This window comes from Deltaproteobacteria bacterium, assembly GCA_020848905.1.
Classification (GTDB): Bacteria; Myxococcota_A; Polyangia.
On the sequence record JADLHG010000083.1, the window covers coordinates 57,395 to 115,065 of the forward strand.

Sequence of the window (57,671 nt, forward strand, 5' to 3'; positions counted from 1 at the left end):
GCTCAACCTGAGCGTCCGTCGACCACGGCGCTCGCGACCGCCAGGCGGTGATGTGGGCTCGGGGAATCATGGCTCGGTCTCCACCTTCTCGTTCACGAGGATCCGCCAGCGAGAGTCCTTCTTGGCCGATCGAACGCCCCGATCGCTTCGCAGCGGAACGTAGCGGCAGCGGCTCTTCGCGATCCACCCTGCGAGCTCCGACGCCGTCTCGCCCGCCCCAAGCTGCTCGAGGACGTAGCCCAGCCGCTGAGCGTTCGCCAGCTCCCCGTCAGTCCGGGCGACTTGGAGCAATCGCTCCGCGTCGAGTCGTTCGGCGAGCTCCTCGAGCACCGTGACGACGTGGCCGAGATGTCCTGCCCCCTCCAGATACCGAAAGAGATCGAGGGCCGTCGCTTCTGGCGTGGCGACGCGCATGCTGCCCGTCTCCGTCTTGATCTCGACCGTCGGGGTGCGTTCGAGGTGGAGCTTCCGGAAGAAGCGGAGACGCACGCGTCCTGCTACGAGCGGCCGAAGCTGGCCGCTCGTCATCACCTGAAACTCCTGCGGCTGCTGATGCGCGGCGCCGTGCAGTGCGGCTGCGCTGAGCAGTCCGACGTAATACGGCTGGCCGGAGAACCTCATCAGGTCGTCGAGGAACCAACTCGGCGGGGGCGCCCCGGCCTCGCGATACTCCAGCGGGACGATAACCAGGAACCCGCGGCGGGGAACCGCGAGGCGCCGCTTGGCGACCAGACGCTGAACGGCCTTCTTGAGCGCGGCGTCGGACGTCTCGAGCGACCGAGCCGCATCCTCCTTCGTCAGCACGTAGCGACCGCTGGCCTGAAACGAGTCGACCAGGTCTGCGAGACTCCGCGGCCTCGCAGGCTTCGGGGAACCCTTCGCGGCGTTCTGCGCTCCCGTCACCACGGTCCACGATGGCACATGCGGCGACACTTCGCAATATCGTATGCATAAGGAGACATTCTTCGTCCCCTTAACAATATCGAACAGCGCTTGGCGCGAGCGTCCGGCAGCTATCGCGCATGGCCCCACTTCGGCCTTTTCTACCCGCCTCCCGTCGCTGACAGCGTCAGCCTCCGCGCGCCGCGACCGGCGGCGTCCCGCTCGCGGGCGCACCGATCAATCGACCGAGCAGGGCGCGCACGAGGGCCCGGGCCCGGCCGTAGAGCTGCTCGTCGAGCCACACCACGGCGATCATCGAGCGTCGAAACGAGCGTTCGTCTCCCGGCCAGAGCTCGGCCGCCACCTCGGGCCCCGCGGCGGCCACGAGCCCCCGCACGCCGTGCACGAGCAGCGCGAGGTCGTCCACGTACCCGAGGCCCGGCACGACGCGCAGCGTGTCGGAGATCAGATCGCCGTCGACCCATAGATAGACGGCCGATCCGGCGAGGCTCGCCTTGGCCGTCGCGGGCACGCGGGGGTCTCGGGCCAGCCGCCCGAGGAAGCGCACCAGCCGCACGGGGTCACGCGCGATATCCACTATCTGGCTCAGCATGCCGGTCCTCCTCGCCGGGCGTTCGCGCGCGGCGCGTTGCGTATCGACCAGACGTTCCACGAGCGGAAATCTGACAGGGTGCGAAGCGGCCCCGCAAAAACCTCCAAGGAAGGTCCGGGGTCGCGCTGTCAGATTTGCGGGGGGTCAGACGTCTGTTCCCCGACGGCCCACGAGAGCGACCCGCGCGGGCTCACCCGAAAGGGAGGTCCGCGCCCAAGGAGTTCCTCGATGACGAATCCTGGCACGCTCGACGCCGCGCATGCTCCGTCGCCGGCAGCGCGCTCTTCGACCGACGCTGGCCCGAGTTTCCGCCCGTCGCTCGCCGACCTCGAGGACCGCATCGATCTGCACGGTCCGCTGGCACGGGATCTGCTGGTCCGGTGGCTCTGCGGCTGGCGCGTTCAGCTCCTCGCGCCGGTGAACGGGCAACCGACGGGGACCCTCGGCTACATCGTGCCCGTGGAGCATCCGGCCTGGCAGCGCTGCAACCGCCGCCGCCTCCTCCCCGTGGCCACGGAGTCCGAGCTGGTGATGGTCCCGTTCGCGGAGCTGGCCCTGGCCGGCGCCGGGCCCCGTGGGGAAGGGGAGCCGCTGGAGAGCTGGCTCGAGCGCTGCCTCCGGGCCGGGGACCTCGAGGTCATCCTCGCCCAGCGCCCGGACGGCCTGGGCCCCCCGGGGCAGGCGCAGCTCGTGCTCTACCGCGCCGCGGCACTTCGCCTCGCGGGTCGACCGGACGAGACGCTCGCTGTGCTCGATGACGCGCGAGGCTTGCTACGCGACCCCGTGGATCGCGCGGACGCCGCGCGGCTGCGCTGGAGGGCGCTCCATAACCAGGAGCGCTACGAGGAGGCTCTTCGCATCGGATCCGACGTCGAACCGCTGCTCGCCTCGGTCCCCTGGCGCACGCGGGCCCGGTGCCTCGCCGCCCTGGCCTTCGCGCACCACGCCGCGGGGAGCGCCAAGGACGCGGACCGGCTCTTGACAGCGGCCGAAACCTGCGCGGCCGGGCAGCACGACCCGCTGACGTCGGGAGAGCTCGCCATGGTCCGAGGCGCGACGCTGCGCCCGACCGATATCAAGGCAGCCGCGACGCATCAGCGACAGGCCTTGAGGTCTTTCCTGGCGGTAGGCGCCATCCCCGAGTGTGGCTACGCCCTCGGGAACCTGATGCTGGTGGCCATCGATCGTCTCGACATGGCTCCGCGGACTCGGGTCGCGGTCGGGCAGCTTCTCGGCCTGGGCTCGGCGGCAGCCGCGTGCTATCGCGTCACCCGGAACCGACCCGCCCTGATGAAGGTCCTCTCCCTGCTCGTCGAGTGGGAGCGCGACCCGGAGCGTGCGCTTGGCTACCTCGATGATCTCTCCGCCCTGGATCCGGGCGCCACCGCGTCGGACGCGCTGCACCACGTCCTGCGCGGGCAGTGGGAGATGGCGGCCCAGCGCTGGGATCAGGCGGAGGACTCGCTCGCTCGCGCGGCGCGGCTGGTCCCCGAGGACCAGTACCCCGAGGGAGCGGCCAGGATCGCCGCCAGCCGCTCGCTCCTCGCCACGGGGCGCAACGACGCCGCCAGCGCGCGAGCCCATCTGGCTCACGCCGAGTTCTTCGCCGGCGATGCCCCAGGCCGATGGACCCGCGATGCCTTCGCACGGGCCCGGTGGGCCGTCCGTCTCCTCGATAACGTCCCCGGGCACGAGTTGCGGGATCTCGAGCTCGTGAAGACCACGCCCGGCGGGCCGCTCTCCATGTGGGGCTCGGAGGCCGTGCAAGATCTCATGGCGTGGGAGCGGCGTTGCATCCTGACGTGGGGCGCGGATCTACTTCAGAAGGGGGCGCGTATCCCGAGCGACCTACGCCTCGAGCCCCTGGTGGCCGAGTTCTTTCGCTTCGGGCAGGACCTCTGCCATTACCACCTTCGCCGGGGCCGTCCCTCTTCGTCGGTGGCTGTACCGCTCGAGCCGGCCTTCCTGCAGGGCTGGCTGGAGCACGTCGATCGGCGCGGCACGCGCGAGCAGCGGATGATCACTTCCGCTCTCACCGCTGCGCTCTCAGCGAGTGAGCGCGCCGTCGCCTTCCGGATCCATGCCGCGGTGTTGGAGTACGTTGCTGGCGGCCCGGATCGCGACCACCTCACGCAGCCGCTCTCGGACATCCTACGCAGAGCCATCACCCGGGGCCTGACCCTGGAGGCGATGGTCGACGCGGCCGCCCGCGAGGTCGAGGAGCAGCTCGACAATCTCGTCGTGGCTCACAGGCTCGGCGACGCGCCGCCCGTCGCGAGCGACGAGGACCCTCGCCCCTCGCAGCGCAAGCGGCACTGGCGCGATGGTCTGCGCAGGCTCACGCGCCTCCTCGAGCCCACCGCCTGTCCCTGGCCGCTCGATCTCCGCTGCCGTTGTGGCGCCGATCTGCGCCCGTTCCTGTTCTGCTGCGACTCCTCGACGCCCGTGAACTACGCCTTCCACGCGCCCCGCCTGTGTCCCGGCTACCAGATCCCATGCCGTCGCTGTGGCGACGAGCTCTCCGGCTTCTTGTGCATTGCCTGCGGTCAGGCCGTGACCTGGGACCTCGGCGTGGTCCCGACGTTGAAGGGGGAGAACTGATGCGCCTGCCACGCCGTCCGAGCATCCGCCTGCACGTTGCCCTCTGCTGCGGCCTGGCCGTCGCTGGAGCGGCCCTCGCATCTCGACCCGCCTACGCGCAGAGCTCCGAGGTACCGCCCGCCTCGGCCCCGAGCGACGCCGCGTCACAGCCCACGTCGCAGCCCACGTCGCAGCCGGCCTCCGAGCCCAAGGGCGTGTCGAAGGTCGCGGACGTGGCCGCGATCGGACCGGCGACGACCGTCTATGTGCATGACGCGTGCGTCCGCGGGCCGGGCTGCGCGAAGGCCGTTACCGACGCGCTCCTCGCCACACCCGCGGTTCCTCGTACCGTGGGAATCTCCTTCGCTGGGACGAACAGGGCGCTCGACTCCACCCTCGAGCAGCTCGCGCGCCTCGCCACGCACCCGAAAATCACCGAGGTCACCCTCACCACCTCGGGCGTCCGCGGCCAGACGCTGGAGACGGTCCTCTGCGCGCTCGCCAAGCTTCCCGTCATCGAGCTTACCGTGCGTGACGGTAGCGCCGGCTCCGGCGCGCTTCGTTGTTTGCCCGCCTTCCGGCGGCTCGCGACTCTCGGCGTCTATGATCTCCCCCTGGCGGCAGGCTTGATGAAGGACCTTGGTGCCGCCGCCAGCCTCACCACCCTGCGCCTCCAGACCCGGCATCTCCGCGACGCTGACCTGCGGCCCCTCGGCGGGCTCGTCCGGCTGGAGCTCCTCGATCTGAGCAACAGCCCCGTCACCGGCGCAGGCTTCGTCGCCCTGTCGTCCCTCCCCGCCCTCGAGACCCTGGTCCTCCTTGGCACCCGCGTGACCAACGCCGCCCTGCGCCATCTCGCGAAGCTCCCGCGCCTCGCGTCGATCGACGCCACCGAGACCTCCGTCACCGCCACCGGCTTCCTCCCGCACCTCAAGGGTTTCCCCGCGCTCAAGGAAGTCGCGCTCAGCGCCGAGCACGAAACCACCCCCGCGAGCCGCAAGCTCGCCCGCCGCCGCCCGCCGATCAAGGTGACGTACTACGGCGAGTGCATGGTGGGGGATGAGTGACCTGCAGAGCGCGCGAGCCGGCTGCCGTATTCTTGACCCCCGTCGCCCCCGGAGGAATTGATGGCCAGCCCAAGATCCTTCTCCGATAGCGAGCTCCAGACCAGGTTGCGCGTCGCGCGCGGAGACGCTGGTCAGAGCCAGGAGCTCTCCATCCAGGCCCGCTACGCCCACCTCGCCGCTCTCGATCCGCCGCAGGATCCCCGCGCGTGGCTCGCGTCGTTGAGGACCTGGCCTTGCGACCTCTATGCGGCGGCGGGTCCGAAGACCAGGCAGAACGCTCTCGAGTGGCTGATCGAGCAGGTCGAAGGGGTGAGCGGGCTGGACAAGAAGTTCGGATGGCTGGAGCAGTGGCACCTCGAGCGCCTCTCGTGCAGCTCCGCCACTATGGGCGAGGTCAAGGCCCTCGCGGCGTCCTTTGAGGAGCGCAGGCTGGGAGAACCTTCCCGTCGGCTCTACGCTCGCCTTCGACAGCTCAACCCTTCGCCGTCCGTCGTGCTGTCATGGCTGCGGCACCTGACGAACGCGAAGGCCTGGAGCGAGGTGATCGACAGCGCGACCGAGGCTCTTCCCACGATGGAGGCTGAACCCGCCAAGGCCGACGTCTACAAGCTCCTGGTGGAGGCGCTCCTCGAGCGCGGGAGAGTCGCCGAGCCGGAGCAGAGCGATGCCGACCGAGCTCTGCACCTCCTCTTTGCGGCCCAGCGCGAGAAGCTGTGGACGGCGGGCTTCGGATCGCTCCTCGATCGCACCGTCGAGGCCGCCCTGCCTGCCGACCTCAAGAAGGGACGGGGCGAGGGGACAGGGTTCATCGCGGACAGGTTCCGGGATCTCTCCAGGCTCGGCATATTGCTCGGAAAGCGCTTCGGTGGGCGAACCGCCGAGGTGCCTCACAGCGAGGCAGTCATAGATTCAGCTCCTGCCCTGCTCGCGCCGGCGGCGGTCGAGCGGCACCTTGGGTCATCGAGGAAGCACACCGAGGAGTTTGCGAAGGCGCTTGCTGGGCGCGGCAAGGATGCCGAGGCCGCGGTCGCGGCGGCGGCAATCTCCGTCGGAGGGCTATGGAACCTCGCGCAGATCGACAATACGGTGCTCCAGGCGATGACCTTCTCGTCCGCCGGGAGCCCCGAGTCCTTCTGGCGACTCCGGGAGGTCGCGGACGTATACGACGGCAGCGACGGCGCCCTCACGCGCCTCTCGGGGTACGTGGCGGAGCAACAGGTCGCGGCGGACCTCGCCCGAGAGGGCCATCTGGTGGAGTTTCCCAGTGGGCCGACCCAGCCCGGCTGGGACCTCCTCGTGGACGGCCATCCCGTTCAGGTGAAGTGTTCCATGAGTGCGCAGTACGTCCTGGACCACTTCGACCGGTATCCCGATATCCCCGTGATTGTGAACGCCGAGCTCGCGCAGCAACTCGGCGACCATCCGATGATCTGGGTTGATGATGCACTCCGCCACGCGGACGTGGCGGGCACCACCGCGGAATCGGTCGACGCGCTCGCCGACCTCGCGGATGCCGACGACCTCGTCCCTATACCGGTCGTCGCCGTAGTCTTTGCGGCGATCCGCAACTACGGAGACCTCCGTGCCGGAAACATCAACGAGAAAGCATATGCGCAACGGGTAGGCGTGGACGTCGCGGCACGGACCATCGGGGGCGGCGCGGGCGCCGCGGTGGGCGGTGCGGTCGGCAGCGTGCTGGGCCCCGTCGGGACCGTCCTCGGAATGGCCATCGGCAGCTACGTCGGCAGCGTGGCCGGGCGGACCGGTGCGGATGCGGTCAATCGCGACACCGTCTGTGACGCGCGCGACGCCGTCGTCAATACCCTCAGGGAGTTCGCCGTCTGGTTTCGCACGACGCTGCTGCGCCCTCGCATCGCCGTCCTCGAGGCGAGGCACAGGGCCGTGGCTGCCTGGGCGCAGGAGGCCTCGGCAGGCGGGTGGGCGCCGGCCTGCGTCGCCACGTTCTATGCCGCGTCAGCCGAGATGCTTGCGCGGGCCAAGAACCTGGATGCGTGGATCGCGGGCCGCGAGGACTACGATGACTTCGCTCGCGCGCAGGCCGGCTGGGTAGCCCTTCGAGAAGCCGGAGGCTTCTTCCACCCCGAGTTGAAATCCCGCCTCGCGGCTGTCAGGGAAGCCACGAGCCGCTATGCCGCGCTGACGATCCCGCAGGGACCGCCGAGCGAACGAGACCGCGCGTCTTCGATTGAGGCACTACGGAACGCCTTGGCACTGGTGGATCCCGACGTGCGCCGGAGGGAGGTGAGCGCGATCATTCCGGACCTCAAGCGCATCGCGGCGCGTCTGGGGAAAGGAGACCACCTGGCCAGAAAGAAGATTCACCTGGCGCTCGCTGAAGCCCATGGCGCTCTCGGCGAGAGTGAGTTGCGGGATCGAGAGCTGAACCTTGCATGTGACTCCGTGGTGCGCCTGATGGGCGAGATGGACCTGCCGTTTGAGAAAGACAGCTTACGTGAGGAACGAGATCGCATTCTCGCCCAGATCGTGCATCGGTCGCCGCTCATTGGCTAGCGGCGGGATGCGACGTGATCGCAGGCCAGTCGCCTGGCCCGCAGTCACGAGGCCCGAGCAGCTCGCCGTCTGGTCTCGCACGACCGACAGAAGGGAAGCCGCCATGGAAGCGAACCCTACCTGGTACCTGGGCAGCGCCGGCGCCGCACGTGTCATGGAGCGGGTTCACGCGGGGGACCGCTTCGACGTCTACCGGCTCGAGGGGCCGCGGGGCCGCTTTGCGCTGAAGGTGCCTTCGCCAAGTCCGGCGCCGCAGCCGCTGATGGGTGCCGAGCGCATCGTGGGGGGCGTCTCGACCTACTGGTGCATCCTGTGCTCGGGTGGGAAGCCAGCCGGGGCGCGCGGCGAGGGCCTCGAGGCGGGCGCCAGCCTCGTGCAATTGCTGGAGGACGAGGCGTTTCGTCTCCATGTCGCCGGCCAAAGCTGGAACCACAGTGCGGTGGCGCTCGTCAGCGGCCCGCTGGACGACGGCGAGGAGGTCATCGGCTTGGTGACGGACTGGCGAGCCGGGCTGCGCCTGGACTACCTGCCTCAGCCGGAGGTGCGGACGTTGCTGCCCAAGATGCTGCCGTTTCTCTGGGACGCCCTGTCTGTGGCCGTGCATGGCGATCTTCAGGGGTCGAACATCATCCTCGGGGCGAACCGGTCGCGGTACTCGCTCATCGATCCGGGTGCGATGGTCCTCGCCGAGCGCGGCCAACGCGAGGCTAGCGAGGGCGCCTCGTCGTTGACCTTCGTGACCAACGCCGCGAGATATCCCATCCTGCCGCCCTACTATTTCCCCGAGCGCCCGCTGGCCTCGAGCCCCACGCTTCAGGAGCATTGGGCCAGCTTCGTTCGCGGTCTGACACTCGACGAACACGCACCCCTCGGCCGACTGCGCCTGGACGCGACCGGCCAAAGAATCCCGGGGTTCTTTGGACATTTCCTCACCCAGGAACGCGAAGCCCCCAAGAGCGGGACGCTGCAGCTGCTCGTGCATCGGCCCGGCGAGCCACATCCCGCGGACCTGCTCGCCGTGGGCATCCTCTACTATCTCGCCCTGACGGGAGACCACCCGTTTCCCGAGCATCGCGCGTCGCCGGCCTGGATGGGGCTTTCCTTCCAGGACAACCAGGTCACTGCCGGTGTTCCAGAGCTGCCGTGTCTCGCCCGGAAGGTCGTTCCACCGAGCGCGATCAACCCGACCGTGCGACCCGGCGAGGACGTCCTCGCCCTAGCGCTACTGAACCTTCAGGTGCCCACCGGCGAGCGGCTTTCGGAGCTCGTACATGGTGCTGCAATGGTCCGCTCGTAGCAGGTCGCCGGGCGAGCGGGCGCCATCGGTGATGGACCTGGACCTACCGCTGGTACTCAACGCGCCAGTGGCAATGGTAACCGCACCTCTGCATCGACCCCAACTGGCGCAGCCTTTCAACCAGCCCCTGGGACTACGCCTTCGGCCAGGTTCACTCACGAAAACGAAGCCCGCACCAGTCCCGCACCTCATCGTGACAATCCCACCGCTTGTGCTCGTCGGGTATCTGGCGGCATTGGTTTAGACGCATCCCGCACTCCTGGGTGCATTGTTCCCGGGAGGACCAACATATTCGTGGAGCGTAGACGGCCGCCACCACGCCGATGAACAGTGCGATGCCCCCCCCGACCATGATCCACACTCGCCTCCGCCTCGTCCCGTAGGTGCTCCGATTTGCCGCCGCTCCGTTCAATGCGCCCCTCCCTGCGGGTAATGAAGCTCGGGCAACAACGGCAGGCGGCGGAATCCCATCTGCTGTGGCTGCCGTCGAGGGGGCGCCATACGATGGCAGAGAGACGGCCGCCGCTGGTCGTGCCCCGGACGGAGCGCCGGCCTCGAGCGGAGGCATCACGGCATGGCACTTTTGGCAGGTCTTGGCCGCGAAGAAGAGGACGTGTCCGCACCGGGGGCAGTTTCGAGTCGATCCTGATGCGGCCGCGGGCGAGGACAACTCCGATTGCCCTTCGGCGGCCGGAGGCGGTGCCTGCGTCCCACCTCCCGCATCGGGTGGCGGCATCACGGCATGGCATTTGTGGCAGGTCTTGGCGGCGAAGAAGAGGACATGGCCGCACTGGGGACAGGCTCGCGTGGGCACTGCGCCAGCGTTGGCGGGAATCGACGCCGGCGCTGCGCCGACACCCGCGTTCTGCGCGGTGCCAGAGGCGACCCTACTCGCCTGGGCGGTGGCAGCGAGAGCGGGCGCGGCTTGCTGAGGTGCGCGCCCGTCAAGCCACTCGCCGCAGTGCTTGCACTTCGCGGCCGCATCCTGAATCTCCTCGGCGCAGAATGGACACAGCTTCACCGGCGTTCTCCCTCAACCATCCTCTGGTGATATGCCGCAACAGTCGCATTATGGGCCTCAACGGCTCCGCGGGTTGTGGCAAAGGCATAGATAGCGAATGCCAGGGACCCTAGCAGGGTGATGCCGACGGTGGGCGCGGCGAGGAGAAGGCAGAGAAGGTTTCCTACGAGAGGCACGTACCCCTTCTTGCCGTTGGAACCGTAGATGAGTCCCGTCCCTGCAAGGAGTAGATTCAAAAAGAATGCCATTCCCTGCGACGTTTCACGCAATGGCGCGGCTGCTCCATCCGATGCGCCCCTCCCTGCGGGTAATGAAGCTCGGGCAACCACGGCAGGCGGCGGAATCCCATCTGCTGTGGCTGCCGTCGAGGGTGCGTCATACGAAGGCAGAGAGACGGCCGCCGCTGGTCGTGCCCCGGACGGAGCGCCGGAAGCAAGCGGAGGCATTACGGCATGGCACTTGTGGCAGGTCTTGGCCGCGAAGAAGAGGACGTGTCCGCACTGGGGACAGTTTCGAGTCGATCCAGATGCGGCCGCGGGGGAGGCCAACTCCGATTGCCTTCCGGCGGCCGGAGGCGGTGCCTGCGTCCCACCTCCGGCATCGGGTGGAGGCATCACGGCATGGCACTTGTGGCAGGTCTTGGCCGCGAAGAAGAGGACATGGCCGCACTGGGGACAGGCTCGGGTGGGGACTGCGCCAGCGTTGGACGACATCGACGTCGGCGCGGCGCCGACACCCGCGTTCTGCGCGGGGCCAGCGCCGACCCTGCTCACCTGGGCGGCGGCAGCGAGAGGTGGTGCAGCTTGCTGAGGCGCGCGCCCGTCAAGCCACTCGCCGCAGTGCTTGCACTTCGCGGCCGCATCCTGAATTTCTTCGGCGCAGAACGGACACAGCTTCATGGATTGTCTCCAGGTGCGTCTGGTCCGCACCGTCTTCCGCGTCGAGTGGCCGTGCCTCGGTGCTGGAACCTCGGGCGATGGGTCGCGACGCACTCCGCTGCTACCTCAACAGGTACGGGTAAACAAAGACGACGTCCTTACCCTCGAAGCTTGGGAACTTCGCCGCCCTCACCAGGGCGCTGATGCAGGCTGCGACGGGGGCCCCTGCCATACTCTCGTGGACGCCGACGGTCTTGACCTCGCCAGACGGAGCCACTTGAACCTTCAGCTTGATGGTGCCCTGGCCCCCGTGCTCCTCGCTGCATCGCTGCACGTTCTGCTTGAGCGCGCTCATCGTTCGCTTGATGGCGGCCCCGCTCAGCCGAGTGGACGCGACGGGTGCCGGACGTGCGTCCGCTGATCCGTTCTGAGACGCACCCCGGGCCGTCGACCCCGAGCTCGCATCTTGAGCTCCGGCGTCCGGGGGCGTGGCAGCACGAGCCTTGCGGGACCCTTCGGTCGAGTCACCGTCCGCTGAATCCTGCGCGTCATCATCAGCAGAGGTCTTGCCCGCAGCTCCGGCCTCCTCGGCACTCTCGCCCGGCGATCCGGCGTCCGCCTTGGGCTCGTTCCCCGGCGATGCGCTCACCGTACTCGCCCATTTCTGGAACACCGGATCCGATCGAACGGCCTTGAAGCTTCGTTCGGTCGCCACGGCCGAGACATAGGACCGGGACGTATCCGTCTCCAGCGCGCGAAGCTTGTCGAGCCACGCGACGGCACCCTGTGCGTCCTTCAATTGACCCGCCACGCACGCCCGGTTCCAGATGGCAGACACACACTGATCATCCGCGGCGACCGCAAGCTCGAATACCTTGGCCGCGCCCGCCAAGTCTTTCTTCCGGTACCTCTTCATGCCCGCTGCGGTGAGGTGCTTCGCGATAGCTGCTCGGTCCTCTCCGCGAGCCTGCAAGTCGGCCGCCAGCAGCGTCAGCTCGGAAGGCGATCGCTTGAGATCCAGGAGATCCTCCAACTTCGCCGGAGGTGCGACGGGTTTGTCTGCGGCGCTTGCGCCGTCGCTCGTCGAAGCTGAGCGGGCTGCCGTGCTCGGCCTGTCGGCCGCAGCGGTCGCGGCCGCGCCGGCAGACACCGTCGTCTGAGGATTCAACCGGCCGGCAGCGGACACTTCGGCGCTGCGACCCGAGCTCCCCTGGTGCCGCACCACGCCGAAGAGGATGATGGCCGCCGCGACGCCTGCGGCGAGCGCAGTGGTCCACTTCGCCGCCCGCACCACCCCCGGCCAAGCAGCTCGACGTCTGCATGCTCGCCTCAGCTTCCGTTCGACGAGGGCGAGGTCAGGGCTCGAGCGGCCCCATGCCGCACAGGTCTTCCCGATCTCGTCAATCGCGCGGTCGATCGTCTCCTCGGTAACGGCCACTCCGCGCGCGCCGAGCTGCGCGAATACCTGGCCGGGGCGCAACCAGCCCCGCGACGCCGCAATGACCGCGGTCGCGACGTCCTCGACCTGAAGATGACCCGCCAGCACCGCGACGTCGGTGGGCGTCAACCCCAGGCGCAGAAGCGCCGCGGGCTGACTCTTGCACCAGGCCTTCTGCTCGGTATCTCCCGCCTCCGACCGCAGCAGCCGCACCAGAGTGTCGGCGTTGGCGATCGCCGCGGCCTGGTCCCCGTCGATGGGCGCCAGAACCAACGCGCCGTCCCCCGCGAGCCAGCGCGCGATGCGCGAGGGGACTCCGAGGCCGCCATGACACGCGGCGGAGAACGCCTCGCCCGCGATGATCTCGAGCACGTCCTCATCCAGCAGGGGGACGCGCCCAGCTGTGCCTCCGATGGTTCGCCCTTCGAGCTCCCGCCGAGACGTGGCCGAAAGCTCGGTTGCCCAGGTTGCGAGCCGTGCTGCATCGGCCGACGCGGTGTCCAGAAAGCCGATGGTGGCCTGCGTTTCCTGCAGATTCCGCCGGTGGTCAGAGATGAGGCGCTCGACGCCCTCCGTGTACGCGGCGATCTGTCGATCGATGGCCTCCCGGAAGACATTCAGGTAGCTAGCGTCGTCGCCATCCAGCAGCTGGTTGGTGCGGCGCACCGCAGACAGGGCAATGGCGTTCGCCGCCTGGCTGAAACTCTCGAAGGCCTTCGTTTGTAGCTCGGTGATCGAGGTGAAGAGGCCGCCGAGCGCGCCACCGAGCAAGCCTCCGACGATCGCGCCCACCGGGCCGCCGATGGCCATGCCGATCACCCCGAGAGAAGCCTTCCCGACACCTCGCGCGACCTGACCGAGCTCGGGGTCCTGGGACAGGGATTGCACCGTCGAGGAGATGGTCATGGACCCGGAAAAGAGGTTCTCCGCGACGTGTCGGAGTTCCTTGGGATCGGGCGGCCCGGGTTGGGGTACGTTGCTCTCGCGATACATCGTCGCGAACTCCGCATTCGCCGCGCGGAGTGCGACCTCAAGGCACTGCGAGAGAACCGTCGCTACCACCTTTTCCAGGGGTGCGACGAGCTGCGCGCGACAGAGCTGCTCGGCAGAGTGCATGCATATCGCTTTGACGTCGTCCTTCTTTTTCGCCTCGCCGAGTGCAAGGGCAAAGGCCGAGGATGCCCTCTCGACCAGGTCGTCGGCCGCTTTGCTGAACAGGGGGCGCGCCTCGGCGCTGGCGGTCAGATAGGCCTCCGCCGCTCGGCGGAGGACGCCGGACTTCATTTCCTGGGCGTTGGCGATGCGCCGTGCATTCAGTTCGGCGAGCCGTTCGCGGGACTCTTGGCTTTGCTGTTTGGAGATGCGGTCGAGGGTCGTGGCCTGGTTCGCGAAGGACCGTGCCGCACGTTCGAACACCATGGACTCGCGGGATCGCTCCATGAAAGCGATCACGTCCTCTCGCAACCGGACGAGGGTCTGGCGATACCTGCTCGAACCGCCGGTTTGTAGCGAGGAGACGAAGTAGAGATTCACGGTGGATGGAGAGAGCTGGAACTTCTCCGCCAGATTCTCGCGGATGTAGGACTTGGTGTCGTCGGCCTCCTCGTCGTCGAGCACGTCCATCTTGTTCGCGACGAAGAAGATTCGTGACAGGTACGGCGCGAACTCGGAGAAGAACTTCTGCTCGGTGGCCTTCAGGGGGTTGCGAGCGTCGATGAGGAAGATGGCGAGGTGGCAGGCTTCGACGGCGGCGCGCGTGACCTGGTAGTGCCGGGCCTGGTCGGCAGGGGCAAGTCCGGGGTTGATGCCCGGGGTGTCGATGATGTCGAGCGCTGCGGCGAGGTGCGTGCTCGGCAGGCGAATCACGACCTCTTTGAGAGAGTGGGCTCCTCCCGCCTCCGTGGTCACGTCCCAGATGAACTTCTGGGCGCTCTGGCGCCCGGCCGCGGTGAGGCGCCCCTGGGGGTCGAGCGGCAAGTCGGGTCGACCGTGCAGGTGCAGGGCGGTTCGAATCGTGTCGCGCGTCGCTCGGACGTGGGGCCAGAGGCGACGGGGTTCTCCCTGGCCCGTGCTGGCCTCGACCTGGAAGGCCGGGCCGTAGCTCAGCCGCGTGTTGACCGCCGTCGTGGGCTCGAAGTCGGCCGACAGGAGATCGATCTCGAGAAAGGCATTCAGGAAGGTGCTCTTGCCGGAGCTCGTCTCGCCGAGGACCGCCAGGCGGAGGCGACGCTCTCGCGTGAGCCGATCGAATTCGGCACGGGCCCGCACGGTCTCGTCCCGCAGGTCGCCCACCACGTGGCGGCTGGCGGTGAGTGAATCGAGAAAGGCCAGGCCTCGTTGCCGAAGCTCGGTTGGCCCCTGCGAGCTGCGCGGATCCCCCACGGTCAAGCCTCCCGGCGTCGCTGGCTAGGTGAACGGCGGAAAGGTGAAGCCTCCGCCCGACGAGACGAAGTGGTGCAGGTCCATCCCGCCGCTGGCGTTCGCTGTGGCCGTGAGGACCTTGGCGCCCGTCGCGTCGATGACGTGGACCTCGCCGTGCCCCTCGCCAATGTGCGCCAGCTTTTGGTGTCCAGCCGAGTACAGGTTGTGCCCTCCGGCCGGATCCGCGACTGTCTGCGCGAGCTTTCCCCCGCCCATGGCGCCGTGGAAATCTGCACCTCCCACCGCGTTCGGAACCGTGTGCCCGACGTTGACGTGGCCCGCGCCGTAGAAGGTCTGGCCACCCTGCACATTCGGAACCGTGTGCATCACCTTGGCGCCAAAGGCGTCGAAGCCATCGACGCCCCCCGCGTCGTTCGGCACCGTGTGATCCACGTCCGCGAACATATGATGCAGGTCGAACCCCATCCGTCGTCTCCTTTCGTTGCGCTCAGGCCACGAGCTGCCTGAGGGCGTTGATCGAGCTCTCCAAAGGAGCCGTCGATGTGGCGCTCGCAGTGGCGTCTCCTTCGACGGCGAAGTCCGCCTGCCGGCGCGCAACCTCCAGCTCGAACTGTTCTCGCAGGACGCCCGTGAAGGCGTTGAACCAATCGTCCACCTTCTCCAGTAGCGCGTTCAGCGCCCTGGTGCTGACCTCGTGTACGGCTCCGGGGATCTCCGCGGTAATCTGCGCCCGGTTCGCTTCCGCGTGGCGGCTCTGCAGCACCTTGTTGATGGCGGTGCCCGCCACAAGACCTACGATGGCGAACGGACCCAGGGCCAGGAAGGAGGCCGCCAAGAAGCCGGCGGCGGGAAGGGCGAGCCCCACGTACTCGCCGTAGTCTTGAGCCTCGATGACCGGCGCGCTTCCGGAGAAGGAGTCGTCGAGCGCCAGCGTCACCTGAAGCCCGAGGAGCCCTCCAAAGGCCTTGGCATACTCGGCCGTGCTGTGCGCCGCGAAGTCCTCGAGAAACTTCTGCAGCACGGGCCGCATCTCCTCGAACCAGCGCTTGACGTGGCATTGCATCTCGTAGGGCAGGACCTTCTGGCAGAAGGCGCCAAAGTCCCCCTTCATTGTGGACACCCGCACCATCTGGTGCTTGACGAACTCCTCGTTGCGCACGCGCTGGGACTGCGACAAAAGGAGCTTGAGCCGATCTCTGCCATGCGTGAGGCAGTGGTCCACGAACCGATCGAAGCGCCCTCGCGCTTCCTCCATCTGGGCCTCGAACTCGGCCTGCTTGCGGGAGCGCTCCTCCACGCGCATCAGTGCCACCGACCGCCTTGCCTCGAGCCGCGTGCGGAGAGCCGCCGTGAGGCCGGCGACGCGCCGCTCGGCGGTCGCCCGTCGCGCAGCGCCTTCACGCGTCTCGGCGAGCAACCGATCGATCGCGTCCCGCAGCTCCTGAAAGCCCCATTGTGCCGCCACGCCGGAGCGTCCGGCCTCGAGGGCCGCGAGACATCGGGCCGCGTCGCAACCCACGACGATGACCGGCTGCCCAAGCAGCTCCTCGAGCCGCGAGCTAGCGGCAGCCAGCGACTCGGCCACCTCGTCTGCGTCGAGGCGGTCGGTCTTGTTCACGACGAAGATGATCTTCTCGAGCGATGACGAGAGAACTTGTCCCTGAAGAAACTGCGCTTCGCTCTTCGTCAGCGGCGAAGAGGCATCCATGAGGAAGAGCGCAGCGTCCGCCCCTACGAGGAAGTTGTAGGTGATCTCGGCGCGTTGCTCGTTGATGTCGTTCACCCCGGGGGTGTCCACCACGATCACGTCATCGGCGAGGGCGAGCTGCGGCGAGGTGATCCGCACGTAGCGAATATCCGGAGAGCTGAGCTCCCCGTCCGCGCTGAGGCGAGCCAGTGAGGCGGGCGAGAGCTCGATGGAGCTCGTCGCTCCGTCGGTCTTCACCACGGCGGCGCCGTGCGGCTCTCCCTTCTGGATGGTCCAGATGGCGGCCGTCGTGGGAACGATGTCCATGGGGAGGAGCGGCGACCCGATCAGGCAGTTGACCAGGGTCGTCTTCCCCCGATTGAACTCACCGAGCACCACCAGATGCACGGAGGTGAATTGCAGACGCTCGAGCGCCTCGGCCGCGTGCCGGGCGATGTCGGAAAACCCGGCTTCGGTGGCGATCGCTGCCAAGCGGCTGAGCCGTGAAGAGATCTCTTCCACTAGTCCGTCCCTCCAATGAGACGCAGCTCGTCCACGATGGCGGCGAGGTCGTGCGCCTCCGTGCGCAAGGCGGTCGCCCGGTTCCGGCGCTCGGCCAGGGGCCTGCTCGTGGCGGCCTCAAGCTCCGCGGTAGCGCGGTGCAGGTGCTCGGCCGCCAGGCGCTGCGGCACGATGACCTCCTCGTTCACCGCCACAGCGAGCTGGTGGGAGGCCTGCTCTATCGCTTGCCGCGCGCGACCGTCGATGCCCTGCAAGGATTCCGCGACCGAGGTCCTGATCTGCGGCGCGTCGGGCTGGTCAGTGAGATGTTTGCCCAGGAAGGCGCCCAGGAGGCCACCTACACCCGCGCCGATGGGTCCGAGGAGCGCGGCACCGAGAAGCCCCCCTATCGCAGCTCCAATGCCGGAAGCGCTGGACGAGGCGCTGGAATCAGAGGCCGAGACCCGAAGCTCGATTCCTGGCACGTCGCCCGGCGCGAGGAGAGGCGCTGCCCGCAGAGGTCGCGAGTGCTTCGCACAGAGCGTGCCGAGCAATTGATGCGCCGTGGCCTGCGGAATGGCGACCAGCTCGCGCACACCGCGGTTCAGCGCATCGCGCACGGCCGCGATCGATGCCTCGTCAGGGAAGGACTCGGTTGCCATGAGAGCCTTCGTCTCTCGTCGGAGCATGGCGAGCCGATCCTGGACGGCGCGCGTCGCCTCCTCTACGTAACGGGCTCGAGCTACTTCCGTGTCGGCTTCGATCCTCCCCGTGGCTTGCACTGCGCCCTTGTGACGCGCGCGCGATTCCTCGACGGTCGCACGAAGACTCTCGGCCTCCGACTCGATCGCGGTCGCAAGCGACAAGCGCGCGGCGGCGAGGTCGTCCGCTATGCGCGCGATGCGTCGGGTGGCAGTGTCGACGCGGGACTTTCCGGCCCCCCGTTCCAGGAACAGGCGAAGGTGCTTCTCGAACTCCGGGAAGCGCGACTGGGCCAGGGCCTGAGGGTCGCCCAGCTTCCCCAGCAGTGCGAGCTTGGCTGCCAGCGGGAGCACGGGGCTTTCCCTGCAGACGTCTACTTCGGCAAGCCGCTTGTGCACGTAGTCGAGAGCGCGGGAGAGCTTCTCGGGGGCCTCCTGATCGATCTTGTTCACCACGAAGAGCAGTCGGCTCAGATCCTTCGCGAGCACCTTGTCTACGAGGAATCGACGCTCGCTGCCCGAGAAGGGCTGATGCAAGTCGAGCAGCATGATCGCGGCGTCGGCCCGCGAGAGGTAGCCGTAGGTGATCTCCTCCCGCTGCGTGTCGATGTCGTTGACCCCAGGGGTGTCGACCAGCTCGAAGGGCAGGCCCAGGCCGCGGAGGGGCAGGGTGATGTCCACTTTGGCGACTTCATTCCAGGCCGCGTTTTTGGTGGACACGAACCCGTCGAGGTCCTTCGACCCTGTGCCCACGCCGAGCTCGATGACCTCGGGCGGCCGATTCGGCTCTCGCCAGTGCAGCGTGGCCCGCCGTTGCTCCCCGTGGTGCAGAACGGTGATTACAGCCGTTGTGGGGCGGACCGAGGACGGAAGGATCTTCTCTCCAACGAGCGCATTGATGAAGGTAGACTTGCCGCGGCTGAACTCTCCGATGACGAGTACGCGAAACGGCTCCTGCCGCAGCCGGCGAAGGATTTCGACCGCGGTGGCTGACCCCCCGTCGTCGGTCCCGGCGTAGCCTCGCAGCCGTTCGACCGCTCGTTCGATGCGGCCGCATTTGTGGTCGAAACTATCCACCTTACCCCCACCGGCTAGGATCTACGATTCCAACACTACGGTAGAAAATGGACATCCCAAGTGTATTCATCGGCCTCGGCAAAAGCCACAGCAAATTGCCGCACGGCGTGGGAGGAGAAGGTCCGCGGCCATCGGCGCGACCCGGTGGACTACACGCACGTACCTCGAAGGCCGGCGCCCCGGGACTCCCCTGCGCGCGCACCCCGCGGGCATCACGTGCTATCACCGCCCCATGCCCGAGCTCGCCATCGTCACAGACGCGATCCACATCTCCACCCACGGCGACGCGGAGCTGCTCGACCTCACCGCGAGCGTCGCGCATCTCCTCGAGACGCACGGCTTCGTCGAGGGCCAGGCGCTGTTGTTCGTTCCGGGCTCGACGGCGGCGCTGACGACGGTCGAGTTCGAGCCGGGCCTGCAGAGGGATCTCCCCGAGCTCTTCGAACGGCTGGCGCCGAAGAAGGGGCGCTACCATCACGACGAGACCTGGCACGACGGCAACGGGCACTCGCACGTGCGGGCCTCGCTCCTCGGCCCGTCGCTGGTAGTGCCCTTCGCGCGGCGAAGGCTTCTTCTTGGCGCCTGGCAGCAGATCGTGCTGCTCGACTTCGACAACCGCCCGCGGCAGCGCGAGGTCGTCGTGCAGCTCACGGGGCGCCGCGAGACGGGCGCAACGCCGTAGGAGACGAAGGGGGCGTGGGGAAGGCGGGGGTACCGCCACGATCCATCGTCACCTCCCCCGTTCGGATCCTCGCCGCGCCCTGCAGAGCCGCTAGCGGTTCCCCGCGACCTGCCGCAGGTGCTCGGCCCAGGAGGCGTCGCGCGCGATCAGCCGATCACGTCTTCTCGCAACGGCGTGAGGGGCGAGGGGCTGGCCGGCCTCGAAGGCGCGAAGGCAGGCCTCGGCGGCCTCGAACTGCGGGCGGAAGCGGGCGGTGCGGAAGGGGTTCGCGGGGCCGAAGCCCGCGGCCGCGGCCTCGTCGCTAAAGGGCGTCGTCGGCCCCGGCGCGTAGCGATCGAGGCCATCGCGGGCGATGTCGGCGGTGACATCGCCAAGGTTCGGCACGGCGTGCGGCCCCTCGGGCGAGAGGTCGCGGAGCGCGTCGAGCTTGCCGGCCTCGGCGGCGTGCACGGCACGGCTCGCGCGATGCCAGAGCACCCGCAGAGCGAGCTCCTGCCAGTCGATGAGCTCGCCGGGGGTGAGGTTGCCGCGCTGAGCGAAGACGCGATCGAGGTCCGCCGCTCGCGGGCCGATCGCGTACTCGGCGGTGAGCGCCAGCGTGACCAGCGAGGGGTCGAAACCGGCGACGGTGGCCGGCGCCACGTAGCGCGGATGAGCCCCCAGTCGATCGAACCACTGATGGAGCAGGAGCTGCAGCGCGTAGTCGGCACGCGTCGCGGCGAGCGCGGGACGAATGGCCTCGTTCGTGCGCCGCAGGCAGCGCGCGAGCGTCTGGGTTTGGTCGGCGAGGCTCTTCGAGAGGCGCCGCGCGCGCAGCATCCGCCGCGGCGACCAGCTCTCGGTGCGCAGCCGACCGAGCGCCTGGTACGTGTCGAGATAGGCCGTGCAGGCCCCCCCGACCTCCCGGTGCGCCGCCGCGAAGCGTTCCGCGTCGCCCGGCCCCTGCGCCTCGAGGGGCGGCACGCAGAGGGCGCCGAGCGGCGGAGAAGGTCTCTGCCGGTAGAGGTCGTAGCGTCGCCAGGCGGGGAGGCGCTCGGTCGCCGAGGGGAGGCGATCCGTCGCCGCGTGGTGCTCGCCCGCCGCGTGCCCCTCGGTGTGGCTTCCGGGCGCCCGGGCCCACGCGGGCAGGACCATCCCCGCCCCCATCAACAGCACGAGCCGTGGTGCGATTCGTCGCATGACCAGCGAGCGCTGGAGCAACTCACATGCCATCGCGGTGGGCGTCCTGCTGGACGCGGACCGACCGAGCGGCCCTCCGGGGGAACACCGCGCGGTTCTCGACGACGAGTTAACGCATTTGGCGCATCCTCTCCGGCGCCGCGGCGGGCAACGCCGTTCGGGCGCTCGTGCCCCGCTCGAGTGGCCGGGTGGCGCGTCTCGCCGCGCGGAGTGCCCACGACGGGTGGCTACCGAGGCTCCAGCCTGGCAAGTCACTTCGCCCACTCCCGGGCCTTCCGGCGCGACCGCTCGCCGCCCAGGCGATTGAAATGTACGCCGTATTCGCAGCCCCGCCGCGGAGCCCGGGTAGCACGCGAGTTGCAGTGTCCGAAGCACTGGCTCTGCCGACCTCGGTACCTGACCCGGCACCGCCTGGAGATCCGAACGTGCGTCTGCCTGTTGCGTTGCTCCTCGGATGCCTCGTGGCCGCGGGAGGGCCGCGCCCGGTCCTCGCGGCCGGGGGCGTACCGCTCGTCGCGCCGGCTCCCGAACGCGACGGCGAACGCGGGGGCGGGCGCTTGCGCGGGGCGAAGAGACCGCGCGGGGGGACGCCCGTCGACTGGCTCCGCTCGGGCTGGACCAAGCTCCAGGCCCGCTTCGCGCACCCGCCACGTGGCACGAGCCCGCGAGCTGGCCCTCGCCTGAGCTTGCCGCGCCTGAATCGCCGCTCGCTCCTTCTCGGGAGCCTCATGCTCGCGCTTCTCGTCAACAACGTGTCCATCGCCGCCACGCGTGGCCCGAACCTCGACGCCTTTCTCGACGGGAACAATCCCTTCGTGCTCTACGAGAGCCGCGTGCTCGGCATCTCGCACACGCGACTCGCCCCACCCGAGTGGTTCACCACGGGCGACGGACCGGTCGTGGGCATCAACGGCGTCGAGCCCGGCGAGATGTACCTGCAGGCGGCCGACTACATGACGGGCGCCGAGTGGGCGAACGGCACGATCCGCGTTCAGGTGCGCGCGACCTCGCCCGAGAACCTCATCGAGCAGCTGCTCGCCGTCTATCGCCGGAGCGGTCCGATCAAGAAGGTGGTGATCGCGGCGCACGGAAGCTCGGGCTCGATGAACATCGGCGGCGTCAAGCTGGACGTGGCCTGGGTGAGGGCGCACGCGGGTTATCTCGCGCAGCTCCCCCCCGACCTGCTCGCCAAGGACGCGCAGATCGTGCTCATCTCCTGCTCCACGGCGCAGGGCTACTGGTCAAACCCCGGCCAGGGCGAGCGGGCGCTGCGCGAGATCTTCACGCCGCTGCTCCGCCAGGGCGGCACGATCGTCGCGTCGCGCCGGTACGTCGATCCCACGCTCGCCGACATCCCCGACGCCTACAAGAGCCCGGGCGAGCGCGTGGCCCGGCACCTGCTCTACGCGCCGGTCATCTCGCTCCTGGAAACGGTCGAGTTCGTGCTCAGCGACGGGCCGACGCTGACTCAGAAGGTGGACGTGATCCACGTCGCGGGGCCTTCCGGACGGTAGTCGTGCGAGCGGACGTTAGTCCCCCAAGATCGAAACAGGAGAGGTACGCCCAGCCGTCGGCGCCGAAGGCCTCGGATAGGGCGTGGTCCGCCGCCCTGATCGATGAGCACGACGGCACGCGCGCGGGGGCCGGCACGGGGGCCATCTTCTTCGTCGACCTTGCGTGGTGGGTCGCCGAGACACGCGGCGCGTCCGGGCGTCGAGCTCTGTGCCGGGGCCCTACCAGCGGCTGGGAACCGGACGGCCGGGGGTCCTCTTCTTCTTCGCCGGGGCAACGTACGGGGTCACGGCAAACGCGGCCTTCACCAGGACCGCCACGTCAGCCTCGGGGAATTCCCGTTGCGCCTGCGCCGGGGTGAGGAAGGTGCGCTCCCCACGGTAGCCGTAACCGAACGAGTCCTCGAAGCCCTGCTTGTAGAGACGACCGTCGGTGGTCACGAGGAGGTCGAGGTAGTCCGTGAAGGTGAAGCGGTCGCTCATCCCGGCCTGCACCTCGCGGTCGCGCAGCTTGCGGTGCACGAGGCGCGTGCTCTCGATCCCGGGCCGCCCGCCGCCATGCTGACGCTCCGGCACGTGGACCTTGCCGCGATCGATGTCGGTCGGGTCGAGCCCGAGGCTCGCGAAGAGCTTCTGCACGCGGGCCTCCGCGCGCTCGTGGGCCGAATAGGCCCTCGCCCGACGCGTCTCGCGGGAAGGCGGAGGCGTTGCCGGGTTCATCGTCTCGCGCAGCAGCTCGAGCGCCGAGAAATCCGCGGGGCGGCCCGCCTGGCTCGCCAACCGTTCGAGCCCGCGCAGCAGGTGCGTGGGCTTGGGCTTGATCAGCGCGTGTTCGAACGGCTCGCGGTCGAGGAGCCTCGCGGGGGGCGTGGCCTCGAAGGTTCCTTCGCGGTAGTTGTAGAGGAAGGTCTCGCCCCGCTCGTTGACGACCAGCGACGGGTCGCGGTGCGAGCCGATCACCACGAGATACCGCTTCCCCCGTTGCTGGACGAAGATACGGCCCTTGGCCTGCCCGGCGAAAGCGGCCGGCGCGAGCTCGCGACACTTCTGCGCGACGCTTTCGGCCGCCTGCAATCGCAGAGCGTCCAGCTGCGCCGCGCGGGCGTGCGCGGAGCCGGTAGTGGCCAGAATCGTCACGACGGCGCCGAGGCGCGCGAGCATCATGGGCGTTTCCTCCAGGAGGCATGTGCTACTGCACCAGGCGTGCCACGAGCAAATGCCCGAGATGACGAAGCAATGGTAAGGGCGAGCGCGTCAGCCAGCTGGGTCGAGCGGCCAGCGTGCGCCGCTCCGGGGCCCACTCAGGCGGCGCCACCTCCCCGGGACGCACTGAGCACGGCCGCGAGCGCGTCGGCGAGGCCTACGTGCGCGAAGGTGTAGCCCGTGCGCTCGGCCTCCCGCGGGAGCACCCGTTGCGACGCCGTCAGGAGCTCGCCCAGCTCGCCGAACGCTACGCGCAGGGCCGTCTTCGGCACGGGGAGAAACGCCGGGCGGTGCAATGCGTGACCGAGCGCGCGGGTGAACTCCGCGTTGGTCACTGGCCGCGGGCCCACGGCGTTCATGGCCCCGTGGAGCCGCGAGTCCCTCATGGCGTGGAGCAGAAGGCCGACCTCGTCTTCGAGGTGGACCCAGGGCATCCACTGCCGGCCGCTGCCGAGCCGGCCACCCACGCCCAGACGAAACGGAGTGAGCATCCTGGCCAGCGCGCCGCCGCCGGGCGCGAGCACGATGCCGGTGCGCACGCAGACCACGCGCATTCCGAGTCGCTCGGCCGCCAGCGCTTCGCGTTCCCACTCCATGCAGACCTCGGCGAGGAAGCCCTGTCCCGGCGATGAGGTCTCGTCCAGCTCCTCGTCGCCGCGGTCGCCGTAGTAGCCGACGGCGGACGCCGAGACGAGCACGCGCGGCCGACTCGCCAGGGCAGCGAGTCCGGCGATCAAGTTGCGCGTGCCGAGAACCCGGCTGTCGCGGATGCGACGCATTCGCTCGGCTGTCCAGCGACCTTCGGCGACCGGCTCGCCCGCCAGGTGGACGACCGCCTCGACGCTGTGCAGCGCGCTGGCCGGGGGTGGCCCGGCCTCGGGATCCCAGGGGTAGGCCTCCACCCCGGGAAGTCTCCGTCGGGCCTGCTCCGGATCGCGGCTCAGCACCACCGCGCGCTCGAGCCTTCCGACCAGCTCCCTGCCGACGAGGCCCGTCGCTCCTGTCAGTAGCGTCTTCATCGGAATCCCCTTCGCTTCCTCAGTATGGTCACGATCCCATGAGGACCGCCTGTGGTTCTCGTCGGGAAGCGATTGCCAGCCAGCCGCGAGGTCTGCTAGACGAGCGGCGGACGGGCCAGCGGACCTTGGGCCCGCCGGGCATAACGGAGGAGGCGTCGATGAGGCAGCGGATCGGTTGGTTGGTTGTCACCTCGGGGACCGCGCTTGCGCTGGTCGGTTGCGGGGTCGGCTCCGAGGGGGCGGGTGGCGACCCCGGCGCCGAGTTGCTCCACGTCTCGTCGAGTCGCGCGGCAGCCAGGCCGACGCCCCCCTCCTGCCCCGCGGGAGCCATCTGCAGCCCGAACTGGGCCGGCTACGTGGACTACGTTCGGCCGGGGTACGAGAGCGCCTCGGGCTGCTTCACCGTACCCACCGTGGACGTGGCCCGCAGCAAGCGGGGTTCGATCGGAATGGCCTGGATTGGGATCGGCGGCTATTCCCTGTCGGGGGATAGGACGCTCATTCAAGGCGGGCTCGTCATCCAACCCAGCAGCAGCTCGCCCTACCAGCTCTTCTACGAGACCGTGACGCCCGACGCGACGCAGGATTCGAGGGGCGCTCTGGTGGCGCCGATCGCCAGCACCATCGCGGCCGGCGATCGGATCTGCGTGAGCGTCTTCTACTACTGCACCGGGCCCTACGGCTGCGGTTCGTGCGACTCGTACTTCTACCCGTGCCCGGCGCCAGGGGCCTACTGGCGGGTCAACATCGGCCACTTCGCGCCCGACGGGCGACACATCGCGTCCACCAACCTTCCGAACCTGCGCTTCGACTCCGGCATGGGGTCCGCCGAGTTTGTCGTGGAGGCGCCCATCCTCCGCCGGAACCGCACCTATGCCGAGCTTCCGCAGCTCGGCACCGTAGGGTTTGTACCGCTGCCGGCCTTCCCCGCCGGCTCCACGATGTGTCCGTACCAGCCGACCCCGCCGACGGCGCCGTGCCCCGCCGGGGGGCTCGTGACCTCGCTCGACTACGCGATCCCTCTGACGCTCTTCAACCCGAGCCTGAGCCTGTCGGCGGTACCCTCGAGTCTCTCGAGCGCCTACAACAATCGCTTCAACGTCTGCGTCGGGCCGACGGCGAATCCCCCGAGCTGCGCCCCTCCCGCCCCGTGATCCGCCGCTCCGCTATTCAGCAGGATGGATCGCGGGCAGGGTGACCAGGCTCAGTCGCTGTCGGGGACTTTGGCCCAGGTCGGCCAGAGGGGCGAGGAGAGCGAGCGAATGCGGGCCTTGCCGCTCTTCAGGATCGAATAGCGGAAATCCGCGAAGAGGGTCATCTCCCGACGGGTCACGGAAGGGATCGCCGCGTGCGAGTAGGTCTCGGTGAAGAGGCTGCTGATCACCGCCCGCACGATGTGGTCTCCGTCCATGTAGATGGAAATAGTGGGGCGGCGAAGGCCCTCGAATGCGCCGCTGCGGCGGGCGTGCTCAATGACGCGCTCCCGCACGGCGGTGGGCACGCGCGGCGTGGCGATGGCGCTCGAGGCGCTGAGCGCAAGAAGGACGATCGTGGCCGTGAGGGATCTCATGGCGGGCTCCTGACGTTCGAATGGTTTGCGGAGCGACTGTGCAAGAGGGAGACCAGGCCTCGGCGCGGCGGCCTTCAGGTGTTGCGGGTCGGGCGGCGGCGGGCAGAGGGGGGCCAAGCGGCTGGTTCCGCACGCGATTGGCGGGAGGTGCGGGGGCGGCGCCTCGGTAACGGCGCGCGGGCGCGGCGCGCCGCGAAGGGAGTTCGGGGAGGCGGGTCGCCTGGCCTGGAAGCTCCGATCGTGGCCAAGGCCGCGGCTGGGGCAACGGGAAACGCGCCCAGGCTGCCTCGACCGCGTATGCTGTGCTTGCCGACCCGCACGGGCTCTTCGCGCGAGGGACCTCGCCGGAGGGGGACGTGACGGGATGCGGTGGGCGATTAGCAACCTTCGAACGTGAGGAGGATCTCGATGGGCGACAAGTCTCCAAAGTCCAAGGACAAGAGCAAGAAGCAAGGCGAGGCCAAGGACAAGCGCGACCAGGCCAAGGCCGCGGCGAAGCAGGCTCCCCCGACGCCGACCGCTGGCAAGAAGAAGTAGGCGCGGACTGCCGCGCGGTGCTACGGGATGCCGGTCGAGGCGCGCCGGAGCGGCTTGAAGCGCTCGAGGTACGCGGCCACCTCTTTCCGCCGTGCGAGCGGCGGTCCGCCCCTCGGTGTGCGTGACAGATAGGTGAGCTGGCCGAGGAGCGCGAAGTCCGACAGCATCGGCGCTTCCCCGAAGAGAAAGGGCCCCGGAGAGGTGAGCGCGGCCAGCGCGTCCAGGTGCCGCTCGAGGTCGCGCGCGACGTGCTCGGGTGGCTTGCGCGCGGTGCCCTGGGCCACTACCTGTCCTTCGATGCGGCGCCGCAGCAAGAGATGCACGGCGGTGCCGGTCACGGAGCGCCGGAAGAACTCGGCTGCCGCGCGCGACCCCGCCGGCTCGATCCACTGGTAATAGAGCCCCACGAAGTAGAGCGACTCGTCGGCCCACTCCTCGATCGCGTGCGAGAGAGCGCGTTCGCGCGGCCCGGCCGGATAGATCGTCGGCTCGGGAGCGAGACGTTCGAGCTCCTCGGCGATGTCGGTGCTGTCCACCACCAGGCGCCCGTCCACCTCGAGCGCGGGGACCTTGCCCACGCGGCCGCGGCGGCGGATGCCGAGGAGGTGGCGCCCGCCTTGCGACAACAGGGGGACGCGCTCGTAGGCGAGCCCCTTGTAGTCGAGGATGGCGCGGACCTTCAGACAGAACGGGGAAGGAGCCCAGTCGTAGAGGCGGAGCTTCATCGCGGCAGGGTAATAAACAAACGCCGGCGGAGGCCATCCCCTATTCGCGTGAGCGAGGTTCGGGAGGCATCCGCCGGCGCGGGGTGCGAGGGAGACGAACTCCCTCGCCGTCAACGCTGGAACTAGCCGCCGACCTTGACGCCGCTCTGGAAGGGGCGGACGACGGAGCTGTTGTTCGCGGGGCGGACGACGGAGCTGTTGTTGATCGGGCGCACGACGGAGGAGTTGTTCGGGCGCACGACGGAGCTGTTGTTGATCGGGCGGACGACGGAGCTGTTGCCGATCGGGCGCACGACGGAGGAGTTGTTCGGGCGGACGACGGAGCTGTTGTTCGGCTGCTGGCTGCCGATGATGATCACGGCCGGGCGCTCGAAGGCGATGCGGATGATCTGGTTTTGCGCCGGGCGCGCCATCGACTCGGCAATCTGGGCCACGCCGCTCTGGTTGTTCTGGTTCGCGCTCGCGGCGGCGGGGGCGAGGAGCAGGGCGGAGCCGACGGCGAGAAGGGTCTTCTTGATGATGGACATGGTGATCTCCTTCAAGAGCAATGGACGTTGACGTTGTGGTTTGGGCTGCGCTGCGCAGCCGGTAAAGCGACGCGGGTCCTTAGAGCAATAGCTCGGCCAGCTTTACGGCATAACGATTTCGGACGATTACGCGCATAGCGCCGAAATGCTGCGCCGCGAGTCGGAGCCGCGACGCATGTCGCGCCGTCGGAAATAGATGTGCGCGTCGTGAGCACGTGCGCACTCGCGTCCGCGATGCGAGGCCGAAGGCGAGATCGCGAGCGCGATAGCAAGCACAAGCGAGCGCGATAGCGCGACCGCAAGCTCGAGTGAAGAGATGAGGGGCGAAGGGGAACGCGTGGGGAAAAAAAGAAACCCCTGACCGAGCCCAGGGGTGTGCGCGGAAGGGCTCGGTCAGGGGCGTCAGCGAGGAGGAGGAGACCTACTCGCTGCGTTCGAAGCGATCAACCACCGCCGCGGGGGCGATTGCCACCGTGCGCGCCGCCGTTGTTCGCGGGCTGAATCACCGGGGCCGGAGCCGGCATGGGCTCGATCGCCGGGAGGTTCGTGAAGGTGACGCGCTTGACGCCCTTCGGCGCGCCGCGACCCTTTTGCAGGTTGATGATCCCCTGCAGGTCGGGCACCGCGATCATGATGTGCGGTCCGGGACCCCAGTTCACCTCGGCATTGAAGGTGCGGGCGGGCGGGCCGGCCACGACGTAGTTGATGAACGCGCCCAGGTGCACGTCCCAGCCGCGGCCGTAGCGGCCCACGCGCTGGTTGGCGGCCTTCTTGATGATGCTCATGGCATAGCGGTCGGTGACGCGGCCCTGCTGCGCCGGGGGAGCGGCGAAGACCGCCGACGGCACCATGAGGGCGGCCAGCACGGCCGCGGAGGCGAAAGCACGGGTGAACATGTCTAGCTCCTTCGGTTGGGATCCAACACACACGCCGAAGGGGGAAAGAGCAACGTCGATGCCATCGTGCGCGACGGCGAAAGTCCCGCGAGAGCAGGCGTTTTCGCGCACGGTGCGCACGTCGTGAACACCTGCCCTCGGAGGGGCGCCTCCCGAAACCGGAGCATGCGCGGGGGAGCGGCCCGAGGGACCCGACAGGCTCGACCACTTCGTGCCCGGATCGATTCGTGCGCTTGCAGCGCGCGGGACCTCCGGTACGATGAAGGGCGGCATGCTTCCACCACCTCCACCCGGTTTCGAGCGCAGCCCGGTCCCCGGGTCGGACCTCGAGCACCTCGATCAGGAGCGCCTGCAGGCGTACCTGCGGCGGCGTGCGCCGGGGCTGGCGGAGACGCTGCCGCCCGAGCAGCTCGGCGCGGCGATGGGGCTCCTCGCTCAGGCCGGCGGACGCTCCGTTCCGACCGTGGCGGGCCTGATGGCCTTCGGTCTCTTCCCGCAGCTCGCGCACCCCGAGTGGGGGCTCGTCGCGGCGCGCATCCGGGGCACGCACCTGTCGGACCCGGTCGGCGAGCGCGTCGACCTCGAGGGCCGGCTGACCACGCTGCTCGACCAGACGCTCTCCTTCGTGAGCGAGCAGAGCCAGGCCGTGCCGAACCTCGTGCGCCCCGACGAGTCGGAGCCCGAGTACCCGACGGTGGCCGTACGCGAGGCGGTGCTCAACGCGCTCGTGCACCGCGACTACCGCGCGAGCGGGCGCGTCGCGCTCCGGATCTTCGACGACCGGCTCGAGGTCTGGAGCCCCGGGGCACTGCCCGCGCAGCTCTCGCTCGAGCAGCTCGCGATTCATGGCGGGGTCTCGCTCCCGCGAAACCCGGTGCTCGCGGCGGCCGCGCGGAGTCTCGGGCTCATCGAGCAGCTCGGGCGGGGCCTGACCACGATCCGCAGGGTCGTGGCCGACGTCACCTCCACGCCGGCCCAGTTTCGCGCGAGTCCGGCCGAGGTGCTGGTGGTGCTGCCGTCGCGCCTGCACGTGCCGTCGGGGCCGGAGCCCGGCAACTGAGCGGCTCCACCAAATGGCTCTCGCTGGTCGTGCTGGCCGGTGCCGCGGGCGCCGCGGCGGTGGCGACGCTCGAGCTCGGCGGCCTGATGGGCGTGCTCGCCGGTACGCTGGTGGCGCTGGTCGGCCTCGGCGCCGTGGATGCCTATCGTCGAGAACGCCTGCGGCAGGAGCGGCGGCGTGCGGCCGAAGCCGAGGCGCCGGTCGCGCGCGAAGAGCCGGTGGAGTCTGACGAGGCCTCGCGAGAGGGCTGAGGGCGAGGCGCGGCTGACGGCTCGGCGCAGCTCAGTCCGGCAGCGGGACCTCGATCATCTGTCCCTCGCGTCCGGCGGCGGCTGCCGGATGGTGCTTCGCCGCCTCCTCGTCAATGCGTGGCAGCTCCGCCGGCTCGTAACGCGGGCTCAGGTGCACGAGGACCAGCCGCCCGACCTTGGCGCGCGCCGCGGCCTGCGTCGATTGCGCGACGGTCATGTGCTTCTTCTCCGCCGCCTCGGCCTCGTGCTCGGGGAGGAACATCCCCTCGACGAAGGCCAGGTCGGTCTCGCGCAAGAGCGGCTGCAGCGCCTCGGTGATGGCGGTGTCCGTGCAGAAGGCCACGTGCCGCCCGCGACGCGGCGGGCCGAGCACGTCCTCGGGCTGCACCGTCGCGCCCGACGGGGTGACGACCGCCTCGCCGAGCTGGAGCTGCCGGTAGAGCGGCCCCTTCGGTACTCCGAGTCGCACGGCAGCCTCGGGGTCGAACTTCCCCGGGCGGCCGTGCTCCTCGAGGCGATAGCCGAGGCAGAAGACGCTGTGGTCGAGCGGTCGCCAGAAAAGGCGCGCCTGCTCGTCCTCGTAGGCCAGCTCGCCCGCCCTCTCGGACCACTCGAGGAAGCGCAGCGGGTAGTTGATGTACATGCGCAGGTCGTGACGCACGTTCTTCACAAAGCGCTCGAGCCCTGGCGGGCCCACGAGCACGAGCTCCTCGGGGGTCTCCATCTGCGAGCGCAGCATGAGCATGCCGGGGAGCCCGAGGACGTGGTCGGCGTGCAGGTGCGTGACGGCCACGACCTTGAGCGGCCGGAAGCCGAGGTGGGCCTCCTTGTACGGTACCTGCGTGCCTTCGCCGCAGTCGAACAGGTAGACCCGCCCGTCGGTGCGCACGGCCACCGAGGTCAGCCGCCGCTTGGGCATGGGCATCATGCCCCCCGTGCCGAGGACGAAGCATTCCATCCCCTGCTTCTCGCGCGGCGGCGGCGGAAAATCAAGCCGCGTTGGCGTCGCCTTCCCGAGGCCCACCGAGGAGCCGCTCGAGGCGTGCCGCGCTGGCGGCGAGGTGGGCGCCGAGCTCTTCGAGGCGAGCTCCCTGCTCGTCGAGCCACCGCTGCAAGAGCTCCGTGCGGCTGGTTTGCGCCGCCAGGTTCGTGTCCAGTCGGGCGATGGCGCGCTCGAAGCTCTTCTTTTCGTGTTTGCGCATCACTTCACCGTACGGGGCCCAGAAGGGAGCGGCAAATTTCCGGACGGCCGGGGCCTCTGTGGAAGGGGGAACCCCATTCGCGCGGACGGTGTGCTAGAGATCGAAAGGGGAGGGACCCGCGGGACGCATGGGAAGCCGAGCCATGACACGCTGGAGCTGTGCGGGGGTCGTCGTTGTGCTCGTCGGGTGTAGTGCCCGGCGGCCTGATTCGGTGGGGCGACCGTGCAGCACTGACGTTCCCTGCGGACCGGGCGCGGTCTGCGACACGCGGCAGGAAGTGTGCGTCCCCGAGGCAGGCGGGTCGCCGGAGCTCGGGGCGACCTGGCGCGACGGGCAGGCGGACCCGTGGCCCGATGGCCCGGTCGTGCGCGCCGATGGGGCGGTCTCCGATCTGTTCGCTGCGGATCGACAGGTGGCGGGGGATGCGGGTTGCACCGGCGGAACGACCCCCTGCGGCACCTTCTGCGTGGACACCCAGAAGGACGCGAAGCACTGCGGCGGTTGCAACAAGTCGTGCGGCGCGAACGGGATCTGCCAGGGAGGGAGCTGCGCCTGCTCGGGGAGCTACCAGAACTGCAACAGCGGGTGGAACGACGGCTGCGAGTGCGCGCCCGGTCAGCAGTGCAGCGGGAGCGCGTGCGTCGGGCCCGACCCCTGCGCGGGCGTGAGCTGCGGCGGGAACGCGACCTGCTCGGGCGGGACCTGCGGGTGCACGGGAGGCTACCGGAACTGCAACGGCGGGTGGGGCGACGGCTGCGAGTGCCCGTCGAACAAGCAGTGCAGCGGAAGCGCGTGCGTCACGCCCGACCCGTGCGCGGGCAAGAACTGCGGCGGCGGCGCGTACTGCTCGAACGGCAACTGCTACTGCAACACGAACTACAAGAACTGCAACGGCGGGTGGAGCGACGGCTGCGAGTGCCCGCCGAGCAAGCAGTGCAGCGGGAGCGCGTGCATCACGCCCGACCCCTGCGCGGGCAAGGTCTGCGGCAGCCGCGCGCACTGCAATCCCGCGACCGGCAACTGCGAGTGCGACGGCGCCCCCTGGACCAACTGCAACGGGAGCTGGAGCGACGGCTGCGAGTGCGGTTACACCTGCGCGGGCGGCTGCGACAGCATCTGCCAGAGCGGCATGTGCAAGTGCCTGGGGATGTGCTGAGGGGCGGAGGGGGGCAGCTTCGTGACAGCCGTCGTGGCTTCCCGTGGGCCCGACGGCGCCGCCAGCCAAGTGAGCAATGGGTTGCTCACTTCTATGCTGTTAGGTGTATAGCGTTTTATCGCTTGACGGCGAGACCGTATAACGCCTACGGTGCGGCTGGACATTCTTCCTGGGGGATTCAATGAAGACGACACCAGGCTCTGGTCTCTGGTCTCTGTCCTGACCTGCGCCGTCGGCTGCGGTGACCAAGGGCCTGCCCTTGAATCGCGCAAGCTGGCCAGCACCAACGCGTGGGTGGCGAAAGACGAGGCGCGCGTCCCGGCCGCGGTTCGACAGCTCGCCTCGCGTCACCTGGGCCCCGAGGAGCACGTGATTCACTCCGTCACCCGCGTCTTTCCAGCGGGGACCGTGCATCGCCTGGTGGTCTTCGACGCTGCCTCGGGGCACACGCGCAAGTTCGACGTCACTGCGAGCGGGCTCCGGACGGAGCACGCCGACTGGGTCCGCTTGGCGAAGGCGGCCGAGCGCCCGCAGCGAGGCGCCCTTTCGGCGGAACTTTATGCGGCGGCGCAAGCGCCGGGGAATGGCGCGCTCGGCGTACGCGTGGTGCACCAGGTTCCGGACCTCGCCCTGCCGCGTCCGACTACAGCGGACGAGGCTGCATGGCGCAGCTATTTCCAGGCGGCGGCTTCGACCATGAGACCCGCGGCGGACGCTGTCGTGAAGGCCATCACCGACGCGGGAGGCCGCGTGCTCTCGCGCGGCGACGGCACTCCTTTCATCGAGGCCGAGCTCACGCGCGGCCAGCTCCTGGGCGCCCTTCGGGATCATCCGATGATCGAGCGCATCGAGCTGAGCAAGCGCACCGAGAAGCCAAAACCGCACGCCTATGTCTCGTCCGTGGACCTGCAGCTGAACACGACCTTTTGGTGGTGGGGTTACAACGGGACGGGGGTCAGGGTGGGAGTGACGGGGGACGACTGTTTGGCCCGAAACACATACCTCTGGTTTCCGCACCAGACGGCGCGCGAGCTGCACGGCTGCTGGAGCGACGCGGACTGCCGGTACCGCTGCGCCGACAGCAAGCTCGGAGAAGAGCTTGAAGGGTTTCCAGCCTGCCACTTTCCCGGGCCGGGTGGCTTCTGTGCCGGAACGCACCAGACCGCGGTCGTGGGCATGATCGGCCACAACGCCGCTGAGATCGCCCTGACGAGGCCGAGGGGGGCGCCGTTCGTGGACATGTACTACGCCAACCGCACGATCGATGGACATAGCGCGAACCTGGACTGGCTCCGGTGGGCCGGTGTGACTGTCGTGAACGAGAGCTGGGGCGATGGAGGGGTAGACCACGCGGCGCAGGACTGGAACGTTCGCTACGGGCTTACGCTGGTCAAGTCGGCGGGCAACTGGGGCGCCTCGGTGGCCGCCGACTGCGTGGCCACGGGGGTGCTGTGCGTGGGCGGCTACGATACGAGCATTCAGTTCATGTTCAATAAGACGTCCTCCCAGAACCCGACCGCCTGCGAGGGGCCTGGAAGTGGCTGCGACCGCGAGGTGCCCGACGTCGCTCTACATGCCAACGGCGTGACGACGACGGATAACGACCTCAGCGGAGGGCTCCGTACGACCTGGGGAACCAGCATGGCCGCGGGAGGGGCCTCGGCGCTGGTGGCCCTGCTTCAGCAAAGGTGGCCGAGTCTCTTTCAATACCGGCCCATGCCCACCCGGGCGGCGCTGCTCGCGTCGTCGTGCAATACCTGGGAAGGAGCCCCCTATAACAGGTGTAGTCATGACGTGGATATTCCGGACTCTGCGAAGTCGTACTCGGACTACCGCTATCCGGACGAGCGGGACGGAGCCGGCGTCCCGAGCGCCGGGCGCATCGCGGACATGGTGACCCGGGGGCGGGTGTTGGCGGAGCAGACCTGGTGGCCGAGCAGCTTCGACCCGCTCCAGCGAACGCGGGTTATCGGACAGTACATGTTCCAGCAGGGAGACCGGGTCCGAGCGGTGCTCGCCTGGGACGGCTGCCCGGGGGCCGGTGCGCACGCGGACCTGGACCTGCGGGTGCTGCGCAACAACTACCAGGTCAACGAGGGGGGAGCGTCCTACGACAACCCCTACGAGATCATCGAGTTCGTGGCGCCGGCTACGGACCTGTATACGTTCAAGGCCAAGTACCACACCTGGAACTCCTGCCCTGGCTGGGGTTACGAGGTGAAGGTGGGCTTCGCGTTCGATGTCGTTCCTCCGGCCTAGGCCCATGCGTCGGGTATCCTGCACGATCCTGCTCCTCGTCTCGGCCTGCGCCACGCGCGAGGCGCCGAGCCCACAGTGGCGTGCCGAGAACTGCACGCTGGAAAAGCTCTGTCACCCGATGGAGCCCACGTACTTCGTCTGCATGGACAAGCCCCCCACGGAGCTTCAGCTGGCGTGCTGTGGCGCCGGGCCTGAGGCATTCACCGGCCTGGACGCGTGCGATCGCACCGGACGCTGCTTCCAGTTCGCGAGCAGGAGCTGCAGCCCCTACGAGTTCGATCGTCCGTGGCCAGACGCTGGACCGCGTGATGCGGGAACCCCGCGGCCGGATAGCGCGCCGCGACCGGATCTGGTGGGGACGCGGCGTGACGCGGGGCCTGCCGACGCAGGGTCCTCGTGGTCGGATTGACGAGCGGACGTTCTAGTACGGACAGAACCCCGACGGCGGCTCGTATAGCAGCCCCTTGAGCGGCACGTCGAAGGCGGCGTAGACGGCCTTCATCTCGGGGAGAAGCTCGCTGGCCGTGGTGTAGCGCAGCTCGACGGTCTTGCACTTCGTGCAGGGCTCGAAATAGAAGACGGGATAGCACTCGTTCCACTGGCCGGTCTTGTGCGGCAGCTTGGAGTAGTCCACCGCCCGGAGCAGCGCGAAGAGGTCGCGAGCATCCTTCGGGTCGAGGGCCAGCTCGCGGTCCCACTTGGCGGTCTGGTGCGGGGTGAGCTGCGAGGTGGCCTTCCAGATCCGGAGGACGCCGGTCCGCAGGAGCTCGATGGCGGGGCCGGTGCCGGCGAAGCCGCCCGGGGCCTGCCAGAGCAGATAGCCCTCGGTCGTGAGCGGTGCGTCGGGCGGGAGCGCATCCACCGGCGTGATGCGCAAGTCGCTCCCGGGAACGGCGAGGCTGTCTCGGCGCAGCAGGGTGTCCGGCTGAGTGCCGCCGTCGTGAGCGCGGGACGCCCCGTCGCCGATTTGCCCATCCACGGTGAGCGCGGCCCGGCCGCCGCAGGCCGACAGGAATAACGCGAGCGCCACGGCAGGCGCCGGCGACACGACCGTCAGTGAATTCGAGGTGCGCATGGGTCCTCCTCCGCGCGCCCAGACTGCAACGGGCGTGCCTTGGGGCGTTCGTCGAGAGTTCGTCACCTTGGCCGCGCGAAGCTGTGTCGCGGCGGGGGAATTGGCACACGAGTGCCTCGGAAACCTGAGGGGGAGCGGCGGGGGTGGGGGGAAAGCGCGGGGGGCGGAGGGAAAGAGCGCGGGCGGCGGTGGGCGCATGCGGGCGGTGGCGGTGCGTCGGGGCACCGGGGAGGATGGCTGGCGACGGGGGGTGGGCGAGAGCGCGGGCGGCGGTGGGCGCACGCGGGCGGTGGCGGTGCGTCGGTGCGGCGGGGAGGGCTTCGTGTGTTTGTGCTTTCTTTGGTCGTGTAAGGAGTTCGCTCTTTGTGTGTACGCGCAAGGACATCGCTTGACGGCAGAGCAGCGCCATGCTAGTATTGGCCTTATTCATGATGGCATGCAAATGCAAATCCTCCTCGGGCGGTGACCGGACTTCGGGCACAGGTGCGCCGGCGGCTTCTGCGAAGCAGCTCCCGTTGCCTATGCGGGAGGCGACGGGGTGGGGTGGGAAGCGCACGGGCGCGGGGCGGAAGAAGCAGCCGGGGAGCGGCCTGCCGCATCGGGCGCGACCGCTTCTCGCCAGCCGGTTTCCGGTGCACGTGACGATGAAGGTGGTGGAGGGGCTACCGAACCTGCGGAGCAAGAAGCAGCTACGCGCGATCGAACACGCGTTCGTGAAGTCGGCGGGGCGGTTCGGCATGAACCTGGCGCACTACTCGATCCAGAAGAATCACCTGCACCTGGTGACGGAGGCGAAGGACCGAGAGGTGTTGATGAAGGGCCTGCGCGCGCTGGCGATCCGCCTCGCGCACGCGCTGAACCGCACGGTGGGCCGCAGGGGACGGGTCTTTCGGGACCGCTACCACCAGCACATCCTGAAGACGCCGAGCGAGGTGAAGGCGGCGCTCTCGTACGTGCTTCAAAATCGACGCAAGCATAGCGTTGCGCGGGGCAAGCGGGTTCCGCGACGCGACCTGGACGCGTGCAGCTCGGCGCGCTACTTCACCGGGTGGAAGGACCTGACGCCGCTTCCCCCCGACGGAGACCCGCCGGTGCTGGAACCGCGAACCTGGCTGCTCAAGACCGGCTGGAAGCTGCGGGGGCTGATTCCTACGAGCGTGGTGCCGGGGACGTAGGCCGGGTCCGAATCCCCGCGCCGCCGCGCCGCCGCGCCGCCGCGCGTGCGCCGGGGCGCTAGTGCAGAAACCGGAACTGCTCGAGCCGGCGCAACCCGTCGAAGCGGCGCTCGCCGGCGAAGAGCTCGGCGGTGCGCTCGGGGTCGGTGGCGAAGGCGCGCTCGAGGAGGGCGGCGGCGTCGGTGTGCCGCTCCTGCGTGGCGTAGAGGGTGGCCAGGTTGTAGAGGGCATTGAGATAGGTGGGGTCTAGCTCGAGGGCCCGAAGCAGGCACTCTTCGCCGCGCTCGGCGTTGCCGCTGCAGACGTAGGCCAGGCCCAGGCTGCTGAATGTGCGCGCGCAGGGGCCGGCGAGCTCGAGCTCCTCGAGGAGCAGGGCGACGGCGCGGTCCAGCTCGCCGAGCTCGCCGAGGACGTTGGCCAGCGCGACGCGGCCCTGCGGATACTCGGGGTCCACCTCGAGCAGGCGCTCGAAGAGCTCGGCCGCCTCGCGCCTTTGGCCGAGCTCGTGGAGGGTACTCGCCAGGTTGTAGTAGGCCGCGGGGCTCGACGGGTCGCGTGCGAGCGCCTGCCGGTAGGCCTCGAGCGACCTCTCGGTGCGACCGAGCCGGCCCAGCACCACGCCGAGGTTCACGTAGGGACCCGCCCACTCGGGGTCCAGATCGGCGGCGCGCTTGAAGCAGAAGACCGCGCGCTCGTCCTCGCCGTTCTCGCTCAGCGCGACCCCCTCGCAGTTGAAGGTTCTCGCGAGGCCGGCGCGGGCGAGCTCGTCGGTCGGCGCGTGATCGAGGGCCCGCGCGAAGGCGTCGCGCGCCTCGGGGAGGGCCCCCTCCTCGAGCAGGAGCTCGCCGCGAATGATCTGCAGCGCCACGGCCTCCGGCTGGCGAGATAGCACCTGGTGCACCACGCCGAAGGCCTCCTCGCGCCGTCCCTGATGCAGCCCCAGGATGCGCGCGAGCAGCGCGGCCGCCGCGACGCTCGATGGCTTGAGCTGCCGCACCCGCTGGAGCAGAGATTCGGCGTCGTCGAAGCGGTCCTGCCGCAGCCGCTCGCGGGCCAGGGCGAGGAGCACGTCGGGTTCGTCGGGGTTCAGCGCGAGCGCCTGCTCGAACGCCTTCGCGGCCTCCGCGGTCTCGCCGTCGCGCAGGTGGCGCAACCCGCGGTGGAAGTGCCGGCGCCAGGGTGGGCCGAGTGGCACGACCTTTCTCGATTCCTTACTCATGGGGCCAGTGAGCCATGCGGCGGCGCGCCCAACGTAACATTCCGTGGATCGGCCGGTCAATCGACCCGGAGGCCCATCTCCGACGGTGTGCGTAAGGATCCGCGCGGTGTTCGGGGTGCCGGGCATTTTCGGGGCTCGCGCCTCCCGTGATATGATGGCCCGGAATCCATGTCGCCCAAGCCGAGAGCCGGAGCCTTCCGTGGGCTTGCGCCGTACGAGGAGGACGAGGCGAGCCTGCTGTTCGGGCGCGAGAGCGAGCGCACGCAGCTGCTCGAGCTCGTCCGGCACCGAGGCGTCGGAACGATCCTGCTGACCGGCGAGGTGGCCTCGGGCAAGACCTCTCTCTTGCGGGCCGGGGTCTATCCGGCCGCGCTGGCCGCGGGCTTCTCGCCCATCTACCTCGAGCTGGGGTTCAACCTCGAGCAGCAGTTCGGACAGGGCCTGGCCCGGCTCGTCGGTCGTCCCATCGGTCCCGACGAGAGCGCTCCGGCGGTCCTCGCCGACCACGTGCAGCGGCAGCAGGGGGGCGCCGCGCTCCTCCTGCTCGATCACGTCGAGCTGCTGCTCTGGATGGAGGAGCCCGAGGTCCAGGCGATCCGGCAGTTCCTGAACACCCTCGAGCGGTCGGGGGCGGTCAAGCTCGTCGTCACCGTGGATCGCGGCAATCTGCACGCGCTCGCGAAGCTGGCCGAGGGGCTCGCGGCGATCCCTGCGGCGCACACGGTGACGCTCGGGCGCTGGAACAAGGAGCGCGTGGCGCAGGTGCTCGAGCAGACGGTGCTCGCCGGCGGCGGCTACATGGAGGCCGGGCTGCCCGAGGTGATCGCCCAGGAGCTCTGCGCGGCGGGGCCGGTCCTCCCCGCGGCGATACAGGTGGTCGGACACGCCGCGGTCCTGCACCGCATCACCCGCCCGAAGGCCTTCAGCCGGGTGGGCGGCGCCACCGCGCTGTCGGCTTTCTACGTCGAGCAGCTCGCGGGGCGCGCCGGGGCCTGGCGCGCGCGTCGAGTCCTCGCGGTGCTCTCCGAGCAACCGAACCCGCGCCTGCGCCTCGCGCTCACCGAGATCGCGCGGGGCGCCGGACTGCCGAAGGCCGTCACCACGCGGCTGCTCGCGGGCCTCGAGGAGCAGGGGCTCGTGCGGAGCTGCGTCGAGGGAGGGGCGGGGCTCACCCCCGGCGGCAACGGTAACGGCAACGGCGTCGGGTACACGATCCTCCATCCGTACCTGCGGCAGCCGATCCGCGACTTCGTGGCGCCGGTCCTGCGCGGGCGCGCGCGCGCCAAGCTGGCGCTGCGACGACGCCTGCACGCGAAGCAGCTCCTGCGACCGCAAGAGCTCCTGCAGGTGGCGAGCTACCTCGGCAACGCGCTCGACGATCAGGAGCGGACGCGCGTCCAGAGGAGCGTTCGCGTCTGGTCGGTGGTGGCGGCGGTGCTCCTCGCCATCCCGCTCTGCGCGGTGGCGGGGCTCTACGTGGCGCTCTCGTCGTCGGTGTACCTGCACACGGCTCCCGGCGTGCCGGGGCTCGAACGGGTCGTGCTGAGGCGAGGACGCCCCTCTCTGCGGCCGGCGGCGGCGCTCTTTCCCGGGCAGTTTGACGGGGTCGAGATGGATACGGGCCTCGCGCTCGGCTCGGTACCCGCGGCGCTGGCCGAGCAGGTGCGCTCGCGCGTCATCGTGGGCCCGCTCAAGGACGATCCCGCGACCGCGGTGCCGGACTGGTTCGCGCGTCTCGCGGAGCCCCTCGCCCCCGCACGTCGGGCCGCGCTTCTGCTCCTCGCGGGAGACGCGGCAGCGGGTCAGCAGCTCCTGCTCGCGGCGGTGAAGCAGCCGGCCGAGCGGCGGCAGGCGGTCGAGGTGGCGGCGCTCCTCTCGACGAACGACGAGCTGACGCGCTCGGTGCTGGTGCAGGGGCTGGCCGATGCGCGGCCCGTGGTGCGGCGCGCGGTCGTGGAGCGCGCGAGCCGCCTGCCCACCGTGGCCGCGGTGTCGGTGCTCAAGGCGGGGGCCACGGATGCCGACAGCCAGGTGCGCCTCGCGGCCCTGCGGTCGCTCAGGCGCCTCGGTTCGGCGCACGCGCTTCCGGTCGTCGCACTGCGACTCACCGACGCCGACGGGCGCGTGCAGCACGAGGCCCTGATGCAGCTCAGGGACGCGGCCCCGGAGCAGCCGCTCGACGTGCTCGAGATCCTCCTCGGTCTGACGGGGAGGGCGGACCAGCAGCGGCTCGCGCCCATCGCGCCGACGCTGGAGCGGCTCCAGCGCGACCTGGCGCGCAAGACGCCGCGCAAGCTGGCCGAACGCGTGGCCTCGCGCCTCGAGAGCCAGGCGGGTGGTCTTCAGCGCGCCGCGCTGCTCGAGTGGCTCGTGGCGGTAGCCGACCGCGTGAAGCCCGAGGCGATCCTCCCGGCGATCAAGCGGCTGATGCGGGATAAGGACCCGGCCGTGCGCGCCGCGGCCACGAGCCTCTTCGCCCGCTTCGGCGACCCCGAGACGGCCATGGCGCTGCTCCAGGAGCTCGCGCGGACGCGCCTGCCGCGCGGCGAGGCGACGCTCATGCGCCGGGCTGCGGCCATCGGGCTCGGCCTGGTGCCGCGGCCGCTCGACAAGACGCGGTGGGACCTGTTGAAGGGGATGATCAAGGATCGGGACGTGACGGTCCGCGCCGCGGCCGTAGAGTCCCTCCTGCGCGTCGGCGCGGTGGGTCTGGCCGAGGTGGCGCGCGCCATGCGGCAGGGGCCTCCGGACCTGGCGCAGGCCGCGCTGGCCCAGGTGTGCGGGCACCAGGAGCCCAACGCCCGGGTCGCCACCACGCTCCTCGCCGCGGCGTGGAAGATCAAGCGTGCGAAGCTTCGCGAGCAGGCCCTCGGTTGCGCGCAGTCGCTCGCGCAGGCCAGCCCGCGGCTCGGCATGTGGCTCGCCGACCAGGCAGCGCTCGACAAGGACCGCGAGGTGAAGCGCGCCGGCGCGGCCGCGGCGGCGCTCGCGCTGCAGAAGGGGGGCAAGAAGTTCCTCCGGCTGGCCCGGCTCTACCTGCGGGACGACGATCCGCAGCTTCGCACGGCGATGCTGCAGGAGCTGGCCCGCAGGCCGCCCCCCGGTGCTTCCTTTCTCTATGAGCTCGTCGAGCGGCTGGTCAAGGACCCGAGCCCCGCGGTGCGTACCGCGCTGAGTCCGGTGCTCGTGCTCGCAGCGCCCTCACCCGCGGTGGCGGTGCGGCAGCTCATCCCGCTCTTGCAGGACCCGGACGCGAAGGTCTGGCGGGCGGCGCTCGAGGCGGCGGGGACCCTCTCTCCGGGCGGCGCCGTGGCGGAGCTCGACCAGCCCGTGGCGCAGGCGGTCGCGCGCGGAGGCAAGGACGAGGCGTTGCTGGCGCTGCAGGTCGCGCGGCGCCTCGGCCTGGCGGGACCGCTCGGCCGGGCTGCGGCGCACCCCATCGCGGCGGTCCGGACGGCGGCCGTCGGGGCGGTGACTCCGTCGGGAGACCGGCGTGCGGCGCTCGGGCTCCTGGACGCGGCGCTGCGCGAGAGCGACCTCGCGCCGCGTCTCGCCGCGCTGCGGGCTGCGGCCGAGCAGAGCGCCGACCTCGGTGCGGCGGTGGTCCCGCTGCTCTGGCGCAGCACCTTCGCCCGCGAGCCGTCGGAACGCTGGGCGGCCTTCGAGGCGCTCGGGAAGGTGCGCGGCAAGGGGGTGGTCGAGGCCGTGCGCTTTCTGCTCGAGGGGGCGGGGGACCCGAGCGAGGAGCGGCGCCGCATGGCCATCACCGCGCTCGGTGCGCTGGCCTTCGAGGAACCGAGCGCCGCACCCGCGCTGATCGGCGGAGCCCTCGACGGAGCGAGCGACGTCCGCACGGCGGCGCAGGCGGCGCTGGCCCGCTACCTCGGCCGCTACTGCCCCGAGGAGGAGCTCTGGCGCCTTCTTTCGGGGAGCGGTCGCGACGCGCTCGCGCGACGTACCGTGGTGCTGGCGCTGGCCTGGCGAGGTCGGCGCGAGGGAGGGGACGCGCTCGCCCGGCGCGCCAAGGCGCTCGGTCCCGCGGAGCCGCTGGTCGTGCGCATGGGCGCCCGGCTGGCGCTGGCCCTCGCTCGCAGCAGCGATCCCCCCGAGGGGGTGGTGGCCTGGCTTTTCGGCTGGTAGAACCGGAGGCGACATGACGACCCATACCGACCGTATCGTGCTCCACGTCTCCGGGGCGGACCGTCCTGGCGTCACCTCCCGCCTCACCGAGATCATCGCCGAGGAGAGCGCCACGCTCGTGAACATCGGCCAGTCCGCCATGCACGGCTACCTGATGCTCTCGACGATCATCGACATCCCCCCCGACTCGCACGCCCTGCGCCGCATCCTGGTAGCCGTCTCGGAGCTCGGCCTGCGCCTCGAGGTGAGCCCGCTGCGCGACGTGGCGGCGGCCAGCACCGAGGCGCGCGGGCCGGCGATCTGCGTCACCGTGCTCGGCGCGCTCGGTAACGGGCACGCGGTGGCTGCCATCACCCGCTTCATCGCCAGCCGGGAGATGAACATCCTCGACATCCGCACGCTCAGCGAGGACGAGCTGAACGGCCTCGAGCTGATCGCGGATCTGGCGCCCGGACGGGCCTACACCGAGGGGCAGCTCGCCGCGCTGCGGGGAGAGATCCTGGCCCTCGGAGCCGAGCTCGAGGCCGACATCGCCGTGCAGCGCGACGACATCTTCCGTCGAAGCAAGCGGCTCGTCTGCATGGACGTGGATTCGACCTTCGTGCAGGCCGAGCTGATCGACGAGCTCGCCGCGCTCGCGGGCTGCAAGGAGCCGGTGGCGAAGATCACCGAGCGCGCCATGCGCGGGGAGCTGGACTTCAAGCAGGCGCTCGCGCAGCGCGTGGCGCTGCTCAAGGGGCTCCCCATGGAGTCGGCCGAGAAGCGCGCCTCGGAGGTGGCCATGACGCCCGGAGCGCAGAACTTCGCCCGCGTGCTGAAGAGCCTCGGGTTCCGCGTGGGCCTCGTGAGCGGCGGCTTCGACTTCTTCGTCGACGAGCTCAAGACGCGCTTCGGTCTAGACTTCGCGTTTGCCAACGAGCTCGAGGTGGTGGACGGACGACTGACCGGCCGCGTGCAGGGTTCGATCGTCGATGCGGAGCGCAAGGGGCAGATCGTCAAGGACATGGCCAAGGTCTACAAGTGCCGCCTCGAGCAGACCGTGGCCATCGGCGACGGCGCGAACGACATGCTGATGCTGCAGACCGCGGGCCTCGGCATCGCCTTCCGCGCGAAGCCCAAGCTCCAAGCCGTAGCCGACATGAGTCTGAACTACCACGAGCGCATCGACACGCTGCTCTTTCTGATGGGCTTTACCGCCCGCGAGCTGCGGACCCTCTCGCTGGCCTGAGGGCGCGACCGAGGGCGTGACCCCGGTGGCCGAGGGGGCCCCGGCTCCGGGACCCCCGATTACTGGATCGCGTCCCCCCGGCGCACTACGATTGCAGCATGCAGCGTGCGTGCGCCCTGGCCCTCGTCCCGACCCTTCTGTCCTTCGCGCGTAGCGGCTCGGCCGCCGAGAATCCCACTCTCGACGCGCTCTACGCCAAGGAGTACGCGACCAAGCTCAAGCCTTACACGCCGAAGAAGTTCCCCGACCGGGGGCTCAAGGACGACCTCGGCGAGAAGGGGCGGCGCGCGCGCGGCTACTACCTGACGGCCTACTGGCTGGCGAAGTTCGGCGCCGAGCGGGCGGCGAAGGCCATGAAGGCCGCGCATATGAACGCAGTGGTCTTCGACGTGAAGGACGACTGGGGAAGCGTGCACTGGGCGAGCGAGGTCCCCCTCGCCAAGCGCGTGCAGAGCAAGGTCTTCAAGGACCTGGGCGCCGTGGTGAAGACCTTTCACGAGCACGGCATCTACGTCATCGTGCGCATGGTCTGCTTCAAGGACAGCCGCCTTCCCGTGAAGCGCCCGGACCTCGCGGTGCGGACCGGCAAGGGAGGCGCGCAGCTCTATCGCAGCCGCGGCGCGGGCTGGGTGGACGTCTATTCCGCCGAACTGCAGGACTACCTCGTGGAGCTGTCGGTCGAGCTCGAGGGCCTCGGCGTCGACGAGATCCAGTACGACTACATCCGGTTTCCTCACGACTCCGAGGGGGGCGCGGGACAGTGGCTGCACCAGGACAAGCGCACGCGCGAGCAGGTGGTCGCGGGCTTTCTCGAGAAGCTGGACCGGGCGCTCAAGATCCCCATCTCCGTGGACATCTTCGGCCTCACGACCTGGGTGGACGGCGATCCGCGGCGCATCGGACAGACGGTGGAGGTGATGGCGCGCTACGTGGAGGCGCTCTCGCCGATGATGTACGCCAACGGGATGCACACCTATTTCCCCGGGGGACAGGCGACCGAGGGGGTCTACGAGCTCATCCACTGCGGCCTCTGGCGCGCGCGGCGCCGGGTGCCGGGCGTGGTGCTCCGGCCGTACCTGCAGGCCTACCCCGACGGCGTGCGCTCCTTCTGGGGCGCGACCTTCATCCACAAGCAGCTCGAGGCCGCGCGCAAGGCGGGGATCGACGGCTTCCTCTTCTGGAACTCGTCGATGAAGAACGGCGTGAGCTACCGCGCGCTGAAGCAGCTCGGTCTGGCGGCAATCGATGAGCTCGGCGCGCGCCCCGAGGACCACCTGAAGCCCGAGAACTGGCCGCGGGGACGCTGGTGCAAGAAGGCCGACCTGGTGAAGGCGCTCCCTCAGGGCGGAGCCGGCGGGTCGAGCGGAGGGGGTGGGCCCGGGAAGCAGGCGGGGCAGTGAGCGCGGGGGTGAGGCGGCGAGGAGTGCGGGGCGTGACGGTGGAACGATACTGGGCTATCGTAAGCTGCATGCTGGGTATCATGCTTCTATCTACGGCCGCCGGGGCGGCGCCCCCCGAGGCGCCGGCCGACCCGCTGCCGGGGGCGTACGGGGCGTTTCGCGGGGACGTGCGGTCGCGCCGCTTTCACCGCGCCGGGTGCAAGCACTTCCGCTGTCCCCACTGCACAGCCGTCTTCAAGTCGGTGGACGAGGCGCTGGAGGCGGGCTATCGACCCTGCCCGCGCTGTCGGCCGCTGCGCAAGATCGCCTCGTCGGCGCTCGGCGTCGGGACGAAGAGTCCCGAGCGGGTCTGTCAGCGGCACCGCGACTGCGAGCTCGTCCCCGTGGGCGAGCCCTGCGCGTGCGTGCCGTGCGCGTCGGTCTCGTATCGCGCGGTGAACAAGGGGACCGCGGCGCAGGTGCGGGCCCAGCACGCCGCGGCGCGCTGCAAGAAGCGCTGCCGGTGCAAGCCGAAGCGGCTCGGCGTGAAGGCGCTCTGCGTGGCGGGGCAGTGCACGGCGCAGTAGCGATAGGGGGCGCGGGGCGCTACGGGACGAGCGCGGGGCGCTACGGGACGAGCGCGGGGCGTTCGGCGGCGGCGGGCTTCGCGAGCTCCACCTTCTTCACGGAGGAGGAGACGCGCGTCCCCGCCGCCAGAGCATACGGCCGCTGTGCGACGAGCTGCTCGACGAGGAGCTGCTCCTCGAGCACCGAGATCGGCCGCCCCAGCCGCTGACGCACGAGGTCTTCTGGGACGAGCCCCGAGGCGAAGAGCTCGCGCTTGGCCAGGTACGAGCCCTTGGCGAGGACCTTGCGGGCGTGGGCCCGGTCGTGCACGCGCCAGTGGCTGAGAGCGCGCTTCAGCAGCAGGCGCTCGCCGTTGTAGAGGTCCGGCGTGGCGAGCCGCTCCTCGAGCACCACGGCGGGGACCATCCCGCGCTCGACGAGCGCCTTCTTTTCGCCGTAGGTGCCGCCGAGGACCACGCGGCGCGCCTCCTCGACGGTGCAGATCGTGGCCGGCAGGGCCTTCTCGAGCGCCGTCCGATCCACGTAGGTCAGGCGTTGCCCGCGCGCCTCGAGCGCTTGCGCGGCGATGGCGGGCGTGACGTAGCCGAAGGCGATGAGGCGGGTCAGGTTGCGCGTGCTCAGGCTGCCGCGCACCACGAACTCCTCGGGCGCGATGGCTCCCGAGAGCACGGCGAGAAAGGCGTCGTCGGGGCGGCGGCGGGCTCCGCGAAGCTGGCGCTTGGCGGCCTCCGCCGTCGGGACCCCCTTCTCGTAGAAGGCGGTCCGCTCGCGCAGGTAGCGGCGGACGGCGCGCGCGGCCTCGCTCGTCAGCGGCACCTCGGGGGTGGCGGCCTGCAGGCGTTCGAAGGCCTGCGTGAGCAGGTCTTGCAGCGGCGCTCCCCCGGCCTTCACGGCGGCGCGAGAGACCCGCGTCGGCGAGAGCGCGTCGTTTCGCTGCGTGAGGTTCTTCCCGTCGGTGGTGAGGACCTGCAGCACACCGTCGTGGCGCGCGGCGCTCAGCTCCGCGACGTGCTTCGGGCTGCCGCTCGCGAGGGCGAGCAGGTGGCGCGCGGCGGTGACGAGCGGGTTTGCCTTGCGGCCCCGCTTCGCGGCGTCCGTCGCGGCCTGCCCGTCGATCGAGAGGAGCGTCCCGTTGGCGCCGAAGCGCAGGGTCTGCTGCCCTTCGGGGGTCGTGGCTCGCACCCAGCCCTCCTTGGCGTTCGCGCGCAGGTGGAGCACGCCCTCGACGGCGTGACCCCCCTTGAGGAGCGCCCGTTCCGCGGCCCGCGAGGCGGCGGTGACGGTCTTTCCGTCGGCGGCGAAGGCCGGGGCGGCGAGCGGCAGCGTGAGCGAGAAGAGCGTCGCGCGCGCCAGACGGCGCAGCCAGCGGGGCGTGAAGGTCATGGGGTTCTCCTCTCGGGCCTCGGGCGGCGAGGACCTCGGGAGAGGACCGTTCGCAAGTCGTGTGCCAGGGCCGCGGGTGCGCTCGTGGCCTCCGGCTCCAGCGATCCCGGGGTGTTGGTGCGGTGGGGCGTACTGTGGGCGCTCCCGTCGGCGGCCACTACCGCCGCTTCACGGCTGCTGTACTGACCACCGCCGAGGTGGGGGTGAGCTCGCGGGACCTTGGGCCCAGGTTGTGCCGGTCACGGGCTCTGACGTAGGCTGGGCGCGATGCGCGCCGTGGTGTTCGATCGCTATGGGGGTCCCGAAGAGCTTCATCTGGCCGAGCTGCCGTCGCCCGTGCCCCGGGCAGGGGAAGCGCTGATCCGCGTCGAGGCCGCGGGGGTGAACCCCGTGGACTGGAAGCTCCGGCAGGGGCGGCTGCGCTTCGTGCGTCCCATGCGCGCTCCGCGGCTCGTGGGGCTTGACCTCGCCGGGACCATCGAGGCCGTCGGTCCGGGGGTGACGGGGTTCGGGCCGGGGACGCCTGTGGTGGCCGTCGCGAGCGCGTACCGCATCGGGGCCTACGCCGAGTTCGTGGTGCGACAGGCGAAGACGCTCGTCGTGCGACCGGAGGGGCTCACGGCCGTCGAGGCTGCGGCGATGCCCACCGCGGGAGTGACGGCGCTCCAGGCCCTGCGCTCCGCGCGACTCCCGACGACGGATGCGGCGGTGTTGATCGTGGGGGCCTCGGGGGGCGTCGGCACCTACGCGGTGCAGATCGCGCGGGCCCAGGGTGCGCGCGTGACGGCGATGTGCAGCGAGCGGAACGCCGCCCTCGTGCGCGAGCTCGGGGCCGACGACGTGGTGGCCTACGACACCGGCGCTCGACCACCCGAGGGACGATTCGACGCCGTGCTCGACGCGGTGGACGTGATGCCCTTCCGCGAGGCCAAGCGGTACCTGCGTCGGGGGGGCCGGCTGGTGAACGTGTCGAGCGGGCCGGGGAGCGTGGTCAGGCTCTTCGAGGCGGCGGCGTCGCTCGTGGCGGGAGAGCACAAGCGCATGCGGCCCCTGATCCTCCTCGACGCCGACGTGGAGGACCTGCGACAGCTCGTCTCGCTCTGGCAGCAAGGGCGCCTGCGGTCGGTCGTCGAGCAGGTCTTTCCGCTCGAGCAGGCCGCGGAGGCGCACCGTCGCAGCGAGACCCACCGCGTGGTGGGAAAGCTGGTCCTGCGCGTGGGCTCGTAGCGGTCGTCGCGACGTGACAACCCCGCCCGACAAGATCCTTCCCGCGGAGCTGGCCGGCGGGCGCTACGAGGTGCGCGCATTCCTCGGCGCCGGCGCGCAGGCCTCGGTCTACAGGGCGTTCGACCGCCTGCACGGGCGCGAGGTGGTGGTGAAGGCGCTCGCGCCGGGAGTGGAAGACGCGGCGGCCCGCGAGCACGACGCGCTGGCCCGTCTATCCCACCCGAACCTCGTGGAGCTCGTGGACGTGCTCGAGGTCGAGGGGCGGCCCTTGCTCGTCGAGACTTTCGCACCGGGGCCGGATTTCTGCGCCTGGGCGGCGGAGACTCCGGGGCCGGCGCGGATGGCCCTGGGCGCTGCGGCGGCCCTTCGCGGGCTCGAGGCGCTCCACCTCGCTGGAGCGGTGCATCGCGACCTCAAGCCCGACGCGCTGCGCGTGGGACCCGGGACGATCGGCCTCCTCCCCGCGGTCCGGCTGCTCGATTTCGGCCTCTGCAGCTTCGCCCCCGTAGCGGAGACCGTCGGCACGCTGGGCTTCGCCTCGCCCGAGACGCTGGCCGGCGATCCCGCGACCGCCGCGTCCGATCTATACAGCCTCGGCGCGGTGCTCCATGCGGCGTGCTTCGGGCGTCCTCCGGGTGGGCTAGGCGATGACGACGCGGCGACGGTCCCCGCGTACCCCGCGGCGCCCGCGCTGCGCGAGCTCGTCGTAGATCTGCTGCGGACCCGGCCCTCGGCGCGGCCCGGCGCGGCCGCCGTGCGCGCGGCTCTGAGCGAGGTGGCCGGGCGCTCTCTCGAGCTGACCGTCGAGGAGCTCGCGGGCGACTACTTCCCCGCGGCGCCGCTCGTCGGGCGCGAGGCGGAGCTGCGTCGTCTCGCACAGGCCCTCGAGGAGGCGCGTCGAGGGGCCGCGTCGGGGCTCCAGCTCTTCGGAGCCGGGGCCACGACCCTCGCGCGCTGGGCCTGCGGACGCGCGCGACTCCTCGGGCTCGAGGTGCTCGTTCCGTCGGGGCCTGAGAGCCTGCTCGTCTCGAGAGGTGGCGGAGCTCCGGCGCCCGAGCGGCTCGTAACCGACGCGGTGGATGTCCTGCTGGCCCGCGCGGCGCAACGCCCGCTCGTGGTCTGTCTGGCCGGCTGGTCGTTCGACGAGCCGGTGGCCGCGGCGTTCCTCGGACAGCTCGCGCGCTCGCTCGGCTTGCCCGGGGCGCGCGGCTGCCTGCTCCTCTGCTGCGGCGAGATCCCCGCAGGGCAGGCGGGTGCGATGGAGCCCTTCTGGCTCCGCCCGCTCGAGGCCGAGGAGGTGCTGCGCGCGGCGCGCTACATGCTCGCCGGGCGACGCGACCCGGCGTGGCTCGAGCAGCTCCCCGACCGCAGCGGTGGCGACCCTCGACGCGTGGTGGAGCTGGTGCGCGCTCAGGTGGAGGCCGGCCTGCCCGAGCGGCTGGTAGGCGGAGAGTCCCTCGAGCTGCTCACCGAACGGCGGTTTCGCGCCCTCGGCCCCCACGAACGGCGCTCGCTCGGCGTGCTCGCTTTGCCCGGGCGGCCGGTCCCCGCCGGCGTGCTGCTGCGCCTCGAGAGTCTCGGAGGGGCTGCGCTGCAGGCTCTCTTCCGTCGGGGAGCCGCGCTGCCCGCGGGGGACGGTGCGTGGCGCCCGGCCGACCCCGAGCTGGGCGAACGGGCGAGCCTCGCGCTCGACGAGTCGACCCGCCGCGCGGCCCATCGGCGCTTCCTGCTCGCGTGGAGAGAGGAAGGGACGGGCGACGCCCTCGCGCTCGCGCGGCATCTCCTCGGGCTCGGGGACCCGCGGCGCGCTGCGGAGCTGCTTCTCGAGTCCCCCGCCGTACCGTCGCGCGAGCTCGCGGCGGTGGCTGCGGCCCTCGACCCGGCGGACGAGCTGCGGGCGCGGCTCGAGGAGCGGCAGGCGCGAGCGGCGCGGGCCGGAGGGCGGCTCGAGGAGGGGTTGGCCCTCGCGCGCGCGCTGGCCCTTCGCGCGCCGAAAGCGGGGGCGCTGCTCGAGGCCGAGCTCCTGCTCGATGCGGGGCAGCCGCGTCCGGCGCTGGCGGCGCTCGAGGGGGTCGGCGAGCGAGGTGCAGCGGGGGCGGTGCTCGCCGCCCGCGCCGCGTTTCTCCTCGGGGAGCACGCGCGAGCCACGGCCGAGGCCGAGGCGGGCCTGCTGGAGGCGAGCGCCGACGAGAGGACGCAGCTCCTCCTCGAGAACCTGGTGGGCCTCGCATGCGTCTACACCGGGGAGGTGGCGCGGGGCGAGGCGCGGCTGCGCGCCGCTCTCGCGCGGGCCCGGGAGCTCGCGTTGCGGGATGCCGAGCCGCTGACCCGGCTGCTCAACTCGATGGGCATCGCGCTGCAGCGGCAAGGGCGGCTCGAGGAGGCGGCGGAGGTCTACCGCGAGGGGCTCGAGCAGGCCCGAGCGCTCGGCGACTTGCGCTTCGCGGCCTCGAGCGCGCTGAACCTCGGCACGATCAGCGAACGGTTGCTCGCTTTCGGCGAGGCGCTCCAGGCGTACACGCGGGCGGCGCTCCTCGCGCGCCGTGCAGGGGCGCTCACCACCGCCGCCACCGCGGCGGCCAACGAAGGAAATCTCCGGCTCGGACTCGGCGACCTGTCAGGGGCGGAGGCGAAGCTCGACGAGGCGGTCGCGCTGGCCGAGACGGTCGGGGGTGGGGCGACGCTCGGTCACGCCCTGCTTTACCGCGCCGAGCTGCGGCTGGCGCGCGGCGAGCGCGCGCGGGCGGAGGGTGAGCTCCGTCGGGCGCGGGCCTCCGGCGCCGATGGGGACGCGGCGCTCGCATTTGCGGCGACGCTCCTCGAGGGCGAGCTCGAGCTGCGCGGGCGGCGTTCGCAGCGGGCGCGGGAGCTCGGCCAGACCCTCGTGGCGCGCGTGCAGGTCGAGGACCCGGACGCGTGGCGCGCGCACCTGCTGCTCGGTCGCGCGCAGCTGGCTCTCGCCGAGCGGCCGAGCGATGCGGCGATCCAGCAGCTGGAGCTCGCTCTCGCCGCCGCCCGTCCGCACGCCGGGGAGCGACGCTTCGAGGTGCACGCCGAGCTCGCACGGGCCTTCGCCGCGCGGGCCGAGGAACTGACGGCGCGCTTTCACGCCGGCGAGGCGACGAGGCTGCTCGACGGACTGCGCGACCGCGTTCCCCCCGAGTTGCGCGAGCTCTTCGACCGCCGCGACGAGGTACGCGGAGCGCGGGCCGTCGCCGCGGAGCTGCCCCCGCTCGCCCCCTCGGATGCGGGTCCCACACCAGCGCAGCTCCTGCGCCTGCTCGAGCTCAACACCGAGCTCAACCAGAGACTCTCGCTCGAGCAGCTCCTCACGCGGATCCTGGACTGCGCCATCGAGCTCACCGGGGCCGAGCGGGGCTTCGTGCTCCTCGGGGACCCCGACCGGCTGCGCGTGGCGGCCGGTCGTAACGTGGATCAGGAGGCGCTCCGCTCCGGGGTGAAGAAGTTCAGTCGCACCATCGCGCGGCTGGCCATGACCGAGGGGCGCCCCGTCGTGGCGGCCGACGCGATGGAGGACGAGCGCCTGGGTCAGCAGCTCAGCATCCACGGGCTCAAGCTGCGCGCGGTGCTCTGCGTCCCCCTGCGGGCCGGGCGAGAAGCGCGCGGCGCGCTCTACGTGGACAATCGCTTCCGGCCGCGGGCCTTCGACCAGGTGCACGTGACGCTGGTGGAGGCCTTCGCCGAGCAGGCCGGCATCGCCCTCGAGACGGCGCGCCTGCTCGAGGATTCGGCGCGGCACCGCGAGCTCCTCGGGCAGGCCAAGGCCGAACTCGAGACGCTGAACCAGCGCCTGGAAGCGCAGGTCGTGCAGCAGGCGCAGGAGCTGAGCGAGATCTCGGTGCGCCTCCGCAGCCAGGAAGAGGAGCTCGTGCGCCGCTTCAACGCGGCCAAGCTCGTCGGTCGATCCAAGGTCATGCGGGAGCTGTTCCTCCAGATCGATCGCGTGGCGCAGGCGGACGTGCCGGTGCTCATCTGGGGGGAGAGCGGCACGGGTAAGGAGCTCGTGGCGCGTGCGATTCACTACACGAGTCCGCGCAAGGCGCATCCCTTCGTCAGCCTCAACTGCGGGGCCATCCCCCCCACGCTCCTCGAGAGCGAGCTCTTCGGGCACAGCCGCGGCGCGTTCACCGGCGCCCTCCGCGACCGGCCGGGTCTCTTCGAGGTGGCGGGGCGGGGGACGCTCTTTCTCGACGAGGTGGGGGACATGCCGGCCGAAATGCAGGTCAAGTTGCTGCGCATCCTGCAGGAGGGGGCCTTCCGTCGCGTCGGCGAGGAGCACGAGCGCAAGAGCCACTGCCGGGTGCTCTCCGCGAGCCTCCATCGCCTCGAGGAGCTGGTGGCGAAGGGACGCTTTCGCGAGGATCTCTACTATCGGCTGAACGTGGTGCAGCTCGCGGTGCCGGCGCTGCGCGAGCGTCGGGAGGACATCCCGCTGCTGGTAGACCACATCCTCGCGGGGCTGCCTCGCAAGGTGAAGGTTTCGCCGCGGGCGCTGGCCGCGCTCGTGGATTTCGACTGGCCCGGCAACGTGCGTCAGCTCGAGAACGAGCTACAGCGCTCCGCCCTGCTCGCCGACGAGACGATCGAGGTCGGGTCGCTCTCGCCGGCTTTGCGGCGCGCCGACCCGGGTCCGTCGAAGGGGGGAGCATCGCGGGCGGCGGGGCTCGCGGACGCGCTGCGCGGCCACGAACGCCAGCTCATCCAGCAAGCCCTCCGCGAGACGAACTACCACGTGACGGAGGCGGCGGAGCGCCTGGGCCTGCACCGCGTGGTGCTGCACCGGAAGATGCGCGCGCTCGGTATCCGGCGGCCCGGACGCCGGGTTCAGCCGGGGTCCCCGGAATGAAACAATGACGATACGGACGTGCCACGCATGTAACATATATGCTACGCACGTCCCGTTTGTGTCCATGAAACGTAACGGCTTTTATGCCGATCTGCTGGCACCCGACTTGCTGCCCTCCGGGGTTGAATGAGCTCGTGCGCGCATCTCCGGGGTAGAGGTTCCTTGGGCCTGGGCCTGGCTCTCGGCCTGGCCTTGCTCTGCGGATGCAACCCTGCCGATCCCGATCCGGACCCGAACAAGCACGGCATCCCACAACCGGACCCCATCCCGAACGCCAGGCTCATCGGGGGCACGGGGCTGGCGCCGGGAGACGAGACGACGATCGATCTCTTGGGTCGGCCGGGCGCGGTCGCCGGGCCCGGCGTCGTGGAGGTGCGCGGCAAGCTGGGGATCAGGACCGCGCAGGCGTCCCTCCGCGGCGCCTTCCTCGTCGGTGTGCGGGTGCTCGAAGGGGAGCTCCTCGAGATCCGGTACAAGACCTCCGCGCCGGTGACGTTCCTGGTCCGTCCGATGCCGATCATGGCGCCGCCGGGCCCCGACCCCCTCATGACCGAGCCGCCCATCTCCCGACCCGCGGGCGGTCAGGTGACGATCCGTGGACGCGCGACCGCCGGCGCGACGCTCCTGGCGGTGAATACCCGCACCACGGACATGGCCTTCGCCACGGCCGCCGCCTCGGGCGCGTTCCAGCTCGTCTTGCCGGCCCAAACGGGCGACGAGGTGCGGGTCTACGGCGAAGGCGAGCCCTTGAGCCCGCCCTGGATTCTGACCGTTCCCTAAGCTCGAAAGCCACCTCGGCGCTCCCAGGTCCGCTTCGGCCTCCACCGGGGCCGCTCGGGTGCGCGTTCCACTGCGCCACCCCGACCCGCCTCATGAAATGCGTGGGTATGTAACGAATTAGCAATACATGCACAGTAAAGTAGCAAATATGATACATAATGCGCGCCCTATCGCTCGAAAAGACTAACAAATATTGGCACCGTTCCTGCTCTACGGTCGGGGGAGAACGGCTTCGCGTCGGAGGGACGCCGAGCCTTTCCCCGAGACCCGGTAGCGAAGGAGCAAGGCCATGAAAACGACGAATTTGAGACGGGCCCTCGCGGCCCTGGTGGGACTCAGCTGGCTCGCGGGAGCCTGCGGTGACGGGGGAGAGCCAGAGGTCGGCGACCGCGGGGCGGTCTATACGCAGGAGCAGCTCAAGACGGACGGCACCAATTCGTGCCGCGGGCTGTGCGGCAAGAAGGCGCCCGCCGGATGTTGGTGCGACGCGAAGTGCGTCCTCTACGGGGACTGCTGTCCGGACAAGGCCGCGGCGTGTGACGGGGCCAAGAAGTGCGGGCCCTGGCTGGGAGGTGATTGCGCCGGGGGCGAGGTGTGCGACCGGAAATCCTGCGGCATCGGCGGCGGCGGGGTATGCGTGAAGCAGCCCAAGGCCGACCAGTGCGGCGAGTTCTTCTTCCTCCCCGCCAAGCCGGTCTGCGGCTGCGATGGCAAAACCTACGGCAACAACTGCGAGCGCCTCGCCGCGGGGGCGGCCCTCGACCACGCGGGTGCGTGCAAGCCCACGCCCGGCCCCGCGCCGACGCCCGCCCCGACGCCGGCGCCCAATCCGGCGCCCAATCCGACGCCCAATCCGACGCCCAATCCGACGCCCAATCCGACGCCGGCGCCCGGTCCGACGCCTCCCCCCACTCCGAAGAAGTGCGGTCCCTGGCTCGGGGGGCTGTGCGCGGCGGGCGAGCTCTGCAACATCACCTCGTGCGGCATCGGCGCCGGAGGAACGTGTGTGAAGCAGCCCACGGCCGATCAGTGCGTGGAGTTCTTCTACCTGCCGGCCAAGCCGGTCTGCGGCTGCGACGGCAAGACCTACGGGAGCGACTGCCAGCGGCAGGTGGCGGGGGTCGCGCGGGCCCACGAAGGGCAGTGCGACCAGCCGACCCCCTGCTCCGCACTCGACGAGGCGGCGTGCACGGCGCGCGCGGATTGCGCCGCCGGCTACGTCGGATTCTGCGATTGCACCTGCCCCGGGCCGAAGGGCTACGAGGGAGGAGGGTGCGCGAACTGCCCCGCGAGCTGCTTCGCCTTCCAGGCCTGCGTGGTGAAGTAGACCGCGCGCCTCGCCCACCGCTCGCCTCGCCCGCGTCGCCGATGTGCCGCCGCCGGTGCGTTGACCAGCCCTGTCCTGCGTGGCCTACTCCCCGAGGTGATCCGCCTCTCGGGCCTCCCACTCCTGCTCTGCAGTGCGGCCTGCCTGCTCGCCGCCTGCGCGCACCCCGAGGCGGACGGACGGCGCTGGGTTAGGGGCGTGCGCATCGAGGGAACCCGGGCGCTCTCGGCGGGCGAGCTCCGGGAGGGGCTGGTCACCCAGGCCACGAGCTGGCTCCCCTTCACCGAGACGAAGTGGTTCAGCGACACCTCCTTCGAGCTCGACCTGCGCCGCATCGTGGCCCTCTACGCGGAGCGCGGCTTCTACGGTGCGCGCATCGTGCGCCACGCGGTCGAACGCCAGGCGAAGAACGCCGTGTCCGTGCGCATCGTGGTAGACGAGGGGACTCCCACCCGCGTGCTGCGCGTCCTCGTGGACGGTCTGCCGGAGCTGCCGCGAGACGACCGGACGCGACTCGTTCGAGTCCTCCCCCTCCGGGAGGGCCGGATCCTCGACTACCGCGACTACGAGAAGGCCAAGGAACGGCTCAAGCTCGAGCTCCGCGACCGGGGCTACGCCTACGCCCGTGTCACCGGCGAGGTGCTCGTGGATCGCTCGCAAGCCGAGGCCGTGGTGCGTCTCGTGGCACAGCCGGGCCCGGAGGTGCGCTTTGGCCGGGCGCGCCTCGTGGGGCACGGCGAGATCCCGGCCGCGCTCGTGCTGCGGAAACTCCTCTGGTCCCCGGGCCAGCGCTTTCACCCCGAGCTGCTCGTGCGTAGCACCACGCGGCTCCACGAGCTCGAGGTCTTCTCGTCGGTGCGCCTCGAGCTGCCCGCGCGGCCGACCCCCGTGGCCGACGTGCTGATCACGGTGGCGCCCGGCAAGCTGCGTCGGCTCCGCCTGGGTGGCGGCCTCGGCATCGAGCGCCGGCGGCAGGAGGTCCGCCTGCAGGCCGAGTGGACCCTGCGCAACTTCCTCGGTGGGCTGCGCACTCTCCGGCTCCGGGCCAAGCCGGCCTTCGTGGTGACCCCCGCGGTCTGGGACGTTCAGCGCACGGGTCCCGCCGTCGAGACGGACGTGACGTTGACCCAGCCCGACCTGCTGGGCAGCGGGATCACGGTGCACGGCCTCGTGGGCTACGACCTCGGGGTCCACGAGGGCTATCGGTATCACGGGCCCCGCACGCGAATCGGCGCCGAACGCCCCTTCTGGCGCGATCTACTCCGCATCGGGCTGAGCTGGAACCTGCAGTACTTCGACTTCTTCGACATCGACTCCGCGGTCTTCAATCCTGCCGTGACCCCCCTCGGGCTGGGGTTCAAAGATCCGTACCGGCTCGCCTGGCTCGAGCAGGTTGCGGAGCTCGACCTGCGCGACAACCCGCTCGACCCCCGCACGGGGGGCTGGTTCGGGGTGCGGCTCGAGGAGGGGTTCGGCGGCGTGGGTGGCGACTTCGCCTACTTCAAGCTGACCCCCGAGGCGCGGGGCTACCTGCCGCTCGGACAGCGGTTCGCCCTGGCCGCGCGGCTGCTCTGGGGCTGGTTGAAGCCGGCGAGCGCGCAGGACAGCCCCATCACCCGGCGCTACGCGCTCGGGGGGCCCACGAGCCATCGGGGTTTCACCTACGGGCGGCTGGCGCCGCAGGTACGCGATCCGGTCTCCGAGCGCCTGCTGCCGATCGGGGGGGACGCGGCCTTCCTGGGGTCCTTCGAGCTCAAGGTGCGCGTGGTGCGGCTCGTGGGCTACTGGCTCGGCGTCGTGGCCTTCGTGGACGGCGGCGACGTGACGCCGGAGCTCGCGCAGCTCGATCTCCGCCGGCTGCACTGGGCGGTCGGGGGCAGCCTGGCCTACGAGACGCCGATCGGTGCGGTGCGGCTGGGCCTGGGAGTGCGCCTGAATCGCCTCGAGGAGGCGGCCGCGGGGGAGCTGCCGAACCCCGACCCCGGAGAGCGCCTGGCGTTTCACCTGATGATTGGCGCGTCGTTCTAGATGGGGCGCTCTAGAATACATAAACCTAAACGCTGGGGCCGCCGGGCCGGCTACTTGGGGCTCGCGCTGGTTCTCGCCACCGTGGCGCTGCTCGCGGGGAGCTGGCAGGGGCTCAAGACCCGCAGCGGTCAGGCGCTGCTGCACCGAGCGCTCCTGGCGCAGCTCAAAGAGCGCATACCCGGGCTGCAGGTGGGCTACCTGGGCGGAGACCTGCCGGCCGAGCTCCTGCTCGGCCAGGTCCGCGTGCTCGACGCCTACGGACGCGAGGCCCTGGGAGCGGACTGGGTGGCGGCGCGCCTCGACCTATCCGGGGTGCTCCGCAAGGTCGTGCGCATCGAGCGTCTGGTCCTCGTGCGGCCTCGGGTGCTCGCCTATCCCGTCCTCGGCGGGCGCTTCAATCTCGAGGAGCTCGTCGTGCCGGGCCCGGCGCCGTCCACGCCGAGCACCTGGTCGGTCGAGCTCGGCGACGTGCGTCTCGCGCGCGGTGAGCTCGACCTGACGTACGGCATCCAGCGCGGCCAGACGGTGCGCCTGCGGGAGCTCTCGGCCCTCGGGTGGCTGCGCGTGCGAGGCGGCGACCTCGACGGCGAGCTGCGCTCCCTCTCGGTGCGGGGCGAGGCGGCCGGCCGCCGTTTCCAGCTCGCGACGAGTCTGTCCGCTCGCCTCGGTGCGGTAGCCATGAAGGTGACCGGCCAGGCGCAGGTGCGCGAGCTCTTGCCGGGGGGGGCCGTGTCGGTCCGGTTCGAGGCCGACGGACCCTTCGACCGGCTGGTCTGCCGCGCGGGAGTCGCGAGCCCCGCGCTTGGCGCGGTGACCGTCGAT

Annotated in this window: 41 protein-coding genes and 1 pseudogene (2 of these 42 running past the window's edge); 23 read left to right on the forward strand and 19 right to left on the reverse strand. The window is 70.4% G+C overall.

The annotated features are described in order from the left end of the window. The 3 genes from IT371_31100 to IT371_31110 form a co-directional block, all read right to left on the reverse strand. Positions 1-70, reverse strand: partial view of a nucleotidyl transferase AbiEii/AbiGii toxin family protein gene (locus tag IT371_31100; protein MCC6752140.1) — the start only. Its footprint begins 734 nt before the window's first position; the window shows 70 of its 804 coding nt (coding positions 1-70); it begins with the start codon at positions 68-70; the stop codon falls past the left edge of the window. Next, positions 67-921, reverse strand: coding sequence for a type IV toxin-antitoxin system AbiEi family antitoxin (locus IT371_31105; protein ID MCC6752141.1), 855 nt, complete (start codon positions 919-921; stop codon positions 67-69). The genes IT371_31100 and IT371_31105 overlap by 4 nt, the downstream gene beginning before the upstream one ends. A gap of 148 nt (positions 922-1,069) precedes the next feature. Further along, positions 1,070-1,495: a hypothetical protein gene (locus tag IT371_31110; GenBank protein ID MCC6752142.1), complete on the reverse strand. Its 426-nt coding sequence runs from the start codon at positions 1,493-1,495 to the stop codon at positions 1,070-1,072. Between the two features lie 228 nt (positions 1,496-1,723). On the opposite strand from IT371_31110, the gene IT371_31115 reads away from it, so the two are divergent. From IT371_31115 to IT371_31130, 4 genes are all read left to right on the forward strand, one after another. Further along, positions 1,724-4,096, forward strand: a complete 2,373-nt coding sequence (locus IT371_31115; protein ID MCC6752143.1) for a hypothetical protein — start codon at positions 1,724-1,726, stop codon at positions 4,094-4,096. Further along, a complete protein-coding gene (locus tag IT371_31120) occupies positions 4,096-5,142 on the forward strand; it encodes a hypothetical protein (protein MCC6752144.1) in 1,047 nt (348 codons plus the stop codon). Before IT371_31115 ends, IT371_31120 begins: the two co-directional genes overlap by 1 nt. 309 nt (positions 5,143-5,451) lie before the next feature. Continuing rightward, entirely contained in the window at positions 5,452-7,674 is a 2,223-nt protein-coding gene (locus tag IT371_31125) for a hypothetical protein (GenBank protein ID MCC6752145.1), read from the forward strand. A 103-nt stretch (positions 7,675-7,777) separates the two neighbouring features. Continuing rightward, positions 7,778-8,971, forward strand: a complete 1,194-nt coding sequence (locus IT371_31130) for a hypothetical protein (GenBank protein ID MCC6752146.1) — start codon at positions 7,778-7,780, stop codon at positions 8,969-8,971. 2,020 nt (positions 8,972-10,991) lie between these two features. On the opposite strand, the gene IT371_31135 is transcribed toward IT371_31130, so the two are convergent. From IT371_31135 to IT371_31150, 4 genes are read right to left on the reverse strand one after another with little or no spacing between them, the layout of a single operon-like run. Then, the gene (locus IT371_31135; protein ID MCC6752147.1) at positions 10,992-14,690 is read right to left on the reverse strand and encodes a dynamin family protein; all 3,699 of its coding nucleotides are present in this window, start codon (positions 14,688-14,690) and stop codon (positions 10,992-10,994) included. 24 nt (positions 14,691-14,714) lie between these two features. After that, complete coding sequence (locus IT371_31140) at positions 14,715-15,155, reverse strand: hypothetical protein (GenBank protein MCC6752148.1); 441 nt, start codon at positions 15,153-15,155, stop codon at positions 14,715-14,717. Positions 15,156-15,177: 22 nt separating this feature from the next. Then, entirely contained in the window at positions 15,178-16,869 is a 1,692-nt protein-coding gene (locus IT371_31145) for a dynamin family protein (GenBank protein MCC6752149.1), read from the reverse strand. 29 nt (positions 16,870-16,898) lie between these two features. After that, positions 16,899-18,656, reverse strand: a complete 1,758-nt coding sequence (locus IT371_31150) for a dynamin family protein (protein MCC6752150.1) — start codon at positions 18,654-18,656, stop codon at positions 16,899-16,901. Positions 18,657-18,888: 232 nt separating this feature from the next. Between IT371_31150 and IT371_31155 the strand changes: the two genes are divergently transcribed. After that, complete coding sequence (locus IT371_31155) at positions 18,889-19,338, forward strand: YjbQ family protein (protein ID MCC6752151.1); 450 nt, start codon at positions 18,889-18,891, stop codon at positions 19,336-19,338. Positions 19,339-19,428: 90 nt separating this feature from the next. On the opposite strand, the gene IT371_31160 is transcribed toward IT371_31155, so the two are convergent. Next, complete coding sequence (locus IT371_31160; protein ID MCC6752152.1) at positions 19,429-20,517, reverse strand: hypothetical protein; 1,089 nt, start codon at positions 20,515-20,517, stop codon at positions 19,429-19,431. Positions 20,518-20,942: 425 nt separating this feature from the next. Here IT371_31160 and IT371_31165 point away from each other — a divergent pair, with 425 nt between their 5' ends. Beyond that, a complete protein-coding gene (locus IT371_31165; GenBank protein MCC6752153.1) occupies positions 20,943-22,031 on the forward strand; it encodes a DUF4347 domain-containing protein in 1,089 nt (362 codons plus the stop codon). Between the two features lie 219 nt (positions 22,032-22,250). On the opposite strand, the gene IT371_31170 is transcribed toward IT371_31165, so the two are convergent. Together IT371_31170 and IT371_31175 are read right to left on the reverse strand one after the other, a co-directional pair. Continuing rightward, positions 22,251-23,192, reverse strand: coding sequence for a hypothetical protein (locus tag IT371_31170; protein ID MCC6752154.1), 942 nt, complete (start codon positions 23,190-23,192; stop codon positions 22,251-22,253). A gap of 137 nt (positions 23,193-23,329) precedes the next feature. Beyond that, entirely contained in the window at positions 23,330-24,250 is a 921-nt protein-coding gene (locus IT371_31175; protein MCC6752155.1) for a TIGR01777 family protein, read from the reverse strand. Between the two features lie 158 nt (positions 24,251-24,408). On the opposite strand from IT371_31175, the gene IT371_31180 reads away from it, so the two are divergent. Then, on the forward strand, positions 24,409-25,404 hold the full coding sequence (locus IT371_31180; GenBank protein MCC6752156.1) for a hypothetical protein: 996 nt from the start codon (positions 24,409-24,411) through the stop codon (positions 25,402-25,404). Positions 25,405-25,454: 50 nt separating this feature from the next. Here the strand turns inward: IT371_31180 and IT371_31185 are convergent, their stop codons facing one another. From IT371_31185 to IT371_31200, 4 genes are all read right to left on the reverse strand, one after another. Beyond that, a complete protein-coding gene (locus IT371_31185; protein ID MCC6752157.1) occupies positions 25,455-25,820 on the reverse strand; it encodes a hypothetical protein in 366 nt (121 codons plus the stop codon). Between the two features lie 557 nt (positions 25,821-26,377). Then, positions 26,378-27,082, reverse strand: coding sequence for a glutathione S-transferase family protein (locus IT371_31190; GenBank protein MCC6752158.1), 705 nt, complete (start codon positions 27,080-27,082; stop codon positions 26,378-26,380). 122 nt (positions 27,083-27,204) lie between these two features. After that, the gene (locus IT371_31195) at positions 27,205-27,609 is read right to left on the reverse strand and encodes a hypothetical protein (protein ID MCC6752159.1); all 405 of its coding nucleotides are present in this window, start codon (positions 27,607-27,609) and stop codon (positions 27,205-27,207) included. Between the two features lie 443 nt (positions 27,610-28,052). Then, complete coding sequence (locus IT371_31200) at positions 28,053-28,505, reverse strand: hypothetical protein (GenBank protein MCC6752160.1); 453 nt, start codon at positions 28,503-28,505, stop codon at positions 28,053-28,055. Between the two features lie 271 nt (positions 28,506-28,776). Here IT371_31200 and IT371_31205 point away from each other — a divergent pair, with 271 nt between their 5' ends. Together IT371_31205 and IT371_31210 are read left to right on the forward strand one after the other, a co-directional pair. Then, positions 28,777-29,565, forward strand: a complete 789-nt coding sequence (locus tag IT371_31205; protein MCC6752161.1) for a hypothetical protein — start codon at positions 28,777-28,779, stop codon at positions 29,563-29,565. A gap of 29 nt (positions 29,566-29,594) precedes the next feature. After that, positions 29,595-29,816 carry a hypothetical protein gene (locus tag IT371_31210; protein ID MCC6752162.1) on the forward strand — a complete coding sequence of 74 codons (222 nt, stop codon included), beginning with the start codon at positions 29,595-29,597 and terminating at the stop codon, positions 29,814-29,816. Positions 29,817-29,847: 31 nt separating this feature from the next. Here the strand turns inward: IT371_31210 and rnz are convergent, their stop codons facing one another. Both rnz and IT371_31220 read right to left on the reverse strand, forming a co-directional pair. Next, entirely contained in the window at positions 29,848-30,774 is a 927-nt protein-coding gene (rnz, locus tag IT371_31215; protein MCC6752163.1) for a ribonuclease Z, read from the reverse strand. Between the two features lie 31 nt (positions 30,775-30,805). Further along, positions 30,806-31,018, reverse strand: a complete 213-nt coding sequence (locus IT371_31220) for a hypothetical protein (protein ID MCC6752164.1) — start codon at positions 31,016-31,018, stop codon at positions 30,806-30,808. A gap of 142 nt (positions 31,019-31,160) precedes the next feature. Between IT371_31220 and IT371_31225 the strand changes: the two genes are divergently transcribed. The 3 genes from IT371_31225 to IT371_31235 all read left to right on the forward strand — a co-directional run bounded on the left by IT371_31225 (position 31,161) and on the right by IT371_31235 (position 34,842). After that, a complete protein-coding gene (locus IT371_31225) occupies positions 31,161-32,174 on the forward strand; it encodes a hypothetical protein (GenBank protein ID MCC6752165.1) in 1,014 nt (337 codons plus the stop codon). A gap of 294 nt (positions 32,175-32,468) precedes the next feature. After that, positions 32,469-34,433: a S8/S53 family peptidase gene (locus IT371_31230; protein ID MCC6752166.1), complete on the forward strand. Its 1,965-nt coding sequence runs from the start codon at positions 32,469-32,471 to the stop codon at positions 34,431-34,433. Between the two features lie 4 nt (positions 34,434-34,437). Then, a complete protein-coding gene (locus IT371_31235; protein MCC6752167.1) occupies positions 34,438-34,842 on the forward strand; it encodes a hypothetical protein in 405 nt (134 codons plus the stop codon). A 12-nt stretch (positions 34,843-34,854) separates the two neighbouring features. Here the strand turns inward: IT371_31235 and IT371_31240 are convergent, their stop codons facing one another. After that, positions 34,855-35,508, reverse strand: a complete 654-nt coding sequence (locus IT371_31240) for a hypothetical protein (protein MCC6752168.1) — start codon at positions 35,506-35,508, stop codon at positions 34,855-34,857. A gap of 521 nt (positions 35,509-36,029) precedes the next feature. Here IT371_31240 and IT371_31245 point away from each other — a divergent pair. After that, positions 36,030-36,683 (forward strand): hypothetical protein, encoded by a 654-nt coding sequence (locus tag IT371_31245; GenBank protein ID MCC6752169.1) that lies wholly within the window; start codon positions 36,030-36,032, stop codon positions 36,681-36,683. A 58-nt stretch (positions 36,684-36,741) separates the two neighbouring features. Here the strand turns inward: IT371_31245 and IT371_31250 are convergent, their stop codons facing one another. Further along, a complete protein-coding gene (locus IT371_31250; protein MCC6752170.1) occupies positions 36,742-37,878 on the reverse strand; it encodes a tetratricopeptide repeat protein in 1,137 nt (378 codons plus the stop codon). Between the two features lie 192 nt (positions 37,879-38,070). On the opposite strand from IT371_31250, the gene IT371_31255 reads away from it, so the two are divergent. From IT371_31255 to IT371_31270, 4 genes are all read left to right on the forward strand, one after another. Then, positions 38,071-42,042 carry a HEAT repeat domain-containing protein gene (locus IT371_31255; GenBank protein MCC6752171.1) on the forward strand — a complete coding sequence of 1,324 codons (3,972 nt, stop codon included), beginning with the start codon at positions 38,071-38,073 and terminating at the stop codon, positions 42,040-42,042. Between the two features lie 13 nt (positions 42,043-42,055). Beyond that, positions 42,056-43,270, forward strand: a complete 1,215-nt coding sequence (gene serB / locus IT371_31260; protein MCC6752172.1) for a phosphoserine phosphatase SerB — start codon at positions 42,056-42,058, stop codon at positions 43,268-43,270. Positions 43,271-43,368: 98 nt separating this feature from the next. Then, positions 43,369-44,670, forward strand: coding sequence for a hypothetical protein (locus IT371_31265; GenBank protein ID MCC6752173.1), 1,302 nt, complete (start codon positions 43,369-43,371; stop codon positions 44,668-44,670). 68 nt (positions 44,671-44,738) lie between these two features. Further along, positions 44,739-45,236, forward strand: a complete 498-nt coding sequence (locus IT371_31270) for a hypothetical protein (GenBank protein MCC6752174.1) — start codon at positions 44,739-44,741, stop codon at positions 45,234-45,236. Between the two features lie 40 nt (positions 45,237-45,276). On the opposite strand, the gene IT371_31275 is transcribed toward IT371_31270, so the two are convergent. Further along, complete coding sequence (locus IT371_31275) at positions 45,277-46,620, reverse strand: hypothetical protein (GenBank protein ID MCC6752175.1); 1,344 nt, start codon at positions 46,618-46,620, stop codon at positions 45,277-45,279. Positions 46,621-46,887: 267 nt separating this feature from the next. Here IT371_31275 and IT371_31280 point away from each other — a divergent pair, with 267 nt between their 5' ends. The 6 genes and pseudogenes from IT371_31280 to IT371_31305 all read left to right on the forward strand — a co-directional run. Then, on the forward strand, positions 46,888-47,847 hold the full coding sequence (locus IT371_31280) for an NAD(P)-dependent alcohol dehydrogenase (protein MCC6752176.1): 960 nt from the start codon (positions 46,888-46,890) through the stop codon (positions 47,845-47,847). A 13-nt stretch (positions 47,848-47,860) separates the two neighbouring features. After that, positions 47,861-52,714, forward strand: a complete 4,854-nt coding sequence (locus IT371_31285) for a sigma 54-interacting transcriptional regulator (GenBank protein MCC6752177.1) — start codon at positions 47,861-47,863, stop codon at positions 52,712-52,714. Between the two features lie 162 nt (positions 52,715-52,876). Then, the gene (locus IT371_31290; protein MCC6752178.1) at positions 52,877-53,494 is read left to right on the forward strand and encodes a hypothetical protein; all 618 of its coding nucleotides are present in this window, start codon (positions 52,877-52,879) and stop codon (positions 53,492-53,494) included. A gap of 289 nt (positions 53,495-53,783) precedes the next feature. After that, a pseudogene (locus IT371_31295) lies at positions 53,784-54,281 on the forward strand (hypothetical protein). 600 nt (positions 54,282-54,881) lie between these two features. Beyond that, entirely contained in the window at positions 54,882-56,849 is a 1,968-nt protein-coding gene (locus tag IT371_31300; protein ID MCC6752179.1) for a BamA/TamA family outer membrane protein, read from the forward strand. Between the two features lie 54 nt (positions 56,850-56,903). Next, a protein-coding gene (locus IT371_31305) for a translocation/assembly module TamB domain-containing protein (GenBank protein ID MCC6752180.1) crosses the window boundary here: on the forward strand, positions 56,904-57,671 show its beginning. It continues 3,456 nt past the right edge of the window; only the first 768 of its 4,224 coding nucleotides appear in the window; its start codon is at positions 56,904-56,906; its stop codon lies beyond the right edge, outside the window.

What these genes read in the sequence shown, in the direction of transcription:
- IT371_31170 (MCC6752154.1), bottom strand. Translation starts at nt 23,192, where the DNA reads ATGATGCTCGCGCGCCTCGGCGCCGTCGTGACGATTCTGGCCACTACC.
- IT371_31120 (MCC6752144.1), top strand. Translation starts at nt 4,096, where the DNA reads ATGCGCCTGCCACGCCGTCCGAGCATCCGCCTGCACGTTGCCCTCTGC.
- IT371_31160 (MCC6752152.1), bottom strand. Translation starts at nt 20,517, where the DNA reads ATGCGACGAATCGCACCACGGCTCGTGCTGTTGATGGGGGCGGGGATG.
- IT371_31245 (MCC6752169.1), top strand. Translation starts at nt 36,030, where the DNA reads ATGCGGGAGGCGACGGGGTGGGGTGGGAAGCGCACGGGCGCGGGGCGG.
- IT371_31130 (MCC6752146.1), top strand. Translation starts at nt 7,778, where the DNA reads ATGGAAGCGAACCCTACCTGGTACCTGGGCAGCGCCGGCGCCGCACGT.
- IT371_31140 (MCC6752148.1), bottom strand. Translation starts at nt 15,155, where the DNA reads ATGGGGTTCGACCTGCATCATATGTTCGCGGACGTGGATCACACGGTG.
- IT371_31220 (MCC6752164.1), bottom strand. Translation starts at nt 31,018, where the DNA reads ATGCGCAAACACGAAAAGAAGAGCTTCGAGCGCGCCATCGCCCGACTG.
- IT371_31180 (MCC6752156.1), top strand. Translation starts at nt 24,409, where the DNA reads ATGAGGCAGCGGATCGGTTGGTTGGTTGTCACCTCGGGGACCGCGCTT.
- IT371_31225 (MCC6752165.1), top strand. Translation starts at nt 31,161, where the DNA reads ATGACACGCTGGAGCTGTGCGGGGGTCGTCGTTGTGCTCGTCGGGTGT.
- IT371_31115 (MCC6752143.1), top strand. Translation starts at nt 1,724, where the DNA reads ATGACGAATCCTGGCACGCTCGACGCCGCGCATGCTCCGTCGCCGGCA.
- rnz (MCC6752163.1), bottom strand. Translation starts at nt 30,774, where the DNA reads ATGGAATGCTTCGTCCTCGGCACGGGGGGCATGATGCCCATGCCCAAG.
- IT371_31235 (MCC6752167.1), top strand. Translation starts at nt 34,438, where the DNA reads ATGCGTCGGGTATCCTGCACGATCCTGCTCCTCGTCTCGGCCTGCGCC.
- IT371_31155 (MCC6752151.1), top strand. Translation starts at nt 18,889, where the DNA reads ATGCCCGAGCTCGCCATCGTCACAGACGCGATCCACATCTCCACCCAC.
- IT371_31195 (MCC6752159.1), bottom strand. Translation starts at nt 27,609, where the DNA reads ATGTCCATCATCAAGAAGACCCTTCTCGCCGTCGGCTCCGCCCTGCTC.
- IT371_31110 (MCC6752142.1), bottom strand. Translation starts at nt 1,495, where the DNA reads ATGCTGAGCCAGATAGTGGATATCGCGCGTGACCCCGTGCGGCTGGTG.
- IT371_31275 (MCC6752175.1), bottom strand. Translation starts at nt 46,620, where the DNA reads ATGACCTTCACGCCCCGCTGGCTGCGCCGTCTGGCGCGCGCGACGCTC.
- IT371_31255 (MCC6752171.1), top strand. Translation starts at nt 38,071, where the DNA reads ATGTCGCCCAAGCCGAGAGCCGGAGCCTTCCGTGGGCTTGCGCCGTAC.
- serB (MCC6752172.1), top strand. Translation starts at nt 42,056, where the DNA reads ATGACGACCCATACCGACCGTATCGTGCTCCACGTCTCCGGGGCGGAC.
- IT371_31175 (MCC6752155.1), bottom strand. Translation starts at nt 24,250, where the DNA reads ATGAAGACGCTACTGACAGGAGCGACGGGCCTCGTCGGCAGGGAGCTG.
- IT371_31270 (MCC6752174.1), top strand. Translation starts at nt 44,739, where the DNA reads ATGCTGGGTATCATGCTTCTATCTACGGCCGCCGGGGCGGCGCCCCCC.
- IT371_31265 (MCC6752173.1), top strand. Translation starts at nt 43,369, where the DNA reads ATGCAGCGTGCGTGCGCCCTGGCCCTCGTCCCGACCCTTCTGTCCTTC.
- IT371_31280 (MCC6752176.1), top strand. Translation starts at nt 46,888, where the DNA reads ATGCGCGCCGTGGTGTTCGATCGCTATGGGGGTCCCGAAGAGCTTCAT.
- IT371_31240 (MCC6752168.1), bottom strand. Translation starts at nt 35,508, where the DNA reads ATGCGCACCTCGAATTCACTGACGGTCGTGTCGCCGGCGCCTGCCGTG.
- IT371_31190 (MCC6752158.1), bottom strand. Translation starts at nt 27,082, where the DNA reads ATGAAGCTCCGCCTCTACGACTGGGCTCCTTCCCCGTTCTGTCTGAAG.
- IT371_31205 (MCC6752161.1), top strand. Translation starts at nt 28,777, where the DNA reads ATGCTTCCACCACCTCCACCCGGTTTCGAGCGCAGCCCGGTCCCCGGG.
- IT371_31200 (MCC6752160.1), bottom strand. Translation starts at nt 28,505, where the DNA reads ATGTTCACCCGTGCTTTCGCCTCCGCGGCCGTGCTGGCCGCCCTCATG.
- IT371_31185 (MCC6752157.1), bottom strand. Translation starts at nt 25,820, where the DNA reads ATGAGATCCCTCACGGCCACGATCGTCCTTCTTGCGCTCAGCGCCTCG.